The following is a 41,363-nucleotide window of genomic DNA, read 5'->3' as shown; positions in this document are numbered from 1 at the left end:
CACCCGAGCCCGCCCGCGAGCGTCAGCAGCACGGGCACGAGCGTCGCGCCGCCGGCGAGCCCCGCGCGGTGCGCCGCGATCCCCGCGAGCCCGACCATGGCGACGAGCACGCCCGCCGCCTGCCGCGCCGAGACGCGCTCGCGCAGCAGTGCCGCGGCGAGCACCACGGTGAACGGGGCCGACGACTGCAGCACGAGCGACGCGAGCCCGGTCGGCATGCCCGCGTCCATCGCCCAGTAGAGGAACACGAACTGCAGGACGCCGAACCCGGTCCCGTACAGGAGCAGCCAGCGCCACGGGACGTCCGGTCGCGGCACGAGCAGCACCGTCGGCACCGCGATGATCGCGAACCGCAGTGCGACGAGCAGGAAGGGCGGGAACTGCTGCAGCGAGAGGTGGATCGCCACGAAGTTGAGTCCCCAGCACACGGCGACGAGCACGGCGAGGAGGCGGTCACGGGCGTTCACGTGACCGAGCATGCGGCTCTGTGACCGTGCAGCACCAGCGAGATGTTCTGGATCGACGATGTAGCGTCGCTGCATGGATCCTCGCGAGCTGGCGACACTGCGGGCGGTGCGCACCCAGGGCGGCGTCACCGCCGCGGCGCGGGCGCTGCACCTCACGCCGTCGGCGGTCTCGCAGCAGCTGGCCTCGTTGCAGCGGCAGGTCGCGGTGCCGCTCACCGAGCGCGCGGGCCGCTCGCTGCGCCTCACGGCGGCGGGGGACGCGCTCGCGGACGCGGCGCTCGACGTCGCGGTCGCGCTCGAGCGCGCGCAGGCCGCGGCCGACGAGTACCTGTCCCGTCCGGCCGGGACGGTCCGCGTCAGCGCGTTCGCGAGCGGCGCGCAGCTCCTGCTCCCGGCCCTGGTCGCACGCGTCGCGGCGCTCGACGACGGCATCACGCTGGAGTGCGACGACGAGGACGTGGCGCTCGACGACTTCGTCGCACTGACCGACCGCATCGACGTCGTCGTCGCCCACCGCGCCGACGGCGCCCCTGCGTGGGGCCCGCGGGTGCAGGTCCGCCCGCTGCTGCGCGAGCCGCTCGACGTGGCGGTCCCCGCCGCCCACCCGCTCGCGACCCGAGACCGGCTGCACCCGCGGGACCTGGCCGACGAGCGGTGGATCGCGGTGCGCGAGGGCTTCCCGCTGCGTCGCGTGCTCGACGCGGTCGCCACCGCGGTGGGCTCGCCGCCGACGATCGCGCACCGGATCAACGACTTCCACGTCGCCGCGACACTGGTCGGTGCCGGCCACGGCGTGTGCCTGCTACCGCGCTACACGTTCGCCAGCACCGCGGACGTGCGCCTCGTGCCGCTGGCCGGCGTGCGCTCGGGGCGCCGGATCGAGGCGCTCGTGCGGCCCGACCGCGCGCAGCGGCTCGTGGTGCGGCTCGTGCTCGACGAGCTGGCGGCGGTCGCGGGGGAGATCGTCGGGCGGCACGAAAACGCGTGAGCGGAGGTCGACGCCGGGAGTTGGATGACCTCGTGACCATCGCGCTGAGCACGCCCTTCGTCGATCGGCTCGGGGACGTCGTCGGCGCCCTGCGCACCTGGCAGCGGGACGACGCGCCCGTGCAGCTGCACCCGGGCGACCTGGGCTGGGTGTGGCGCAACGGGGCGGAGGCGACCGCTGCGACCGTCCGTACCTGGGCGGATGGGGACCGGCCGGTCGCGATCGGCTTCCTCGACGGCCCCGACGTGTTTCGCATGACGGTCGCGCCCGAGGTGTGGCGCGACGACCAGCTGGCTCGCCGGGTGGTTCAGGACCTCGGCGAACCGGATCGCGGTGTGCTTCCCGCCGGCAGGGTGTCGGTCGAGGCGCCGGACGGCTCGCGGGTGCAGGAGGTGCTCGACGAGACCGGGTGGGTCGCCGCGGAAGCGTGGACGCCGCTGAGCCGTGACCTGCGCGAGCCGGTCGAGGTGGTGGGCCTGCGTGTCGGGGTGGTCGACGCCGGGAACCTCGCGGACTTCACCGCCGTGCACCGCTCCGCGTGGGAGAGCACCCGGTTCACCGACGAGGTGTGGCGGACGATGGCGAGCGGGTCGGCGTTCGAGGACGCGCGCTGCCTGCTGGGCCGCGACGACGACGGGATCGCCGTCGCGGGCGTCACCGTGTGGGGCGCCGGTCCCGGGCGGCCGGGATTGCTCGAGCCGCTGGGCATCCACGCCGATCATCGCGGTCGTGGGTTCGGCCGGGAGATGGTGCTCGCCGCCGCGGCGGAGCTGCGGAGCATGGGCGCATCGAGCGCGATGGTGTGCACCGAGAGCGCCCGCACCGCCGCGGTCGCGACCTACCGCTCGGCGGGCTTCCGCCAGCACCCGGACCGCCTGGACCGGACGCGACGCCTTGTGGAGAGACCGCGCCGCGGTGCCAGCGACTCGTCGTAACCTCGTCGCCGGCCCCGGTCACGCGGCTGGCACCGAAGTGTTCGGTCGAGAAGCGGCGGGTCGAGCCGCTCGTGGATCGCGTCGTACGTGTGTAGGCCACGCCTGCCGGGAGCATGCGAAAGGCCCGTGCGCCACGTCCCAGACGGGTCACGAGCCTTCGACTTCCGTGCGGATCAGCTCCGCCGGCGCACTCAGTCTAGGAACCTGCGACCGATACGGGCAGGCGTGCTGCGAGCCGCGGCAAGCGAGCACGTGACGAGGGTGCGCCTCACGGCACCAGGACAAGCTTGCCGCCCGGGTGGCCGCCGCGGCCCTCGCGGTGCGCGTCGGAGGCGGCGTCGAGCGCGTAGGTGCGCGCGACCTGAACGTCGATCGCGCCGTCCGCCGCGAGCTCGACGAGCTGCGCGCGGGCGGCCTCGCGGACGTCCGTCCCCGGGTCGGCGCCGGGTCCGCCTCCCAGCGCGCGGATGCCGAGCTCGGCGGCGCGCGCGTGGCCGGCGATCGTCGCGATGCGGTCGCGGTCCGCGACGAGCGCGACCGAGACGTCGAGCGCCTCGTCGGTGCCGACGGTGTCGATCGCGACGGTCACCGGCCCGGGGGCCGCGGCGCGGACGCGCTCCAGGAGGCCCGGGCCGTGCTCGACGGGGATCGCGCCGAGCGCGCGCAGGTCGTCGTGCGCGTGCTCCGACGCCGTCGCGACGACCGCCGCGCCACGCAGCTCCGCGAGCTGCACCACCATGCGACCGACGCCGCCCGAGCCGCCGTGCACGAGCACGACGTCGTCGGTGCGCACGTGCGTCGCGGACAGGGCGTGCACCGCGGTGGTGCCGGTGACCATGAGGCCCGACGCGGCGGCCCAGCTGAGGCCGGCGGGTCGCCGCACCGTGACCTGCTCGGGGACGACGATGCGGTCGGTGTACCCGCCGTGCACGCGCCACGCGATCACCTCGTCGCCGGGCGAGAGCCAGCGCACGGACGGGCCGACGGCCTCGACGACCCCCGCGACCTCGAGGCCCAGGCGCAGCGGCAGGCGTGACGCGTCGTCGTGCGCGCCGGGCGCGTAGGACTTCCAGTCCCACGGGTTCACCGCGGCGGCGCGGACCTCGACCAGCACCTCGCCCGGACCCGGTTCGACGAGCGGGACGTCGAGCACCTGCAGGACCTCAGGACCTCCGAAGGCGGTCGCGACGACGGCACGAGCGGTGTGGTTCACCCGCACAGACTGCACCTCGTCGGCGCGGCCCGAAAGCGGATCGGGCCGGATCACCCTGCCGTGTGACGGCTCCCGAACACGTGGTCGGTGTACGGGTTGGCGAACACGCCCGTGGGGTCGGCGGCCGCGCGCGTGCGCTGGGCGTCCGCGAAGCGGGGGTACAGCTCCGCGAACCGCTCGGCGCCCAGGCGGTGCATCTTGCCCCAGTGGGGCCGGCCGTCGACCTGCGCGAAGATCTTCTCCACGGCGTCGAAGTACCGGCCGTGCGGCATGCGCGCGTACTGGTGGACCGCCACGTACGCGGTCTCGCGGCCGTGCGCGGTGGACAGCCACAGGTCGTCGGCCGCGGCGAAGCGGATCTCGAGCGGGAACGGGACCGGCTCGCTCGTCGAGCGCAGCCAGCCGTCGATCTCCTCGAGCACGCCGCGCAGGTGCTCGCGGGGCACGGCGTACTCCATCTCGCGGAAGACGACGCGGCGCGGCGAGATGAAGACCTCGTGCGACGGGGCCGTGTAGCGGCGGGCGGACAGGCCGCGGGCGCTGAGGTTGTTGAGCGCGGGCGTGATGCGGGGGACGGCCGACGCGAGGCGGTTGACCCCGCTGAACAGGCGGTTGGACAGCAGCTCGTCGTCCACCCAGGCCCGCGCCGCGCTGAGCGGCTCGACGACGTCGTCGGCCACCCGGTTGTTGCGCTTGGTGAGCGCGCGGTCCGTGAAGGGGAACCAGTAGAACTCGAAGTGGTCGTTGCCGTCGGCGAGGTCGTCGAGCCCGTCCAGCACGTCCAGCAGGCGCATCGGCTCCTCGCGGGCCTCGAGCCGGTAGGCGGGCACGACGTGCAGCGTCACCGCGGCGAGCACGCCCACCGTGCCGAGGCCCAGGCGCCCCAGCTCGAACAGCTCGGGGTTCTCGTCGGCCGACGCCTCGACCACGTCACCCGTCGCGGTGACCAGGCGGACGCCGACCACCTGCGTGGAGATCCCGCCGAGCCGCGCGCCCGTGCCGTGCGTGCCCGTGGAGATCGCGCCGGCCACCGACTGGCGGTCGATGTCACCGAGGTTCCGCATGGCCAGGCCCTCGGCCGACAGCAGCGCGTTGAGCTGGTGCAGACGGGTCCCCGCGGCGACCGTGACGTGCGCCGAGCCGTCGGGCAGACGGCTGACGCCCTCGATGCCCGAGAGGTGGTCGAGGTGCAGGTGGATGCCGTCCGTGACGGCCGCAGGCGTGAACGAGTGCCCCGCGCCGACCGCGCGTACGCGAAGATGCTGGTCAGCGCCCTCACGGACCACGGCCTGCAACTCGGGCAGGTCGCGGGGGCTCTCGCTACGGTGAGGGGTGGCGGACGCCGTGCGTGCCCAGTTGTGCCACGTCGTGCTCGTTGCTCCCGCCATGAGACCCGAGAGTGACTTGGTCATGTGTCCAAGTCAAGTCGTGACGTGCTTCACTAAGCAGTACCCAGGGAGGGGGGCCCATGAACCGCATGCCCGTCGCCGAGAGGCGCGAGCAGCTCGTCGCCGCGGCGCTGGCCGTCGCCAGCCGCGAGGGGATCGAGGGTGCGACCGTACGCGCGGTCGCGGCCGAGGCAGGCGTGTCGCTCGGCGTCGTGCACTACTGCTTCCAGGACAAGGACGAGCTGCTGCGGGCGATGGCGCACGCCATCACGGTGCAGAACACCACGCGCGTCGGCGAGATCCCGCCCGGCACCCCGGTCGAGGACGCGCTCGCGATCGCCATCGACTCCGTCTGGGAGACCATCATCGCCAACCGCGGCGCTCAGCTCCTCAGCTACGAGGTGACGACGTCCTCGCTGCGGCACAGCGAGCTCGGGCAGGTCGCGGTCGAGCAGTACCGCGGCAGCTGGGCGATCGCCGAGCAGCTGTTCGACGCGATCGGCCAGATCTCGTCCGTGCGCTGGAAGATGCCGACCGACGAGCTTGCGCGCATCGCGCTCGCGCTCATCGACGGCTACTCGCTCGCGTGGCTCGTCGACGGCGAGACCGAGCCCGCTCAGCGCGGGCTGCGGGGCTTCGCGCGGTACGTGGCCTCGCTCGCCGAGCCCATCGACCCCGTCGAGATCCCCGACGAGCTTCCCGTGCCCGCCGACCTGCCGGTGGCCGGCGAGTGAGAGCAGGTCCGCGCGTCTCGACGAGCGCTGGGTTCGCCGCCCAGGGCTTCGTCCTCGTCATGATCCTGTCGAGCCTCGGCTCGATCGAGGACCGGTACGGGGTCGACGACGGCGCGATCACCGCCGCCGTGCTCGGCGTGCTCGTCGCCGCGGCGCTCGGCACCGGCGTCGCGGACATGCTCAGCCGACGAGCGGGCGGCAGCCGGTCCGCGCTCGCGCTGGGGCTCGTGGGCATCGGTGTGATCGTGCCGCTCCTCGCGGTCGTCCCGTCGTTCGCGCTCGCGGTGGTCGGCTTCGCGGTCTACGGCCTGTTCCTCGGCATGGTCGACGCCGGCACCAACATGCAGGCCGTCTCCGTGCAGCGCGACGCCGGGCGGCCCATCATGGCGGGCTTCTACGCATCGTGGTCCGCGGGCGCGATCCTCGCGCCGCTCGTCGTGTCCGCGACCGCCGACTCGTGGCCCATCGAGCCCGTGCACGTGCTGTTCCTGCTCGCGACGCCCGTGACCTGGACCGCCGCGGCGCTCGTGTGGCGCGACGGGCACCGCGGGCACGACGTGCCGCTCGTCGATGCTGCCGACCGCCCCCGCGCGCACATCCCCTGGCGCGCCGTCTCGGTGCTCGGCGTCGCGGTGGTCGCGTTCTTCGTCGCGGACAACGCCGCGCAGACGTGGAGCACGATCTACCTCGACAAGGTGCTGCACGCGTCCGACCGGGGTGCGCCGCTCGCGCTCGCGGCCTACCTCACGACGACGCTCGTGTCGCGGCTCGTCGGCGACCGGCTCGTGGCGCGGTTCGGCCGCGTGCGGGTGGTGCGCGTGGCCTCGCTCGTCGGGGCCGCCGGGCTGCTCGCGGTCATCGTCGCGCCCGGGCCGCTCGTCGCGATCGTCGGCTTCGCCGTCACGGGCGCCGGCCTCGGGCTCATCGCGCCGCTGTGCTTCTCCGCGGCGGGCGCCCTCGCGCCCGACCACGCCGACGCGGTCATCGCGCGGCTCAACATCTTCAACTACGTCGGCACGCTGCTGGGAGCGGTGCTCGTGGGCGCGATCGGAAGCGCGTCGAGCTTCCGCGCGGGCTTCGTCGTGCCGGTCGTGCTCGTCCTCGTCGTGACCGCGATCGCGGGCCGGTTCGCGGCCCCCGCGCGCGACGAGCAGGTCCAGGAGGTCGCCGCATGACGCTCGGGGAGCGGCTCGACGCCGCCACCGGTCACCTGCCCGCACCGCTCGCGGTCGTCGACCTCGACGCGCTCGAGGCCAACGCCGACGACCTCGTGCGCCGCGCGGACGGCATGCCGATCCGCGTCGCGAGCAAGTCCGTGCGCGTGCGCGAGGTGCTCGAGCGTGTGCTCGCGCGGCCCGGGTTCGCGGGCGTCATGGCGTACTCGGTGCGCGAGGCGGTGTGGCTCGCGCGCCAGGGGGTGGACGACGTGCTCGTCGGCTACCCGTCGGTGGACGTCGGCGCGCTCGACGAGCTGGCCGCGGACCCCGTCGCCGCGCGTGCCGTGACCCTCATGGTCGACGACGTCGCGCAGGCCGACCTCGCCGCGAAGGCGGCCGCGGCGCACGGGACGACGATCCGCGTGTGCCTCGACATCGACGCGTCCCTGCGCTTCGGCGTCTGGCCGCTGCAGGTCCACCTGGGCGTGCGGCGCTCGCCCGTGCACACCGCTTCGGAGGCGGCCGAGCTCGCGCGCCTAGTCTCGGTGCGCGACGGGATCGCCGTGCGCGGCGTGATGTTCTACGAGGCGCAGGTCGCCGGGATGCCGGACGCGTCGCCCGCGGTGCGGATGGTCAAGAAGCTGTCGATCGCCGACCTCGCGACGAGGCGCCGCGACGTGGTCGACGCGGTCGCCTCCGTCGTCGGCCCGCTGGACCTGGTGAACTCCGGGGGCTCCGGCTCGGTCCAGACGAGTGCCGCCGCGGACGCCGTCACCGAGGTGACCGCCGGCTCCGGCCTGTTCGTGCCCGGGCTCTTCGACGAGTACCGCTCGTTCCGCCCGCGCCCCGCCGCGTTCTTCGGCCTCGACGTGGTGCGCATCCCCGCACCCGGCTACGCGACCGCGTTCGGCGGCGGGTACATCGCGTCCGGTCCGCCCACCGCGTCGCGCCAGCCGCGGCCCACGTTCCCGGCCGGGCTGCGGCTCACCGGTCGCGAGGGCGCGGGCGAGGTGCAGACGCCGCTGCGCGTGCCCGCGGGCGGGGACCTGCGGATCGGGGACCGCGTGTGGTTCCGGCACGCGAAGTCGGGTGAGGTCATGGAGCGGTTCACCACCGTCCACCTGGTGCGCGGCGAGGCCGTCGAGGCGAGCGTGCCGACATACCGGGGCGAGGGGCTCTCGTTCGGCTGACGCCGCCCGGCCGCGTGGTACACCTGCCGTCGTGATCCTTCAGTTCTGTGACCTGTCGCGTGGGCAGGCGGTGGAGTATCTCGAGCACGTGGTGGCTCGGGAGCCGTACTACTTGCGGGAGCTGGCGGGGTGGATGGCTTCGACGGGTGGTCCGTTGGAGCAGATGGATGCTTCGGTCGCGTCGTTGGATGCGATGTGGCAGTGGTATGTGGAGCTGGCGTTCCGGGACTTCGACGGGTTGACCGATGGGTTGGTGCCGTCGCTGGGGCCAGAGTTGGCGCGTCCCGATCGGACGCGTGCGGGGGAGCTGGCGCGTCAGTCGCATGTGGCTGGTGACCGGTTGATGCACTACGTGAAGCTGGTGCTGGCGCGGCTGGTGCCGGGTGCTGAGTGGGGGATGTACCTGCAGCCGCCGAGGGGCCCGCGGGAGATGGACGATCAGGCGACGGTGGTGTTCCTGCCCGGGCACACGTACCGGTGGCGCGGCAAGACGCTGACCTTCCATGCCGATCTCGAACCGCTGATGAGGTTCGCTCGATCGGCAGGGGATCTGACCGAGCTGGACGACCGTCGCTCGCCCACTCGCCTGAAAGACTGGTTGCTCGAGTTCCATTTGCCGCCGGAGTTGCGTTCTGTGGAGCAGGTGCGTTCGGGTTCGGTGCTGGCGGGGTATCTGGGTGTGGAGCTGCCGCCGGTGCCGGAGGTGGTGGCGGGGTCGCCGGTGCTGCGCTGGTCGGAGTCGGAGTCGGAGTCGGAGTCGGAGTCGGAGTCCGGGTCGGCGTCGGGGCCGGTCGTCGAGTCGGGTTTTGGGGGGGAGTTCACGTTCGCGAAGGGTCCGGCGCTGGGTCTGGATGACGAGCCGTGGTTGCTGAGTGTCCTGCCGGCTGATGAGGTGGCGGCGGCGTTGAGCGCGGGCGGGTTCATCGATGACGAGCATGGTGACCGGGTGGGTGCGGCGGCGTTGTTGGCGGGGCGTCAGGTGGCGCACGTCGATGGTGTGGCGTCGATCGATCCGGTGGTGCACGAGGGGTCGTTGCGGGCGTTGTTGATCGAGGCGGTGGATGCGACGCAGGAGTCGTGGGAGCGGGCGCTGGCGCCGTTGCAGGTGCTTGCTGACAGGTGGGGTGCGCGGCTCGCGCCGGACGAGGACTTCCAGGACGACGAGCAGTAGCCGAGCAGCGTCGTCGGGCACCGGTCGTCCGTACGCCCGACCGGTAGCCTGTGCCGGTGACCCTGCGACTGTTCGACACCGCCACGCGCGAGGTGCGCGACTTCGTCCCGCTGGTGGCGGGACAGGTCGGCATCTACCTGTGCGGTGCGACCGTGCAGGCGCCCCCGCACATCGGCCACCTGCGCTCGGCCGTCGCCTTCGACGTGCTGGTTCGCTGGCTCACCCGCACCGGGTACCGCGTGACGCTCGTCCGCAACGTGACGGACATCGACGACAAGATCCTGGCCAAGGCCGCTGCGGCCGACGAGCCGTGGTGGGCATGGGCCCAGGCGAACGAGCGGGCGTTCACCGCCGCGTACGACGCGGTGGGCGTGCTGCCGCCGTCCTACGAGCCGCGCGCCACGGGTCACGTGCCCGCGATGGTCGAGCTCATGGAGCGGCTCGTCGAGCGCGGCCACGCCTACGCGGCCGACACCGGAGACGTGTACTTCGACGTCCGCTCGTGGGAGCAGTACGGCTCGCTCACCAACCAGCGCGTCGAGGACATGGTCCCCGCACCCGACGACGCGCCGGCGGGCGACGACAAGCGCGACGCCCGCGACTTCGCCCTCTGGAAGGCGGCCAAGCCCACCGAGCCGTCGACCGCCGCGTGGGAGACCCCCTACGGCCGCGGCCGGCCGGGCTGGCACCTCGAGTGCTCCGCGATGGCTCAGCGATACCTCGGCGACGCCTTCGACATCCACGGCGGCGGCCTGGACCTGCGCTTCCCGCACCACGAGAATGAGCAGGCGCAGTCGCGCGCCGCCGGGTACGCCTTCGCGCACTACTGGCTGCACAACGGCTGGGTCACGCAGGGCGGCGCCAAGATGAGCAAGTCGCTCGGCAACGGGCTGCTGGTCACCGAGGTGCTGCGCAGCACCCGGCCCGCGGTGCTGCGCTACGCGATGACCGCGGTGCAGTACCGCTCGATGCTCGAGTGGAGCGACGCGACCCTCGTCGAGGCCGAGGCCACGTGGGACCGGCTCGCCGGGTTCGTCGAGCGGGCCGCGGAGCGCGTGGGCGCGGCGGACGACGACGAGGTGGCGAAGGTCGAGCTCCCCGCGGAGTTCGTCGCCGCGATGGACGACGACCTCAACGTCCCCGCGGCGCTCGCGGTGGTGCACGAGCACCTGCGCGCCGGGAACACCGCGATCGCGGCCGACGACCTCGACGCGGTCCGTGCCGAGATGGTCGCGCTCCGCGCGATGCTCGACGTGCTCGGGCTCGACCCCGCCGGCGCGCAGTGGTCCCGCTCGGGCGGCGACGCCCGGTACGAGCGCGCGCTCGCGTCGATCGTCGGCTCCGAGCTCGGGGCCCGCGCCGCGGCCCGCGCCGCACGGGACTTCGCGACGTCCGACGCGATCCGCGACCGGCTCGCCGCCGCGGGCGTCGTCGTCGAGGACTCGCCCACCGGCGCGCGCTGGTCGCTCGCCTGACCGCACCACACCACAGCACCACAAGCTCGCAGGACACCGAAGGAAGAGGCTCATGGCCGGCAACTCATCGCGCCGAGGCGCGACCCGCAACGCAGGCTCGAAGAAGGGCGCGAAGGTCGGCACGGGCGGGCACGGGCGCAAGTCGCTCGAGGGCAAGGGCCCGACGCCGAAGGCCGAGGACCGCTCGTACCACCCGGCCGGCAAGCGCAAGGCCGCGGCCGAGCGCCGTGCCAACGCCACGCGTGGCGGTCGCCCGGCGGCATCCGCGTCGCGTTCGGCGGCCGGCAAGCGCGGTGGCCGCACGTCGTCGACCCACGAGATCGTCTCGGGCCGCAACTCCGTGGTCGAGGCGCTGCGCGCAGGCATCCCCGTGAGCACCGTGTACCTCGCGGCCAAGCTCGAGGCCGACGACCGCACGCGCGAGATCATCTCCACCGCCGCCGACGCCGGCTACCCGCTGCTCGAGGTGTCCCGCACCGAGCTCGACCGCCTCACCGACGGCTCGGTGCACCAGGGCGTCGCGATCCAGGTGCCGCCGTACCCGTACATCGACGACGAGGACCTGCTCGACATCGCCGAGGAGGCCGGCACCGCGCCGCTCGTCGTCGCGCTCGACGGCGTCACCGACCCCCGCAACCTCGGTGCGGTGCTCCGATCCGCGGGCGCGTTCGGGGCACACGGCGTGCTCATCCCGGAGCGCCGCGCCGCGGGTGTCACCGCGTCCGCGTGGAAGGTATCGGCCGGTGCCGCGGCCCGCGTGCCCGTGGCGCGCGTGACCAACCTGTCGCGCACGCTCACGGACCTGAAGAAGGCCGGTGTGTTCGTCGTCGGGCTCGACGGCGGCGGCGACGTCGCGATCGCCGAGCTGCCGTACGCGACCGACCCGCTGGTGCTGGTGGTCGGCTCGGAGGGCAAGGGGCTCTCGCGGCTCGTGCGCGAGCAGTGCGACGCGATCGCGTCGATCCCGATCGCGTCGGCGGTCGAGTCGCTCAACGCCGGCGTCGCCGCGGGCATCGCGCTGTACGAGGTGGCCCGCCAGCGGGCGTGACCTCGTTCCCTGTCTCGTCGACGCGCTCGAGATTGTGAACAAGAGCGCTCGAGATCGTGGAACAGAGCGCTGACGGTGCCGAGTTGGCTCAGCCCTGCTCGTGGAGCAAAGCCTCGAGCTCGTCGAGCGCGGCGGTGCCCGCGGGGCCCTCGTCGTCCGCGGTCAGCAGCACCTCGTCGCCCTGGCGCACGCCCAGGGTCATGATCGCGAGGATCGAGCTGGTGGCCGCGGGGGCCGAGCCGTCCTTGGTGATCGACACGGCGACGGGCTGACGCGCGGCGGCCGCGACGAACTGCGCGGCGGGGCGGGCGTGGAGCCCGTCGGCGAGGGAGACGACGACGGAGCGCTGCACGGGTTCCTCCTACAGGGGTGGGGCGAGTCGAGGCTAGCGACGGATCGGGCAATGGTCTAGACCATTGGTCCCGGGGAGTTGCGGCGAGTCAGAGGCCCAGGTCGGCGAGGACGGGCAGGGCCTCGCGCACGGCGAGCTGCGCGGTGCGCGCGTCGTCCTGCGCGAGCGCCAGCGCGGCGAGCTCACGGCATCGGTCGAGCGTCACGGACGCGAGCACGGCGCCCACCTCAGGCAGCGCGCGCGCCGTCATCGACAGCGACGAGGCTCCGAGCCCGACGAGCACGACGGCCAGCGCCGGGTCGGCCGCGGCCTCGCCGCACACGCCCACCGGCCGCTCCGCGACCCGCCCACCGGCGCACGCGGACGCGATGAGGTCGAGCACGCCGGGCTGCCATGCCGTGGACAGAGCCGCAAGGGGGGCGAGCTCGCGGTCCGCGGCCATCGCGTACTGCGTGAGGTCGTTGGTGCCGAGGCTCGCGAACCGTGCGTGCGCGAGCAGCTGCCCCGCGCGCAGGGCGGCGGCCGGCACCTCGATCATGACGCCCGCCTGAGGCAGGCCGTGCGCGGCGCACCGAGCCACGAAGTCGGCGGCCTCGGCGGCAGTCGCGACCATCGGCGCCATGACCCACACCCGCGCCGACTCGGCGCGTGCCGCCTCGGCGATCGCCGCGAGCTGGTCGTCGAGCACGCCGGGGTGGCGCCACGACGTGCGCAGGCCGCGGACGCCGAGGGCCGGGTTCGGCTCGTCGTCGGCCGTGACGAACGGGAGCGGCTTGTCCGCGCCGGCGTCGAGCGTGCGCACGACGACGCGGCTGCCCGCGAACGGCGCGAGCACCGCGCGGTAGGTGGCGACCTGCTCCTCGGTCGTCGGCGCCGTGGTCCGGCCCAGGAACGCGAGCTCGGTGCGGTAGAGCCCGATGCCCTCCGCGCCGGCCTCCCGCGCGGCACGCGACTGGGCGGCGTCGCCCACGTTCGCGAGCAGGTGGACCGCGTGCCCGTCGGCGGTGCGGCCCGGGCCGGACAGGGAGGCGGGCAGACGCCGCGCGACCGGGACGACGACGTCCTCGGCAGGGTCGACCACCACGTCGCCGACAGCACCGTCGACGAGGACGACGTCGCCGTCGCGCAGCTCGTCGGCGACGGGCGCTGCGACGACGCACGGCAGCCCGAGAGAGCGAGCGAGGATCGCCGTGTGCGACGTGGGACCGCCGCCGGACGTGACGACCGCGACGACGTCGGACGGCAGGCGCGCGGCGTCGGCGGGGGACAGGTCGCGTGCGACGAGCACGTACGGGTGCCCGGGGTGCGGCACGCCGGGAGCCCGCTCGCCGAGGATCGCGGCGACCATGCGGTCGCGCACGTCGTCGACGTCGGTGGTGCGCTCGGCGAACACGCCGCCCAGCGCGCGCAGCTGCGAGGACACCAGCTCCGCCGCGTCCCACACGGCCCGCGCAGGGGTGGCGCGGGTCTCGAGCACGCGCCGGCGCGCCTCGGCCACGAGGACCGGGTCGGCGGCGATCGCGGCGGTCGTCGCGAGGATCTCCGCCACCGCGCCGGTGGTGTGCTCCGCGGCGGCGGCCAGGTCGTCCCTGACCTGCGCGGCCGCGGTGTCGACCGCCGCGGCCGCGACGTCGAGGTCGGTGCCCTCGTCGGCAGGCTCGGGCGCGGGGGCGGGACGCCGCTCGGGCATCCGCACCACCGGCCCGACGCGCCGGCCAGGGCTGACCCCGACGCCGCGGGCCGCGACGGCCGCGGGCATCAGGCGCCCTCGCCCGTCGTGACCGGCTGCGCCGCGCGCTCGCGGGACTTGGGGCGGTCCGCCTCGTCGGCGAACGGGTCGACCGCGCCGACCGCGTCGTCGTCCTCGCGACCCGGGGTGCGCAGGTTCCATCGGGTGATGACGAACCGGAACAGGAAGTAGTAGATGACCCCGTACCCGAGCCCGACGAGCAGCAGCAGCACCGGCTGCTCCGCGATCCGGAAGTTCAGCAGGTAGTCGATCGCACCTGCGGAGAACCCGAACCCGTCGCGGATGCCGAGCGCGTTGGTGAGCGCCATCGCCGTGCCGGTGAGCACCGCGTGGATCGCGTACAGCGGGTAGGCGACGTACACGAACGCGAACTCGAGCGGCTCGGTGACCCCCGTGACGAACGAGACCAGCGCGGCCGAGCCCATGATGCCCGCGACGACCTTGCGGTTCTTCGCCTTGGAGGTGTGCACGATCGCGAGGGCGGCCGCCGGGAGGGCGAACATCATGATCGGGAAGAAGCCGGTCATGAACGTGCCGGCCGTGGGGTCGCCCAGGAGGAAGCGGTTGATGTCGCCGTGCGCGACCGTGCCGCTCGCCGAGGTGTACGTGCCGAACTGGAACCACGGCAGCGAGTTGAGGATGTGGTGCAGGCCGAGCGGGACCAGCAGGCGGTTGAGCGTGCCGTACACGAACGCACCGAGCGGGCCGGAGCCGGTCACCCAGTCGCCGACGGCGTTGAAGCCGGAGTTGAACGCGGGGTAGATGAGCGCGGCGAGCACGGCGATGAGCACCGAGACCCCGGCCGTGACGATGGGCACGAAGCGCCGGCCGCCGAAGAACGCGAGATAGGCGGGCAGCTTGATCCGGTAGTACCTCTGGAACAGCAGCGCGGTGACCAGGCCGATCACGATGCCGCCGAGGACGCCGTAGTTGATCAGCTCCTGCGTCTCGCCCTCGGCCGGCTTGCCCAGCACGTAGGGCGACAGCGCGTCGGTGACGCCTGTGAACACGAGGTAGCCGACGACGGCTGCGAGGCCCGTGGAACCGTCGGACTTGCGAGCGAAACCGACCGCGACGCCGACCGCGAACAGCAGGGGCAGGTACTTGAACAGCGCGTTGCCGGCCGCGCCGAGCACGTCGGCGACGGGCAGCAGCCACGAGGCGTGCTTGCCAAGGCCGTCGGCCCCGAGCGTGTCGGGCTGACCCAGCCGCAGCAGCAGCGCGGCGGCGGGCAGGGACGCGATGGGAAGCATCAGCGAGCGCCCGATGCGCTGGAGCTGTGCGAGGCCGGGGAACCCCCGGCGGGACGTCGTCTCCTCGACGGTGGCGGTCATGGCACTCCTCGTCTGGTGGGTGGTGGCGCCGTCCGGGGGGAGAGCCGGCGCGGTACCGTCCGAACGTCTGGATGTACTCGGCTTCTGGTCTGGACCAGTTGCGCACAGAGTGGTCTAGACCTCATCATGTGTCAAGGGTCACACCCTGCCACCTGCGAACGAGCAGGCCAGGAGCGGGCCACGAGTCGACGAGGAGGTGGCCGCGTGGAGCACGAGCTGCAGGACGCGCACGCCGCCCACAAGTACCTGACCGTGCGGGACCACCTGGCGCGCATGGTCGCGCAGGAGCTCTCCGTGGGCGACGCGATCCCGTCCGAGCGGGCGCTGACCCAGCAGTTCGGTCTCTCGCGGATGACGGTGCGCCAGGCGGTCGACGCCCTGGTCACCGAGGGCGTCCTGGTCCGTGAGCAGGGCCGCGGCACGTTCGTCGCGCCCCAGCGCATGGACTTCGAGATGCGCCTGACCACGTTCGGCGAGGAGATGCGCCGCCGCGGCCTCGAGCCCGGGACCGAGATCCTCGCCGCGCGGACCGTGGGCGCGACGCCCGACGTCGCCGCGGCGCTCGAGATCGAGCCGGACGACGAGGTGCACTTCCTCTACCGCGTGCGCAGCGCCGACGACGTCCCGATCTGCATCGAGCAGGCGTGGATCCCCGCGTCGCTCGCCCCGGCGCTGTTCGACGACGGTGCGCCGACGAGCGTGTACGAGCGACTGCGCGAGCAGGGTCTGGCGCCCGAGTGGGGCGAGGACACGCTGTCCGCGGGGGATGCGACCGACGCCGAGGCGGGGCTGCTCGGACTGACGCGCTCGCGCGCCGTGCTCCGCGCCGAGCGGCGTACGTACGCCGCCGCCGGGGCCGTGATGTTCTCGCGCGCCTGCTACCGCCCCGACCGCTACACGGTCTGGGTGCCGCTGCGGGCCCCACGCCCCGCGCTCGTCCCACGCCGACGCGCGGCCGACGAGGCCGCGCCCCACGACGACGCGCACCACGACGACCGCGACGCGCAGCCCGCGCCCGCGGAGACCGACGACCAGCCCGCCCCGGCACCCCTCGCCCCGGGCGCCGCGGTGACGACCGGAGGAGGTCGGCGATGACGCCGGACAGCAGGCAGCAGGCGGAGGCGATCCTCGCCGCGCTCGGAGGAGTCGACAACATCGACGAGATCGAGCCCTGCACCACCAGGCTGCGTTCCCTCGTGCGGGACGCCGGCCTCGTCGACGTGACCGGCCTGCGGGCCGCGGGAGCGTTCGGCGTGATGATCTCGGGCCGCGTGGTGCAGGTCGTCGTGGGACCCCACGTCGACCTCATCGCCACCGACCTCGACGACCTGATGTGACCCTGCGGCCGACCGACTGCCGGCAGGGACGAGAGGAGCAACGATGGGCAAGGCCGAGAAGATCCTCGCCGCACTCGGGGGCGACGCGAACGTCGTCGACCTCGAGCCGTGCATCACGCGGCTGCGGGTGGAGGTCGAGGACCCGGGCCTCGTGGACGAGGCGGGCCTGCGGGCAGCCGGCGCGATCGCCGTGGTGCGCTCGGGGGTCGCGGTCCAGGTGATCGTCGGTCCGGAGGCCGACACGCTGGCGTCCGACATCGAGGACCTGCGATGAGCGCACTCACCGTGCTCTCGCCCGCGGCGGGCCTCGTGGTCGCGCTCGGCGAGGTGCCCGACCCCGTCTTCTCGGCGGAGCTCGTCGGCCCGGGCGTCGCGATCGACCCGTCGGGCGCGGAGCACGCTCAGGTGGTCGCACCCGTCGAGGGGACCGTCGTGAAGATGCACCCGCACGCGTTCGTCGTCGAGACCGCGGACAACCGCGGGGTGCTCGTGCACCTCGGGATCGACACGGTCCAGCTCGGCGGCGAGGGGTTCACGCTCCACGTCACCGAAGGTGCGCGCGTGCGCGCGGGGCAGGTCGTCGTGACGTGGGACCCCGCCGCGGTCGTCGCGGGCGGCCGGTCGGCCGTGTGCCCGGTGGTCGCGCTCGACGCGGGCGGTGCGGCGCTCACGCTGCTCGCGCGTGCGGGCGACGAGGTCGCCGCGGGCGAGCCGCTGCTCGAGTGGGCGTGACGCCGCGCGTCAGCCGATGATCTCGTCGTCGACGCGGGGGATGACGTCGGTCTCGCGCAGGTCGCTCGCCTGCACACCGAGGATCGACTGCTCGTCGGGGCGCCCGGGCAGGATGTTCTTGACGTAGCTCTTCGCGGCCTCCTTCATCGGGACGTCGCGGCGCTGCTGCTGGGACAGGTACCAGCGGTGGTCGAGCAGCTCGTGGTAGATCTGCGCCGGCTCGAGCTTCTTGCGCAGCTCCTTGGGCACGCGGCGCACGGCGGGCTCGAACACCTCGGTCAGCCAGTCGTGCGCGACGAACGCCTCGTCCTCCGCCTGGCGGTCCGTCGCGGCACGGTACTCGTCGAGGTCGTTGAGCAGGCGGCGCGCCTGGTTCTCGCCCACGTCCAACCCGGTCAGGCGCATGAGCCGACGCGAGTGGTGGCCGGCGTCGACGACCTTCGGCTGGATGCGCACGGTCGTGCCGTCGACGTCCGTCATGATGTCGAGCTCGCCGACGTCGAAGCCCAGGTCGTTGAGCCGGTCGATGCGCGCCTGCACGCGCCAGCGCTCGCCGTACCCGAACGACTCGACCTCGGTGAGGGCCCGCCACAGGTCCGTGTAGCGCTCGGCCAGCGCGTCGCCGATCGCGACCGCGTCGACCTCGTCGTCCAGGAACTCGCCCGCCTGCAGGTCCATCAGCTCGCCGATGATGTTGACGCGCGCGACGTCGAGGTCGTACGCGCGCTGCCCGTCGGACAGCCGGTCGTGCAGGTCGCCCGTCTCCGCGTCGACGAGGTAGGCCGCGAACGTCTCCGCGTCGCGGCGGAAGAGCGTGTTGGACAGCGACACGTCGCCCCAGTAGAAGCCGACGAGGTGCAGGCGCACCAGCAGCACCGCGAGCGCGTCGATGAGGCGTGTGGCCGTGTCGGGGCGCAGCGACTGGCTGAACAGCGAGCGGTAGGGGAGCGAGAACTGCAGGTGCTGCGTGATGAGCACCGCCTCGAGCGGCTCGCCGTCGGGGTCGCGCCGGCCCGTGATCACGCCGACCGGCTCGACCGACGGCACGTCGAGGCGGCCCAGCTGGCGCAGCAGCTCGTACTCGCGGTACGCGACCGTCTCGCCGATCTCCTTGATCGCGATGACGCGGCCGGACAGGCGCGCGAACCGCACGATGTGGCGGGAGATGCCGCGGGGCAGCGCGGCCAGCGTCTCCGCGGGCCACTGCTCGAGCGGCACGTCCCACGGCAGGTCGAGCAGCGCCGGGTCCGGGTTCGCCGCGGTGATCTGCAGCCGCTGGGGCGTCGGGCTCATGGGGTCATCCTCGCAAACGCACGAGGGCGGGGCCGCTCGTCGCGACCCCGCCCTCGTGGCTGGCTGTGTCCGGAGCTCAGGACGTCAGAAGCGCTCGCCCGAGCCGGCGTGGAACAGGTGCTGCTCGCCGGGACGGATGCGCACGCCGATGGTCTCGCCCTTGGCGGGAACCTGGCGGGGGTCGACGCGCACGATGACCTGCGCGTCGCCCGCGCCCGAGTGGACCGCCGAGGCGGCGCCGAACTCGTTGGTCAGCGAGCCGTACACGAACGCGTCGGAGCCCAGCTCCTCGACGATGTTGACGACGACCGGGATGGCGTCCGGCGTGCCACCGGGGACCACGTCGAGGGCCTCGGGGCGGAAGCCGATCGTGATGTGGTTCTTGTCGTCCTCCGTGAACTGGCCGATGACGGCGCGGTCCACCGCCACGCGCGCGCGGCCCAGGCTGGCGTGGCCGTCGAGCACCGGGAACGTGCCGATGTTCATGGCCGGCGAGCCGATGAAGCCGGCGACGAAGACGTTCTGCGGGGCGTCGTACATCTCGCGCGGCGTGCCGACCTGCTGCAGGAGGCCGTCCTTGAGGACCGCGATGCGGTCGCCCATCGTGAGGGCCTCGGTCTGGTCGTGCGTGACGTAGACCGTCGTGACGCCGAGGCGGCGCTGCAGCGACGCGATCTGGGTGCGCGTCTGGACGCGGAGCTTGGCGTCGAGGTTCGACAGCGGCTCGTCCATGAGGAACACCTGGGGCTGACGCACGATCGCGCGGCCCATCGCGACGCGCTGGCGCTGGCCACCCGAGAGGGCCTTCGGCTTGCGGTCGAGGTACTGGGTGAGGTCGAGGATCTGGGCGGCCTCCTCCACGCGCTTGCGGATGTCCGCCTTCGGCGTGCCGGCGATCTTGAGCGCGAAGCCCATGTTGTCGGCGACCGTCATGTGCGGGTACAGCGCGTAGTTCTGGAAGACCATCGCGATGTCGCGGTCCTTCGGCTGGACGTCCGTGACGTCCCGGTCGCCGATGAGGATGCGGCCCGCGTTGACGTCCTCGAGTCCCGCGAGCATGCGCAGGGAGGTCGACTTGCCGCAGCCCGAGGGGCCGACGAGGACGAGGAACTCGCCGTCCTCGATGTGCAGGTTGAGCGCGTCCACCGCGGGGCGCTCCGTGCCCGGGTAGACCCGGGTCGCGTGGTCGAACGTGACCGTAGCCATGGTGATACCGATCCCTTCACCGGCAGGTACGTGCCGGACGATCCGTCGTGAAAGGTGTGCAGTGTCTTCACTGACACGGAACGAGGAGGCGGTGCCGCGAGCGGCCCGGCCCTCCTCGGTCGTGCTGCCATGATGCCACACGGGCGCCATGACCTCGGTCACACTGTGGGCCGATCGGGTGGCCGCTCAGCCGATCACGGACGTGTCGCCGTCGCCGTCGGACGGCGTCATGAGCAGTCCGAGCCAGGGCGAGACGTACGTGTCGTCCCCCGCGCCGGGGACCCGGTCCAGGACGCGGGTCGTGCCCGGCCGGCCCGTGCGCAGGTCGTACGCGTAGATCTGCGCACCGCGCTGCGCGTACAGCTCGCGGCCGTCGGTGAACAGCATCGCGTCCCCGCCCGGGTACGGCTGCGTCCACACCTGCGAGCCGTCGCGCAGGTCGACGGCGTGCAGTGCGGCGTCGCCCCACGTGTAGAGGTAGCCGTCCAGGACGACCGAGCCCCAGCCCGCCGCCGGTCCGGTCCAGCGCACGTCGCCCGTCCGGGCGTCGATCGCCTGGACCTTCGAGCCCTCGTACGTCGTCAGGAGCACCAGGTCCGGCTCGCTGTCGTCGTCCACGACCATTCTGATCGGGTCGCCCGCGGGCGTCAGCGTCTTCCCGCTCGCGAGCACCAGCCGCGGGCTCCAGGACTGCGTGCTCGCGTCGATCGGCTGGACCTCGACGGCCCCGCCCCTCGTAGCACCCACCCACGCGCGGTACGACACGTCGGGCACGCGGCGGGCGGTGCCGCCGGTCACGACCCACGCCTGCCCCTCGTCGGCCAGCGCGACCGTGTCACCGGACACCGCGAAGCTCGGGCCCGGGCCGAGGTAGGCGGTGTCGTCCTTCTCGGTCGAACCCGCGTCGAGCAGGGGGATCGGGCCGACGGTGGCGGTCGAGGTGCGGTGCCCGGCGAGGTCCGTGCGGGCGACCGACCACGTCACGGAGCCGGTCGCGCGCGTGGCCGTGGCGCCGACGATCTCGTCGTCGGTCACGTCCCAGCCGTCCCACCGCGTGGTCCACGTGGCGCGCACGTCGCCCCTGCGGGCGTCCAGCACGACGACCTGCGCGTCACGCGTCGCCGCGCCGAACCCGATCTCGTTCTCGAGCACGCACGCCACCGCCCCCGCCCCGGGCAGCGACCGGCACGACGCGTGCGGCTCCCGGCCGCCCAGGTCGACCGTCAGATCGCCTGACGCGCGCCACACCTGCGAGCGCGTCTCGCGCGTCCAGGCCCGGACGTCGTAGCGGCGGTCGTGCACGACGGCCGTCACCACGTGGTCGCCGGCCTGCGTCCCGTACGACCAGCCGTCGGCCCAGCCGTCGGGGCCGTCGGTCTCCATCTCCCATCGGACCGTGGGGTGCTCGGGCAACGGGAGGATGACGTCGTCGATCGCCGCGAGGCGTGCGGCGTGATCGCGCTCGCGTGCGTCGAGGACGGACTGGGTCCCGAGCGCGAGCGCCGCGGCGAGTGCGAGCGCGGTGGTGGCGAGCCACGTGCGGCGGCGCGGTCGCCTGCGGCGCGACGGCGTGGCGGGGTGGTCGGGCTGCTGGTCGGTATGCGGGGCCGCGCTGCGCACCGGCCGGACGTCGCCGTCCTCGACCAGCTCGACCCGCTGCATCCCCATCCTGGGGACGCTACCCCGCCGCGCCCTCGCGAGGCGGTCAGCGGACGACGCGGAGCTCGGTCCCGTCGTCGTTGCTGCCCTGCAGCATCCCGTCGCCCGGCCAGTACGAGGTGATCCCGCTGTCGGTGCCGGGCAGGTCTATCGGCGCCGACGCCGCACCGGTCTCGAGGTCGAAGGCGGTCGCGGTGGGGTGGTCCTGGTCGTCGCCGTCCAGTGCGTAGACGACGTGGCCGTCGGTGGCCAGGCCGGGGTACGTGGGGGTCGTGGGCGTGCGCCACACCATCTCGCCCGTGCGTGCGTCGCGGCAGCGGACCTCGCTGTTCGCGGCCGTGCAGGCGCGTCCCCCGAGCAGGATGACCTCGCCCGTGCCGTCGCTCTCGCTCCAGAGCTGCTTGCCGGTCCGGGAGTCGAGCGCGACGAGCCGTTGCCCGTCAGCGTCGCGGCTGAGCGCGAAGGTGACGTCGGGTGCGCTGCCGTCGTCGACCGAGGCCGTGATCGGGTCGACGTGGCTCGTGCTGATCCGGCCGTCGAGCGTGACGAGGCGGCTCGAGGTCTCCTCGGCCGTCATGTACGTCGTGCCGCCCTCCTTCACGGGCGTGTAGACGAAGTGCGCGATCGAGACGACGCCACCGCGTCCCAGCTGGACCTGGTCGTCGAGCCCGGCGCGCGCGATCTCGTGCGCGCCGTCGGGTCCGACCTTCCAGACGTGTCCGCCGGCCGAGGCGACGACCGTGGGCCCGGCCACGTCGATGCCCGTCGGCACCGACCGCTGCGAGCCGTCCGCGTACGTCGTCGACGGCACGTGCGCGACCTCCGGCAGCTGCACGGTCCACGCGGTGCTCCCGTCGAGCCTCAGCTCGCGCACGTCCCACCGCTCCGTCCCGCCGGTCGTCGTGCCGGATGCGGCGAGCACGCGGTCGCCGTCGACCTCCCACTGCGACCAGTCGGCGTCCCACTCGTCGTGCACGTGGCCGTCGGCGGTGTCGAGCACGACGACGCGCGCGTGGACGGTGCCGTCGAGGCTGACCCCGTCGCCGAACCCCGACACGTCGCAGAGCGCGCTGCGGCCGTCGCGGACGGCCCGGCACCGCACCGCGCCCTCGGGGGCCTCGGCCTTCGAGGGGAGCGTGTGGTGCACGGTCCACGCGGCGACGCCCGTGAGGCGATCGGTCGCCCGGATCGTGTACGAGAGCCCGTCCTCGGCGACGTCGCCCGCGAGCAGGTACGGACCGACCTGGTGGCTGCTCCAGCGCGTCGAGCCCTTCACGGTCCACAGGACGCGGGGGTGGTCGGTGAGCGAGGGGACGACCCCTGGAACGCGCTGGAACCGGGCCTCCCACGCGTCGTGGCGCGCGTTCAGCCAGGCCTGGCCGCCGACGAGCAGCGCGCCGACCGCGACGACGGCAGCGCCCGGCAGCCACCAGCGGCGCCGGCCGCGGGGCCTTCGCTCGGCGGACGCGGGTTCGCTGCCGGGTCCCGGTCCCGGTCCCGTCTCGTCGAGCTCCACCGCGCGCATCGCCACGAGCGCAGAGACTAGAGGGTCGAACCGGTCAGCCGAGGGCGAGTCCGAGGCCGCGCTCCTGGCGACGATGCGCGCGGCCGCGGCGGCGCGCGGTTACGCCGTCGAGCTGGTGGCCAGCACCGACTATGACGCCGACAACTGGATCGGGAACGCGCTCGAAGCAGCCGCCCGCGCAACCACGCCTGTGCCGGCTGTCCCAACGCTCGACGAGCTGCGCTGAGCGCCGCCGTGGACGAAGAGGCGCACTCGCCAAGACGGCCGAACCGACGAGCTCTACGCGACCGGGTGGCTGATCAGCCGCCCGCACGGGTGCGCGGCGGTGCTGAACATTCACCCGCGGGTGCTCTGGTCGCACCCCTAGGGTGGCGCCATGAAGATGGCGGTCGCAGTTGTGGTCATGGTTGTGTTGCTCGGCGCGTGCAGCCAGGGCGGGTCAGCGGTGACCGGCAGCAGTGGTGTGTCAGACCGGTGTGACGTGCTCTCCGGCACCATCGGCACGATGAAGCGGCTACCCGGGACCGCCGACCTCGGAGACGTCGACAGCGCCATCGCCGCAGCCGCTTACACGTTCCCGAGCAAGCCGCAGTGCGTGGTGCAGGTCACCGGCCCGGGCGGCGATTACGCCGACTTCTACTGGATCGACTGGTCGTACGACACCGTCCGCGACGTCGAGACGTCCCTCGAGGCACAGGGGTTGCGGGCCTACTACGCCGACGACTCACACACGTACGGTCAGGCCAACTACTCCACCGACGGGTCGGTCCGCACGGCAGCGAAGCTCCTGTGGGGAGCCGACAGCATGCAGCACCTGACGAGCGGCACGTTCCACGTGGCACTCCTTCCCACAGACACGGCGACCACCCAGGCCCCCTCACCGAACGCCACCCCGCACGGCGAGTCGACAGGTATGGACGCAATCTGCCCGGAGGCCCAAGTCGTCTCGGAAGCCCTCGCAGCAACCTGGGTTCAGAACCGGCTCGTTACCGACGACTCGTGCGTCTACACCCAGGACGGCCCCTCCATCGACGGTGCCGCGGTCGCTCTATCGACCTACACGAGCGGTTCTCTGACCAACCTGCGAAGCCAGGCAGCCAAGGGCAACACCGTCACCGATGTCCCGGAGCTCGGCCAGGACGCATTCGAGTTCCAATCGAACGCGGCCGAAGCAGGTGCCAGGTGCACGGTGATGGCATGGTCAACCGACAAGTCGACGGTCATCTCCGCGCAGGCGACAGCCGGCAAGAACGGCCAGCTCGCCGACGCATGCGCTGCAGCGCAAACGGCGCTGGACCTCCTACGCCACTAGAACCGGTCGCACACGCCAGCGCCCAAGGCTGAAATCAGCTGGTCCCTTCATGCGTTCGCGGAGCGCTCCGGTCTCCTGCCAGGCGGCAGCGCCCACGCGACTCGGGTCGAGACCGAGATCGCGCGCGACGATCGCGACTGCCGCGGCGAAGGAGGCCCCCCACAGCGCCAAGCAGACGCGGCTGTCCCGCAGGCCCCATTGGCACGAGCACGCTTCGACGTTCACTGGATTGGCGGCGGCTCGGTCGTCCGGATGGCTCGTGGACCGACGCTGCGTTGCCGTCGACCATGGCGGTGGCCAAAAGGTACATAAGGCCCAAAAGTGTGTCAATGAAACCTGTGACGGCCGGAGAGTAGACCGCCGGTTGCGCGGCGGGTTGTCCGAGCCGGCGTCCTGCCGCTCTGACCTGCAGGTTTGCATATTCGTTGAGAACGACGTCGACCGGCACGAACTTCACAGGTTGCGTGCCGCCATCTGGGAACCACGACGCCTCTGGACCTCTCCGCGGTCGCTCGCGCGAGGCCTGGGCCCGACGGTCGGCGGGTCAGCCGAGGGCGATCGCGACGTCGTCGTGCGTGCGGACGAAGATCCGCCCGGCCGCGAACATGGTGCGCGCGACGTCCCCGGTGGCCACCTCCGCGGCGGCTGCGAGGTCCGTCGACCAGCGCGGCGCCCCGCCTGCCAGGGCGAACGCGTCCGCCCGCGCCGTCCCGTGCAGCACCACGAGCACGCGCCCGTCCGACGAGACCTCGTCGACCCCGCCCGCGACGGGCCGGCGCCACAGCTCGTCACCCGTGCGCGCGTCGAGAGCGACGACCGCGCTCGCGGTCCCGACGTACAGCCGTCCGTCCAGCAGCAGGTTCGCGGTGGGCGCCACGCGAGCGCGCCACAGCTCCGTGCCGTCGGTCGCGGACCGCGCGACGAGCTCGCCCGCGGCCGCGTCGTCGGTGAACAGCTCGTCGGGCACGGAGCCGTCGTCCACCGCGATCCGCAGCGGCTCGTCACCCGACCGGACCACGCGTCCGTCGCGCAGGAGGATGCGGCCCTGAAGGTCCCCGCGCGGGCCGTACGAACGTGCCGTGACCGCGCCCGCGCGGAGCGCCGACCACCACGTCACGTCGGTGACCTGCACGGACGGGCCCGGCACGCCGCGGGTGTCGAGCACGAGCCCGCTGCCGTCGTAGGCGAACAGCGTCCGGCCGTCTCCCGCGTCGAGGACCTGAGGGGCGGTCGCGTCCGGCGAGCCGGGCTGCGGCGTGCGGTACGTCCAGCGGGCGTCGCCCGTGCGCGGGTCCAGCGATCGGACCGTCCAGGTGCGACCCGGGCCGCCCTCGGCGACGACGAGCCGACCCGGCAGCGCGAGCACCTGCGCGTCCGAGCGCAGCGAGCGCTCCACGAGCACCGCACCTGTGCGCGGGTCGACCGTCCACAGCGCGCGGCGCGCCACCGCGACGGCGTCGACCGGCGCGTCCGGCACCGCCTGGCACGCGGCGACCGCCCCGACGGGCACGCACCACGTCAGCAGGTGCTGGGCCAGCGGCGCCTCGACCGGGGTGGTCCACAGCAGCCTCCCCGTGCTGGTGTCGCGGCCCTGCAGGACGTACCCGTCGTCGTCGTCCGTGCCCTGCACCAGGACCCCGTCCACGGGGGTGCCCAGCACGTGCGCCCCCGCGGCGACACCGGTGCGCCACCGGGCGCGCAGGTCGTCGCCCACGGGCGCGAGGACGCCGGGCACGTCGGCCAGCGCCGCGACGCGCCGTCGCTCGGCGGCGTCCGTGCGCCCCTGGAGGACGAGCGCCGCGACGGCGAGGGCCACGACCGCGACGGCCATCGCGACACCGTGCCGGCGCAGCCACCCGGGGCGCTGCGGCGGCGGGGGAGCCGACGTCTCGTCGAGCGCGACCTCGCGCGTCGCGGCGCTCATCCGACGGCGCCCGCACGGCAGCTCGTCCGACGGCTCATCGCAGCGTCACCGCGGACCCGTCGACCAGCCACACCACCACGTGCCCCGCCGACCGGTCGATCCCCACCGAGGTGACGTGGACGTCGGCCGGGAGCAGGTCGCGCACGTCCTGGGTCCACACCATGCCGCCGTCGCGCAGCCGCAGCGCCTGCACCGTCGCGGGCGCGCGCGTCACCACCAGCACGTGCCCGTCGGTGGACATCCCCTGCACCGCCTGCCCGTCGCTGCGCCACAGCACCCGCCCCGTCCGCGCGTCGAGAGCGACGACGCCCGTGCGCGTGCCGAGGTAGAGGCGGTCGTCGAGCAGCACCTGCGTGGTCGTCGGCTCGGTGGAGCGCCACAGGACGTGGCCGTCGGTCGCGGAGCGCGCGACGATCGTCTGGTCGTCGTGCGACGCCCGAGCCGTGAGCACGGTGCCGGGCACGGAGCCGTCGTCGACCGTGAGATTCGGGGCGTCCTCGGTCGTCGGCAGCGCGCCACCGCCGGGCAGGAGCAGCATGCCCGCCTGCGTGCCGTCCTGCGGGTACCACCAGCCCGTCGCGGCGCCCGCGCGCAGCCACGCCCACGCCGTCTCGGGCCGTGCGGAACGATCGGCCAGCGGGCGCCCGTCCGGGCCCAGCACCCAGACGTGCCCCGGGACGCCGAGCAGCGTGCGGCCGCCCTGCACCGAGAGCTGCGCGGGACGCACCGACGCGGTCGACACGTCGGAGGGGGTGTCGAACGTCCACGCGGCGGCGTCGGTCACCGGGTCGGACGCGCGCACGCGCCAGGACGACCCCTGCGGCGACGCGACGACGAGCCGTGCGGGCGTCCCGTCAGCGGCCGCGGGTGCCGCCGTGACCGTTGCGAGCGCCGGCACCGATCGGGTCGCGAGGACCTCGCCGGAGCGCGGGTCGAGCACCCACAGGTCGTGGTCCGGCTCCTGCGACGCCCACAGCCCGGTGTTCTTGCCGGACGTGCATACGCCGACGTCACCGACCGGGAAGCACGAGGTCCACGTCGAGCCCTCGTCGGACCGCCGCACGGGCGTGGACCACAGCTCACGGCCCGTCGCGGTGTCGACACCGTGCAGCGCGAACGCGGTGCCCTGCACGCGCCCGTCGATGACGACCCCGTCGACCGGCCGCGTCCACGCGAGGTCGGTGTCGTCGAGCGGGACCGTCATCCCGAGGTGCAGACCGCCCTCGACCGGCGCCATGATCCCGGGCACGGCGTCGAGCCGCGCCTGGCGCGCGTCGTCGTGCCGCGTCAGCGTGTGCTGGACTCCCACGACCAGCGCCACGACCGCCGCCGCGGCCAGCGCGCACGCCACCGCGTGCCGCCGCACCCACGAGGGCGCCGCGGGCGGGTCCGGCGTCGCGACCGCGGTGTCCTCGACCTCGACCGGCGCCATGCGCGCGGGCATGGAGCGACGGTACGCCGCCTGCGCATCGGGGGCGCGCGGCCGCGGTCCGCGGCCGGGTCAGGAGGCGCCGAGCACGACGAGCGAGCCGTCCGCCGCGACGAGCGCGAGCGCGTGCAGGGCGGGGACGCCGACGACCTTCGACGCCGGGCGGTCGTCGTCCACGTGCGTGCTCCACCGGCGCGAGCCGTCGCGCAGGTCGTACGCCCGAACGTCGAGGTGCGGCGTCGAGACCAGGAGCACGCGGCCGTCGGTGTCGAGCGTGAAGGACGTGAGCCCGGCGTCGTCGCCGGACTGCCAGCGGACGCGGCCGGTGACTGCGTCGCGCGCGACGACCCCATCGGGCGAGGTGGCGTACACCGTGCCGCCCACGAGGAGCGCGCTCGCGGCATCGCCGTCGAGCGCGGTGCGCCACAGCTCCTTGCCGGAGGCGGCGGCCCGAGCCACGAGCTCCGGCGTGGTCGTCGAGGCCGTGCGCAACAACGCGACGCCGTCGGCCGTACCGTCGTCGACGCGCAGGGGGAGCGGCTGCTCGCCGGCGAGGTCGACGGCCGTGCCGTCCTGGGACACGAAACGCGCGGGTTGTGTCGCGGCGAGGTCGTCCGCCGACCGTGTGCCCGACTCGTCGTCGGTCGCCCACGGCGCGATCCCGAGCGCCGCGCCGCCGCGCAGCGGGGACCAGGCGTCGGCCCGGTGCCCCAGGTCGCGCCAGAGCTCGGTGCCGTCGACGGCGTCGGCCACCGACCCTTCGGGCGTGCTGACGACGACGTGGTCGCCCACGGCGGCGATGTGCGCGTCCTCGAGGGACCCCGACGGCAAGGGCGTCTGCCACTGCGCGGTGACGGCACCGTCGGAAGGGTCCACGGCCGTCACGCCGACGAAGCCGTTCACGTCGCCCACGGTCAGCACCCGGCCTGCCGCCACGGCTGAGTCGCCCGGCGTCGTCGGGGCCCACACCTGGTGACCGGTGCGCGCATCCAGGACGACGGTGACACCGCCGACGTCGTAGGAGACGCCGAAGTCGGGGGAGCAGGCGACCAGGTGCGGGAGCGCGGGCGTCGTCGACGCTGACGTGAACCGGTCGCACGCGACCGCCCAGCCGAGCGAGATCGGCGCGGTCCAGACGCGATGCCCGTCGACCGCAGACACGCCCACGAGCGCCGATCCGTTCGGGTCGGCGCTGCCGACCACGACGCCGTCGAGGTCGACGCCGCCCACGACGGCTGCAGCCTCCGCGGCGTCCAGCTTCAGCCCCGGCCGCAGGGCGTGGTCGACGCGGTGCAGGATGCCGGGAACCGTCGCCAGCGCGGCGACGTGGGCGTCTCGCTCGCGCGTGTCCGCGACCTGCCTGCCGACCACCACGGCGCCGGCGACGACGAGTGTGACCACCACCCAGGTGACAGGCCGACGGGCCCACGGCCGGCGCTCGCGCGCGCGGTCCGTGGACCCGTCGACAGGTTCGTCGTCCTCGAGCCCGACCTGCGTCATCCCCCCGCTCATGCAGGCAACCTAGCGGTCGGTCAGCCTCCGGCGGCGTGCGAGGAGGAGCAGGCCGGCGCCCAGGGCGACGAGCGCGGCGCCTGCACCGACGAGCGGCGCGGTGTCGGAGCCGGTCGCGGCGAGCGGCGGCGTGGGCGCGGCCGTCGGGTCGGTAGCGGCCAGGACCGTCACCGACACCTTCTCCACGTGCACGTCGCCCAGCGGGTCCGTCGCGGTCACGACGAGCGTGTGCGTGCCGGCCTCGACGTCGGGGACCGTGGTCTCGACGATCGCCGTGCCGTCCGCGTCGGTCGTCGCAGAGCCCAGGTCCACCGGGGTGGAGTGCAGCTCGAACGAGACCTTCGTGCCGGGCAGCAGCCCGCCCGCGGCGGCGTAGACCGTGTCGCCCGGGTGCACCTGCGTGACCTCGTTGCCGTCGGCGTCGAGCAGCGCGGCGTCGAACGTGTCGGGCGCGACGGTGAAGTGCTTCACCTCGGAGCGGCCCGTGATGCCGAGGTCCTCGATCGCGGCGACGACCTGCACGGTGTGGTCACCCCCGCGCTGCGGGGCCGAGAGGGTCAGCACCGCGGTCTCGTCGTCATCGGCGCCGATGCCGAGGTCGGAGGCCTTGACCGGCGTGCCGTCGAGCAGCAGGACGAGCGAGCCGTCCTTCACCATGTCGGCGATGTCGGAGGAGCCGGCGACCCCGAGGTCCTCGCCGAGCCAGGTCAGCTTCACGCGGACCGCGTTGTCCACGCCCGCGCCGACGCGGTACGGACCCGGGTCGACCTGCAGGTCGATGGGGAGCTGGACGGGCTCGACCGTGGCGGTGCGGGTCGCGCCCGTGAGGGCCGCGGCGCCCGCGACGTCGGGGTAGGTCGCGACGACGCGCAGTGCGACCGAGACCGGGTTGCCGTCCTCGTCGGGGACCATGCCGAGCAGGAGCGCGAGCGAGCCGTCGATCGCGAACGTGCCGTCCGCGCCGACGGTCTGGTCGTCGAGGTCGAGCCACTGCCCTTCGCGCTGCAGCTGCAGCGTGACGACCGAGCCGGGGAGCTGGCCGGAGCCGCGCGCGACGAGCTCGGGCGTGCTCACAGGGTTCGTGACCGCCTTGCCGGCGTCGTCGGTCAGCTTCCACGGGAGGCTCGCGGGCAGGACCGTGAAGGGCGTCGTCGGCGTGGTCGAGCCGAGCGCCGCGTCGTCGGCCGTGAACCGTGCCGAGACCTGGTGCACGCCGACCTTCGTCGCGGGCACCGGCAGGGTCGCGGTCGCCGTCGAGCCGTCGACGTGCACCGCGACGGGCGAGCCCGAGGCCGAGCCGTCGACGAGCAGCTGGACGGCACCGCCGGCGAAGTCGGTCGCGCCGTTCGCCGTCACCGTCACGACCGCGCTCGCCGAGCCGCCGGCGACCGCGTGGGCCGACGACAGCGCGATGGTCGACGTGGAGGTCACCGCGGGCTCGTCGTACGTCAGCGCGAGCATGCCGTCCTCGGTGCTCGGATCGGTGCCCGAGGCGTGCAGCGTCAGGCCGGGCGCCGCGTAGCCCGAGCCCCCGCCGCCGCCCGCGTACGTGCTCTCGCCCACGGTTCCGCCACCGCCGCCTCCGAAGTACCCGCCACCGCCTGCGCCACCGGCGGCACCGGACTCGTCGTCCGCGCCGGGGGCTCCCGCGCCCCCGACGCCGAACGTCGACGTCGTCGCGGGACCCGTCCCGTCGGACGCGTCGGCACCACCGGCGCCGGCCGCCGCGAGCGTGCCGCCGCCACCGCCACCCTCGCCCGCACCGGGCTCCCCGACGAGCGTGAGGCCGCCGCCGCCGTCACCCCCGGCGTGGCCACGGGTCCCGCCCGCACCGCCGCCGCCCGCGACGAGCAGCAGGCCGTGCGCGTCGGACAGGAAGGTGCCACCGCCGGACTCGCCGTCCGTGCCGCCGCCATAGCCGTTGGCGGCGGCGTACAGGCCGACGCGGCCGACGAGCGTCGAACCGGGCGTCACGGGCACGGTCGCACGGACCACACCGCCGGAGCCGCCTGCTCCCCCATGGCCCCACGCGTCGCCTCCGACGAGCACCGCCTCGACCGACGTCACGCCGGCCGGCACCTCCCACGTGGCGAGGCCGCTGTTCGCGTTGAAGTCCACGGTGCACGTGCCGTCGTGGCAGCTCGTGCGGGTCGTGAAGTCGGCGTGGGCGGCCGGTGCGACGACGACGGCGCCGGCTGCGGCGACGCCCAGGCTCGCCGCGACGGCGACCAGGCGGCGCAGGGGGCGTGGGGTGGAGACGGGCACGGGTGCTCCAGGATGCTCGGGGGTGTCGCGAAACTGTCGCACAGTCCGGCCGCGCCGACGTCATCGCGACGGCGATTCACCCCGCGGGGCCGCCGAACCGTCCGATGTGCCCCACCTGACGGCTCAGGTGAGGCCGCGCAGCGCGTCGACCAGCGCGTCGGCGTCCGCCACCCGCCAGCGCGCGACCGTGTCTCCGGGGCCGACCTTGATCCCCGCGTCGGCGTCGCCCAGGACGGCGAACGCGTTCTCGTCCGTGGTGTCGTCGCCCGCGTAGACCACCGACGCGACGCCCAGCTCGGTGCGCAGCGCGGACAGCGACTCGCCCTTGTCCGCGTGCAGCACGGAGATCTCGACGACGTCCTTGCCGTGGATCACGCGCGAGCCCAGCTCGCCGCCCAGCTCGAGCGCGGCCGCCTCGGCGAGGTCCGCGTCCTCGCGCTGAGCGAGGCGCGTGTGCACGACCACCGCTGTCGGCTTGGTCTCGACCCACACGCCGTCGCGACCGCGCGCGATCGACGCGGCGCGCGCGCCGAGCGTGGCGAGGCGGTCGGCCTCGTCGTCGGCCAGCTGCACCACGTCCCGGTCCAGCCCGAAGCGCGTCACGCGCGCCCGCTCGGCGCCGTGCGAGCCGATGAGGTACGTGCCGGCGGGGACCTGCGCGAGCTGGTGCAGGTCCGCCAGCGCGCGGCCCGAGACGAGAGCCAGGCGAACGTCGGGGTGCGCGCCGAGGTCGGCGAGCACCTCGACGCCCGCGGGCACGATGCGCGAGCGGGTCGGGTCGTCCTGCAACGGCGCGAGCGTTCCGTCGAAGTCGAGCGCGACGAGCACCGGGCGGGCGAGCGCGGCCAGGGCCGTGGCGAGGCCGGGCGCGTCAGTCATGCGACGCCCCCGCCGCGCGCTGCGGCACCGCGGCGAGCGCCGCGAGGAACTCCTGCGACCACGCGTTCACGTCGTGCCCCAGCACCCGGCGCCGCAGCCTGCGCATGCGCTTGCGCGACTCGCGCGGGTCCATGTGCACCGCGTAGGAGATCGCGTCCTTGGTGCCGTCGATGTCGTGCGGGTTGACCAGCACCGCACCCGTGAGCTCGTCGGCCGCGCCCGTGAACTCCGAGAGCACCAGCGCGCCGCGGTCGTCGGACCGCGCTGCGACGTACTCCTTGGCCACCAGGTTCATGCCGTCGCGCAGCGCGGTCACGAGCATCACGTCGGCCGCCAGGTACAGCGCGGCCATCTCCTCCATCGGGAACGACTGGTGCAGGTACTGCACGGGCGCGTGGCCCACCTGGCCGAAGTCGCCGTTGATGCGCCCGACCAGCAGCTCGACCTCGTCGCGCAGCTGCGCGTACGCGTCGACGTTCTCGCGCGACGGGCTCGCGACCTGCACGAGCGTCGTGTCCTGCGCGGACAGCCGCCCGTCCTCGAGCAGCTCGCCGTACGCCTTGATGCGGTGGCGGATGCCCTTGGTGTAGTCGAGCCGGTCCACGCCGAGCAGCAGCGTGCGCGGGTCGCCCAGCTCGCGGCGGATCTCCCGGGCGCGCGCCTTGACCGCGTCGGTCCGCGCGAGCTCGTCGAAAGCGCCCGAGTCGATCGAGATGGGGAACGCCGCCGCGCGCACGTGCCGCTCGACCTTGCCGTCGCGCGTGATCGTCACGACCTGCCCGCGCGTCGTGAGGTCGGTGAGCCGGCGGACCGTGCGCACGAAGTTGCCGGCGTCGCCCACGCGCTGGAAGCCGACGAGGTCCGCACCGAGCAGCCCCTCGACGACCTGCCGCCGCCACGGCAGCTGCGCGAACAGCTCGAGCGGGGGGAAGGGGATGTGGTGGAAGTAGCCGATGCGCAGGTCCGGGCGCTGGTCCCGCAGCATCTTGGGGACCAGCTGGAGCTGGTAGTCGTGCACCCACACGGTCGCGCCCTGCGCCGCCTGCTCGGCGGCGGCGTCCGCGAACCGCTTGTTGACGCGCTGGTAGGCGTCCCACCACTGCCGGTGGAACGCGGGCGCGGAGATCACGTCGTGGTACAGCGGCCACAGGGTGTCGTTGGAGAACCCCTCGTAGAACCGCTCGATCTCCTCGGCCGAGAGCGGCACGGGCACCAGCTCGGTGCCGTCGACCTCGAACGGGTCGAGCTCCTGGTCCGGCGCGCCGCCCCAGCCGACCCACGCGCCGTCGGCCTTCGCCATGACCGGCGCGAGGGCCGTCACCAGCCCGCCGGGCGACCGGGTCCAGCTCGGTTCGCCGTCCTCCGAGACGGTCACGTCGACGGGAAGACGGTTGGCGACGACCACCAGGTCGTAGCCGCGTGCAGGCGCGGGCACGGCATCAGCTCCTCAGGGATTCGCGAACCGACCCTAACCGCCCGGCGCGCGTGCCGCCCGGGCAGGCCGCGCCCGGGCCGCTAGCGTGCCGGGCATGGAGCGCATCGGCCTCGAGCCCGGATCGGAGATCGGCGGGTACACGATCGTCGCGCCCCTCGGCTCCGGGGGGATGGGCACCGTGTACCGCGCGGTGGACGGCGGGCAGAACCCCGTCGCGCTCAAGCTGCTGCACCCGCACGTCGGCGCCGACGCGGTCGCGCGCGAACGGCTGCGCCGCGAGGTCGCCGCGCTGCAGCGGCTCCGCCACCCGGCGGTCGCGGCGGTGCTCGACGCCGAGGCGGACTCGACCGAGGCGTTCCTCGTCACCGAGCTGGTCGACGGCCGCAACCTGTCCGAGCACGTGCGCGAGCTCGGCCCGCTGAGCCCGGACGAGCTCGTCGCGCTCGCGGCGGGGCTGCGCGACGCGCTCGACGCGGTGCACGACGCGGGCGTGGTGCACCGCGACCTGAAGCCCTCCAACGTCGTCGTCTCGGTGCGCGGTCCGGTGCTCATCGACTTCGGCATCGCGCAGGCGGCCGACGACGACGCGCGCGTCACGTCCACCGGGTTCGTGCTCGGCACACCGGGGTACCTCGCGCCCGAGCTCGTGGCCGGGGGCGAGCCGTCCGAGGCGAGCGACTGGTGGGGCTGGGCCGCCGTGCTGGCGTTCGCCGCGACCGGGCGTGACCCGTTCGGGACCCGGCCGATCGACGCGGTGCTGGCGCGCGCGACCGCCGGGGACGTCGACGTGGCGGGCCTCGGCGTGCTGACCGCGGGGGCCCTGCGGGGCGCCCTGACGCCGACCGAGGCGGACCGCACCGCACCCGACGACGTGGTCGCGGCCCTCGAGGTCGCCGCGGCCGACGGCGACCTGCCGCCCGGCGAGGACAGCACCGTGGTGCTCGACACGAGCATGCCGCCCACGGCCGCGACCGTGGTCGCGGCGCAGGACGGGCGGACGGTCGCGTTCGCCGCGGCGCCGCCGGAGCCGGACCCCGACGACGACGAGGACGACGAGGCGCTCATCCACGCGCGCCCGGTCGACGTCGACGACCCCGTCGAGTGGATCGAGGGGGACCTCGACGCGTCCGAGGACCTGGGCGACGACGGCTCGGGGTACGAACGCCCGGTCGCGCGCCGCCGGTGGGTCGCGCTGCTCGCGGTCGGTGTGCTCGTCGGGTGCCTGGCCGCGCTGTTCCCGCTCGTCGTGCTGATCGTGGTGCTGGTCCTCGTGGTGGTCGTGCGCGCGATCGGGTCGACGGTCGAGGGGATGCACACGCGCCGCGAACGCGCCGGCGTGCGCGGCAGCGACGTGCTGCGGGCGGTCGCGACGAGCCCGTGGCACCTGGTGCGCACGCTCGTCGCGCTCGTGCCGAGCCTCCTCGTCTCGGCGAGCGCGATGGTGATCGTCGGCGGTGTGCTGTGGTGGCTGATCGACAACGGCACGCTCACGCTCGGCGCGCTCGGGCCCGGCGACGAGGTGCAGGGCCCCGCGGCGTCGCTGGCCGTCGCGCTCGTCGTGATGCTCGGCATCACGCTCGTGTGGTTCGGGCCGTTGTCCCGGATGACGCGTGTGGGGGCACGGCGGGTGCTCGCGTGGGTCGCCCCCGGGCTGCTCGGGACGCTCGTCGTGGTCGTCGTCTGCCTCGTCGGCGCGCTCGTCGCCGTGGCGGCGGTGCGGCACGGTGCGGACATCGTGTGGTCGCCCGCGTCGGTGCCGACGCTGCCGCAGTGACGGAAGCTGTGACCGTCGCTGTCGCCCGACCGGTGACGGTCGCTCAGGGGCAGGCCCTACTCTGTCTCGCATGATCGCGCCCGGACGCCCGCTCGGTGCGCGTCCTCGCGCGCTCGCGGTCGTCCTGACCGGCGCGCTCGCGCTCGGTTCCGCGGCGCTGACGCTCGCCGCGGGCCGGCTCGCGCTGCACGGCTGCTTCGACGCCGGCCCGGGCGCGGGCGCCGCGCTGCGGCTCGCGCTGCTGCGCCGCTCGGCGGACTGCCCCGACGGCTCGTTCGCCGCGGGCGGCACGGTGTTCGTGCTGCTCAGCGTCGCGCTGCCGGTGCTCGTCGCGCACGCCCTGCTCGCCCTGGGCGGCGCCGGCCTCGCCTCGTTCGCCGCGCGTGCGGCGCGTGCCGTGCACCGGGTCGTGTCCGCGGCGCTCGGCCGCCGGGCCGACGAGCCGTCCGTGCTCCTCGTCGGCCGCGCCGCACCCGTCGTCGCCCGCCCTGCCCCTGCTCGCACGCTCGCCGTCACGCACGGCACCTACCGTCGCGGTCCGCCGCCGGCTGCCTGACGCCTCACCGCACCAGCAGCAGCCCGACCGACCCGTACGACCTCACCAGACCAGGAGCGACATGCCCACCAACGACCCGCGCCCCACCAAGGCGCAGCGCCGCGACGACGCCCGTGAGAAGGCTCGCCAGATGCGCATCGAGCAGGAGCGCAAGGCCAAGCGGACCAGGATCGTCGCGATCTCGGCCCTCGCGGTCGCGCTCGTCGCGCTCGTCGGCGTCGGCGCCTACATCTTCAAGCAGGACGCCGACAACAAGGCGACGTACGCGAACGTGATGTTCGCGGGCGGCTCGTCCGACGCCGTGATCCCCGCGCTCGCCGACACCAAGGCCCCCTCGACCGCGTCCGGCGCGTACATCCCCGTGTCGAAGGACGGCGTCGGCAAGGCCGCCGCGAGCGGCGTCACGCTGAGCATCTACTACGACCTGCAGTGCCCCATCTGCGCGCAGTTCGACTCGATCAACGCGGCCGACCTCGACGCGCTCGCGGCCGAGGACGGCGTGACCATCAAGTACTTCCCGGTCTCGTTCCTCGACCAGCAGTCGCTCGGCACGCACTACTCGATGCGCGCCGCCAACGCCGCGGCGATCGTCGCGGACAAGGACTCGGCGAACTACCCGAAGTTCCTCACGGCGCTGTTCGCGCAGCAGCCCGCGGAGAACACCAACGGCCTGACCGACGACAAGATCGCCGAGATCGCGCAAGGCGTCGGCGTCCCGTCGTCGGTGACGGACACGTTCACGGACACGGTCGACGGCACGTACAAGCTCACCGGCTCGGACACCGAGCAGAAGGGCACCTGGCGGACCTACGCGCCGTGGATGGAGTCGACGACGAACGAGATGCAGACGGTCATCGGCAAGGTCTCGACGCCGACCGTGCTGATCGACGACAAGGCGTTCACCGGCTGGCAGACCCCCGGCGCCCTGAAGGCCGCCGTCGAGGCCGCCAAGAGCTGACCTCCCGCGGTCCTGCGCCTTGGCCGCAGCCGCTCTGCGTGAAGCGTTACGTCGCTCTCAGCTGACTTTCGCTTCACGCAGAGCGGGCGGTCACCGCCGGGGGACCGGGAGGTGGGTCGCCCACCAGCGCAGGACGTGCTCGAAGCGCTGCTGCCGGTGGCGCGGGCGGCCCGAGCGCGTGAGCTCGTGGCCCTCGCCGGGGAACAGCAGCAGCTCGGCGGGCACGCCGCGGCGGCGCAGCTCGACGAACCAGCGCTGGCCCTGCTCGACGGGGCAGCGCCAGTCCTGCTCGGAGTGGATGACGAGCGTCGGCGTGCTGACCCTCTCGACGTGGGCCATGGGTGACTGCGCGGCGACCAGCGCGGCGCCGCCCTCGTCGGCCGCGTCGCCGACGTAGTCGAGCCCGAAGAACCAGCCGATGTCGCTCGACCCGACGAAGCTCACGGGGTCGAGGAACCCGCGCTCCACGATCGCGCCGACGAACCGGTCCGTGCGCGTCGTGAGCCACGCCGTCATGTACCCGCCGTACGAGCCGCCCATGACGCCCACGCGCTGCGCGTCGAGCGCCGGGTCCTGCAGCGCCGCGTCCAGCAGCGCGAGCAGGTCGTCGGTGTCGACCGTGCCGAACCCGCGGTGGATCGCCGCACCGTGCGCGCGCCCGTATCCGGACGACCCGCGCGGGTTGCCGTAGACCACGGCGTAGCCCGCCTCGGCGAGCACCTGCACCTCGTCGAACAGCGCGTGCGTGTACTGCGCGAACGGGCCGCCGTGGATCATCAGGATCGTCGGGTGGGGGCCGTCGCCGTAGCGCTGGGGGTCGGGCGTGACGACCCAGCCGTGCACCGGGTAGCCGTCGGGCGCCTGGGCGGTGAGCTCTCGCGGCTCGCGGACGCGACCGGTCGCGCGCAGGGGCGCGGACAGGTCGGTGAGCGTGCGGTTCTCGTCCCCGACGAGCACCAGGTCACCCGACGAGCCGGGCCGCGCGACGCCCGCGACGAGGCGTCCGCCGCCGGCCGCGGCGCTGGTCACGACGTCGGTCCCGCCGACGAGCGTCGTCGGCTCGTCGGCCACGCGGACCAGGTGGACCGCCCCGCGCCGCTCGATCCCGACGACCGGGTCGCCGTCGAGCTCAACGAGCACGCCCGTGAGCTGGTCCGCCTCGGGGTCGGTCAGCCGCCGGGGGGTGCCCGCCGCGTGCCCGTCGTCGTCGAGGTCGAGCACGTACAGACCGGTCTGCGCAGCGACGAAGTCGCGTCCCGTCGGTCCGACGTCGGTGGCGAGGATCCACAGCGTGCGGCCGTCGGCGGACGGGAGCGTGGCGTCGACGCCGAGCGTGCTGCCGGCATCGGCGTCGGTGAGCGCCACGGGCGCCGCCTGCCCGGCGCCTTCCTCGCCGGTGCGGCGGGCGTCGACGAGCACCGCGTCGCGGCGCAGGTCGGTCTCGCGCTGCGCGTGCCTGGCGGTCGTCACGACGATGCCCGCACCGTCCGTCGTCCAGCGCGCGGACGTGACGTCCTGCGCGTCCGGCGTGAGGTCGACCGCATCCGGCAGCGACGCGCCCGGCTCGGCTCCGGGCTCGTCGTCGGCCGGGACCTCCACGACGAGCACGTGCCGCGGCCGGTCGCGGTCGAAGCCCACGCCGTCCGACCGGTACCGCAGCTCGGTGATGTGCCGCGGCGCCTCCGCGGCGGGGTCGCCGCCGGGCACGTACCGCCCCTCCTCGGGCACACGCGCGAGGAACAGGACGCGCGTGCCGTCGGGCGAGAGCCGCGGCGTCGATGCACCCAGCGGCGCGTCGGTCAGCCGCACGGGCTCGCCGCCTGTCGTCGCGACCACGTGCACCTGCGGTCGCCCCTTCGCCTCGGCGCGCGTGAACACGACCCACCGGCCGTCGGGGGAGACGTCGGGCTCTGCGTCCCGGTGCCCCCGCGTCAGCCTCGTCGACCCCGAGCCGTCGAACCCCACCCGCCACAGCTGGCCGACGTACTCGTCCGCCTCGAGGTCAGGACGGGTCACCGACACGATCGCGGCGGACCCGTCGGGCAGCACCGCAGGAGAACCGGGGACACGGAGGAGCGCAAGGTCGTCGGGGATCACCCGACGAATCTACGTCGCCCGAGCGCTCGCCCCGTCCGCCCCGCGCCCCGCCGCCCACGAGCGTGAAGCCTTCCGCGCCCCTGAGCGCACCAACGCTTCACGCAGCGCTCCCACGGCCGGCAACCCCACCGCGTCCACGTGTGCGTGAAGCGTTCCGTGCGTCTCAGCGCACCAAGCGCTGCACGGAACGGGGCCGCGGGCAGGCGGCGCACCTCGGTACGCTGTCGCCACCTGCCTCCTTAGCTCAGTCGGCCAGAGCACCTGTCTTGTAAACAGGGGGTCGTCGGTTCGAATCCGACAGGGGGCTCCACCTCGGACCACCGGTCCGGCGAGGAGGTGCGCACGTGCCGCACGATCCCGCCGAACCCGGCGTCGCACCCGAGCCCGGCACCGGTCGCGGCGCGCCGGGGTCCGCCGCAGCGGCCGACCCCGCGGCCGCCCCCGAGCCCCACCGCACCGTCTCGCGCTGGTCGCTCGCCGCGATCGTCACCGGCTCGATGCTCGGCGCGGGCGTGTTCTCCCTCCCGCGCACGTTCGCCGGCAGCACCGGGGTGGTCGGCAGCCTCGTCGCGTGGGCCGTCGCGGGGACCGGGATGCTCATGCTCGCGCTGGTCTTCCAGCGGCTCGCCGCCCAGCGCCCCGACCTGGACGCCGGCGTCTACGCGTACGCCCGCGCGGGGTTCGGCCGGTACCTCGGGTTCCTGTCCGCGCTCGGGTACTGGGCCGCGGCGACGATGGGCAACGTCGTGTACTGGGTGCTCATCTGCGCGACGCTCTCGCGCTGGTTCCCCGCGCTGGGGGACGGGGGCACGCCCGCGGCGCTGCTCGTGTCGTCGGTCGGCCTGTGGCTGTTCTGGGCGCTCGTGGTGCGGGGCGTGACGTCGGCGACCGCGGTGAACCGTGTGGTCACGGTCGCCAAGACGGTCCCGCTCGTGGTGTTCGTCGTGGTCGTGGCGCTCGCGTTCGACCCGAGGGTGTTCGCCGCCAACCTCTGGGGGCCGTCCGGTGGGTGGAGCGGGCTGCTCCCGGAGGTGCGCGGCACGCTGCTGCTGACCGTGTTCGCGTTCCTCGGCGTCGAGGGTGCGAGCGTGTACTCGCGGTACGCCCGCCGACGCCGGGACGTCGGGTGGGCGACGTTGACCGGCTTCGGGTCGGTGCTGGCGCTGTTCGTGCTCGTGACGATGGTCGGGTTCGGCGTCATGCCGCGCGAGCGGATCGCGGCGCTGGGGCAGCCGTCGGTCGCGGGCGTGCTCGAGGACGTCGTCGGCGGCTGGGGCGCGACGTTCGTCGGTATCGGTGTGATCGTGTGCGTGCTCGGGGCGTACCTGGCGTGGACGCTCATGGCCGCGGAGGTGATCCACTCGGCGGCGCTGCGCGGTGACATGCCGCGCGCGCTCGCGCGGATCAACGCACGCGGCGGGCCGTGGGCCGCGGTGACGATGACGACCGTCACCGCGCAGGTCTTCCTCGTCCTGGCGGCCTCGGCCGACGACGCGTTCGACACCGCGATCGCGATCACGTCGTCGCTCTCGCTCGTGCCCTACCTGCTCGCGGCGGCCTTCGCGGTCAAGCTCGAGGCGACGGAGCGAGGCCACCGGGCCCGCGCGCTCGTCGTCGCGTCGCTCGCGCTGGTCTACACCGTGTTCCTCGTGTGGGCCGGTGGCGTCACGTACCTGCTGGTCTCGACGATCGTGTACTCGCTCGGCACCGTCCTGTACGTGCTCACGCGGTACGAGCAGGGGGAGCCGCGCTGGTTCACGCGATGGGAGGCGCTGCTGTGCGTGCTCGTCGTCGCCGCCGGCGTCACGGGGGCGGTGCTCCTCGCGTCGGGGCGCATCGAGCTCGGCTGACCCGGGCGAGAACGTGAGCCGGGACGAGGACGACGAAGGGGCCCGAGGATCGCCCGGGCCCCTTCGCCGTCGCCGTGTCAGCGATGCGTCGCCGTGTCAGCGATGCGTCACCGGTTCGAGATCGTCACCGGGACGAGCTTCTCGGTCGTGCGCCCGTCGATGCCGACAGCGTCGATCTTCAGCTGGTAGCTGCCGTTCGGGTAGTCGCGCGTGTCGAGCACGAGCGTCGGGTTCTTGCCCGCGTTCGTGCTGCCGGGGGCCTTGGTGTTGTCCGCCTTCCACACGCCGCCCTTGTCGAGCTCGATGTACGTGTAGCGCGGCGCGGTGTCGAGCTGGACGCGCACGGTCTGCTTGCCCCGCAGGATCGCGCCGTCCATCACGTTGACGTTGCGGATCACCGGGGCGCCGGGGGTGGGGG

At 74.0% G+C, this 41,363-nt stretch carries 35 protein-coding genes, 1 tRNA gene and 1 pseudogene; 19 read left to right on the top strand and 18 right to left on the bottom strand.

Features of this window, described 5'->3' with window-relative positions; all coding sequences use genetic code 11:
• The coding region (locus AW16_RS0112290) for an EamA family transporter (protein ID WP_156044160.1) at positions 1-467 on the bottom strand (467 nt) is incomplete at its 3' end.
• A 73-nt stretch (positions 468-540) separates the two neighbouring features.
• On the opposite strand from AW16_RS0112290, the gene AW16_RS0112285 reads away from it, so the two are divergent.
• Both AW16_RS0112285 and AW16_RS0112280 read left to right on the top strand, forming a co-directional pair.
• Positions 541-1,455: a LysR family transcriptional regulator gene (locus tag AW16_RS0112285; protein WP_029290783.1), complete on the top strand. Its 915-nt coding sequence runs from the start codon at positions 541-543 to the stop codon at positions 1,453-1,455.
• Between the two features lie 32 nt (positions 1,456-1,487).
• Positions 1,488-2,390: an N-acetyltransferase gene (locus AW16_RS0112280; protein WP_051681908.1), complete on the top strand. Its 903-nt coding sequence runs from the start codon at positions 1,488-1,490 to the stop codon at positions 2,388-2,390.
• 268 nt (positions 2,391-2,658) lie between these two features.
• Here the strand turns inward: AW16_RS0112280 and AW16_RS0112275 are convergent, their stop codons facing one another.
• Entirely contained in the window at positions 2,659-3,603 is a 945-nt protein-coding gene (locus tag AW16_RS0112275) for an NADP-dependent oxidoreductase (protein WP_029290779.1), read from the bottom strand.
• 50 nt (positions 3,604-3,653) lie between these two features.
• Positions 3,654-5,015 (bottom strand): D-arabinono-1,4-lactone oxidase, encoded by a 1,362-nt coding sequence (locus tag AW16_RS0112270; RefSeq protein WP_051681907.1) that lies wholly within the window; start codon positions 5,013-5,015, stop codon positions 3,654-3,656.
• A gap of 56 nt (positions 5,016-5,071) precedes the next feature.
• Here AW16_RS0112270 and AW16_RS0112265 point away from each other — a divergent pair, with 56 nt between their 5' ends.
• Genes AW16_RS0112265 through rlmB form a run of 6 tightly spaced genes read left to right on the top strand, consistent with a single transcriptional unit; the run spans position 5,072 to position 11,766 of the window.
• Positions 5,072-5,725, top strand: a complete 654-nt coding sequence (locus AW16_RS0112265; RefSeq protein WP_034649018.1) for a TetR/AcrR family transcriptional regulator — start codon at positions 5,072-5,074, stop codon at positions 5,723-5,725.
• Entirely contained in the window at positions 5,722-6,900 is a 1,179-nt protein-coding gene (locus tag AW16_RS0112260; RefSeq protein WP_029290774.1) for an MFS transporter, read from the top strand. Before AW16_RS0112265 ends, AW16_RS0112260 begins: the two co-directional genes overlap by 4 nt.
• Entirely contained in the window at positions 6,897-8,072 is a 1,176-nt protein-coding gene (locus tag AW16_RS0112255; protein WP_029290772.1) for an amino acid deaminase/aldolase, read from the top strand. Before AW16_RS0112260 ends, AW16_RS0112255 begins: the two co-directional genes overlap by 4 nt.
• Before the next feature lie 31 nt (positions 8,073-8,103).
• Positions 8,104-9,243 carry a hypothetical protein gene (locus tag AW16_RS18455; RefSeq protein ID WP_029290771.1) on the top strand — a complete coding sequence of 380 codons (1,140 nt, stop codon included), beginning with the start codon at positions 8,104-8,106 and terminating at the stop codon, positions 9,241-9,243.
• 56 nt (positions 9,244-9,299) lie between these two features.
• Complete coding sequence (gene cysS / locus AW16_RS0112245; RefSeq protein ID WP_029290769.1) at positions 9,300-10,718, top strand: cysteine--tRNA ligase; 1,419 nt, start codon at positions 9,300-9,302, stop codon at positions 10,716-10,718.
• Positions 10,719-10,770: 52 nt separating this feature from the next.
• Entirely contained in the window at positions 10,771-11,766 is a 996-nt protein-coding gene (rlmB, locus tag AW16_RS0112240; RefSeq protein ID WP_029290767.1) for a 23S rRNA (guanosine(2251)-2'-O)-methyltransferase RlmB, read from the top strand.
• A gap of 88 nt (positions 11,767-11,854) precedes the next feature.
• Here the strand turns inward: rlmB and AW16_RS0112235 are convergent, their stop codons facing one another.
• The 3 genes from AW16_RS0112235 to AW16_RS0112225 form a co-directional block, all read right to left on the bottom strand.
• Positions 11,855-12,118, bottom strand: coding sequence for an HPr family phosphocarrier protein (locus AW16_RS0112235; protein WP_029290766.1), 264 nt, complete (start codon positions 12,116-12,118; stop codon positions 11,855-11,857).
• Positions 12,119-12,206: 88 nt separating this feature from the next.
• Positions 12,207-13,877: a putative PEP-binding protein gene (locus AW16_RS0112230; protein WP_029290764.1), complete on the bottom strand. Its 1,671-nt coding sequence runs from the start codon at positions 13,875-13,877 to the stop codon at positions 12,207-12,209.
• The gene (locus AW16_RS0112225; RefSeq protein ID WP_029290762.1) at positions 13,877-15,202 is read right to left on the bottom strand and encodes a PTS transporter subunit EIIC; all 1,326 of its coding nucleotides are present in this window, start codon (positions 15,200-15,202) and stop codon (positions 13,877-13,879) included. Before AW16_RS0112225 ends, AW16_RS0112230 begins: the two co-directional genes overlap by 1 nt.
• A 204-nt stretch (positions 15,203-15,406) precedes the next feature.
• Between AW16_RS0112225 and AW16_RS0112220 the strand changes: the two genes are divergently transcribed.
• Genes AW16_RS0112220 through AW16_RS0112205 form a run of 4 tightly spaced genes read left to right on the top strand, consistent with a single transcriptional unit; the run spans position 15,407 to position 17,271 of the window.
• Positions 15,407-16,297: a GntR family transcriptional regulator gene (locus tag AW16_RS0112220; RefSeq protein WP_231496036.1), complete on the top strand. Its 891-nt coding sequence runs from the start codon at positions 15,407-15,409 to the stop codon at positions 16,295-16,297.
• Positions 16,294-16,539: a glucose PTS transporter subunit EIIB gene (locus AW16_RS0112215; protein WP_029290759.1), complete on the top strand. Its 246-nt coding sequence runs from the start codon at positions 16,294-16,296 to the stop codon at positions 16,537-16,539. Before AW16_RS0112220 ends, AW16_RS0112215 begins: the two co-directional genes overlap by 4 nt.
• 43 nt (positions 16,540-16,582) lie before the next feature.
• Positions 16,583-16,813, top strand: a complete 231-nt coding sequence (locus tag AW16_RS0112210) for a PTS transporter subunit EIIB (RefSeq protein ID WP_029290757.1) — start codon at positions 16,583-16,585, stop codon at positions 16,811-16,813.
• Positions 16,810-17,271: a PTS glucose transporter subunit IIA gene (locus AW16_RS0112205; protein WP_029290755.1), complete on the top strand. Its 462-nt coding sequence runs from the start codon at positions 16,810-16,812 to the stop codon at positions 17,269-17,271. The genes AW16_RS0112210 and AW16_RS0112205 overlap by 4 nt, the downstream gene beginning before the upstream one ends.
• Before the next feature lie 9 nt (positions 17,272-17,280).
• Here AW16_RS0112205 and AW16_RS0112200 read toward each other — a convergent pair whose 3' ends face one another.
• The 4 genes from AW16_RS0112200 to AW16_RS17205 form a co-directional block, all read right to left on the bottom strand.
• Positions 17,281-18,564, bottom strand: a complete 1,284-nt coding sequence (locus tag AW16_RS0112200) for a DUF4032 domain-containing protein (protein WP_029290754.1) — start codon at positions 18,562-18,564, stop codon at positions 17,281-17,283.
• Positions 18,565-18,648: 84 nt separating this feature from the next.
• Positions 18,649-19,770 (bottom strand): ABC transporter ATP-binding protein, encoded by a 1,122-nt coding sequence (locus AW16_RS0112195; protein ID WP_029290752.1) that lies wholly within the window; start codon positions 19,768-19,770, stop codon positions 18,649-18,651.
• Between the two features lie 186 nt (positions 19,771-19,956).
• Positions 19,957-21,438, bottom strand: coding sequence for a PQQ-binding-like beta-propeller repeat protein (locus AW16_RS0112190; protein ID WP_081861640.1), 1,482 nt, complete (start codon positions 21,436-21,438; stop codon positions 19,957-19,959).
• 37 nt (positions 21,439-21,475) lie between these two features.
• Positions 21,476-22,960 (bottom strand): hypothetical protein, encoded by a 1,485-nt coding sequence (locus AW16_RS17205; RefSeq protein WP_034649015.1) that lies wholly within the window; start codon positions 22,958-22,960, stop codon positions 21,476-21,478.
• A gap of 67 nt (positions 22,961-23,027) precedes the next feature.
• On the opposite strand from AW16_RS17205, the gene AW16_RS18450 reads away from it, so the two are divergent.
• Both AW16_RS18450 and AW16_RS0112175 read left to right on the top strand, forming a co-directional pair.
• Complete coding sequence (locus AW16_RS18450; RefSeq protein WP_156044159.1) at positions 23,028-23,180, top strand: hypothetical protein; 153 nt, start codon at positions 23,028-23,030, stop codon at positions 23,178-23,180.
• Positions 23,181-23,330: 150 nt separating this feature from the next.
• Entirely contained in the window at positions 23,331-24,266 is a 936-nt protein-coding gene (locus AW16_RS0112175) for a hypothetical protein (protein WP_029290749.1), read from the top strand.
• Between the two features lie 544 nt (positions 24,267-24,810).
• Here the strand turns inward: AW16_RS0112175 and AW16_RS0112170 are convergent.
• The 6 genes from AW16_RS0112170 to AW16_RS0112145 form a co-directional block, all read right to left on the bottom strand.
• Entirely contained in the window at positions 24,811-26,190 is a 1,380-nt protein-coding gene (locus tag AW16_RS0112170; protein ID WP_029290747.1) for a PQQ-binding-like beta-propeller repeat protein, read from the bottom strand.
• A gap of 34 nt (positions 26,191-26,224) precedes the next feature.
• On the bottom strand, positions 26,225-27,634 hold the full coding sequence (locus tag AW16_RS0112165; RefSeq protein ID WP_029290745.1) for a PQQ-binding-like beta-propeller repeat protein: 1,410 nt from the start codon (positions 27,632-27,634) through the stop codon (positions 26,225-26,227).
• Between the two features lie 57 nt (positions 27,635-27,691).
• Positions 27,692-29,131 (bottom strand): PQQ-binding-like beta-propeller repeat protein, encoded by a 1,440-nt coding sequence (locus tag AW16_RS0112160; RefSeq protein ID WP_081861639.1) that lies wholly within the window; start codon positions 29,129-29,131, stop codon positions 27,692-27,694.
• A 9-nt stretch (positions 29,132-29,140) separates the two neighbouring features.
• Complete coding sequence (locus AW16_RS17785) at positions 29,141-31,396, bottom strand: Ig-like domain-containing protein (protein ID WP_051681906.1); 2,256 nt, start codon at positions 31,394-31,396, stop codon at positions 29,141-29,143.
• Between the two features lie 123 nt (positions 31,397-31,519).
• Positions 31,520-32,275 (bottom strand): trehalose-phosphatase, encoded by a 756-nt coding sequence (otsB, locus tag AW16_RS0112150; protein ID WP_029290740.1) that lies wholly within the window; start codon positions 32,273-32,275, stop codon positions 31,520-31,522.
• Positions 32,268-33,710, bottom strand: coding sequence for a trehalose-6-phosphate synthase (locus tag AW16_RS0112145; protein WP_029290738.1), 1,443 nt, complete (start codon positions 33,708-33,710; stop codon positions 32,268-32,270). Before AW16_RS0112145 ends, otsB begins: the two co-directional genes overlap by 8 nt.
• Before the next feature lie 94 nt (positions 33,711-33,804).
• On the opposite strand from AW16_RS0112145, the gene AW16_RS0112140 reads away from it, so the two are divergent.
• The 3 genes from AW16_RS0112140 (at position 33,805) to AW16_RS0112130 (ending at position 36,998) form a co-directional block, all read left to right on the top strand.
• Positions 33,805-35,484, top strand: a complete 1,680-nt coding sequence (locus AW16_RS0112140) for a serine/threonine-protein kinase (RefSeq protein ID WP_029290736.1) — start codon at positions 33,805-33,807, stop codon at positions 35,482-35,484.
• Positions 35,485-35,554: 70 nt separating this feature from the next.
• Positions 35,555-36,040, top strand: a complete 486-nt coding sequence (locus tag AW16_RS0112135; protein WP_029290734.1) for a hypothetical protein — start codon at positions 35,555-35,557, stop codon at positions 36,038-36,040.
• 61 nt (positions 36,041-36,101) lie between these two features.
• On the top strand, positions 36,102-36,998 hold the full coding sequence (locus AW16_RS0112130) for a thioredoxin domain-containing protein (RefSeq protein ID WP_029290732.1): 897 nt from the start codon (positions 36,102-36,104) through the stop codon (positions 36,996-36,998).
• Between the two features lie 90 nt (positions 36,999-37,088).
• Here the strand turns inward: AW16_RS0112130 and AW16_RS0112125 are convergent, their stop codons facing one another.
• Positions 37,089-39,095, bottom strand: a complete 2,007-nt coding sequence (locus AW16_RS0112125) for a S9 family peptidase (RefSeq protein ID WP_029290729.1) — start codon at positions 39,093-39,095, stop codon at positions 37,089-37,091.
• Positions 39,096-39,328: 233 nt separating this feature from the next.
• Between AW16_RS0112125 and AW16_RS0112120 the strand changes: the two genes are divergently transcribed.
• Both AW16_RS0112120 and AW16_RS0112115 read left to right on the top strand, forming a co-directional pair.
• A tRNA-Thr gene (locus AW16_RS0112120) sits at positions 39,329-39,405 on the top strand.
• A 34-nt stretch (positions 39,406-39,439) separates the two neighbouring features.
• Complete coding sequence (locus tag AW16_RS0112115) at positions 39,440-40,945, top strand: basic amino acid/polyamine antiporter (protein WP_081861638.1); 1,506 nt, start codon at positions 39,440-39,442, stop codon at positions 40,943-40,945.
• 107 nt (positions 40,946-41,052) lie between these two features.
• On the opposite strand, the pseudogene AW16_RS18650 reads toward AW16_RS0112115, so the two are convergent.
• Positions 41,053-41,363: pseudogene (locus AW16_RS18650) on the bottom strand (alkaline phosphatase); the annotation flags it as partial.

This window comes from Cellulomonas sp. HZM (genome assembly GCF_000708885.1).
Taxonomy (GTDB): domain Bacteria; phylum Actinomycetota; class Actinomycetes; order Actinomycetales; family Cellulomonadaceae; genus Cellulomonas.
Note: the sequence above shows the minus strand (reverse complement) of the source record. Positions and strands in the feature narration are given on the sequence as shown.

What these genes read in the sequence shown, in the direction of transcription:
- AW16_RS0112285 (WP_029290783.1), top strand. Translation starts at nt 541, where the DNA reads ATGGATCCTCGCGAGCTGGCGACACTGCGGGCGGTGCGCACCCAGGGC.
- AW16_RS0112270 (WP_051681907.1), bottom strand. Translation starts at nt 5,015, where the DNA reads ATGACCAAGTCACTCTCGGGTCTCATGGCGGGAGCAACGAGCACGACG.
- AW16_RS0112265 (WP_034649018.1), top strand. Translation starts at nt 5,072, where the DNA reads ATGAACCGCATGCCCGTCGCCGAGAGGCGCGAGCAGCTCGTCGCCGCG.
- AW16_RS0112255 (WP_029290772.1), top strand. Translation starts at nt 6,897, where the DNA reads ATGACGCTCGGGGAGCGGCTCGACGCCGCCACCGGTCACCTGCCCGCA.
- rlmB (WP_029290767.1), top strand. Translation starts at nt 10,771, where the DNA reads ATGGCCGGCAACTCATCGCGCCGAGGCGCGACCCGCAACGCAGGCTCG.
- AW16_RS0112230 (WP_029290764.1), bottom strand. Translation starts at nt 13,877, where the DNA reads ATGCCCGCGGCCGTCGCGGCCCGCGGCGTCGGGGTCAGCCCTGGCCGG.
- AW16_RS0112225 (WP_029290762.1), bottom strand. Translation starts at nt 15,202, where the DNA reads ATGACCGCCACCGTCGAGGAGACGACGTCCCGCCGGGGGTTCCCCGGC.
- AW16_RS0112215 (WP_029290759.1), top strand. Translation starts at nt 16,294, where the DNA reads ATGACGCCGGACAGCAGGCAGCAGGCGGAGGCGATCCTCGCCGCGCTC.
- AW16_RS0112210 (WP_029290757.1), top strand. Translation starts at nt 16,583, where the DNA reads ATGGGCAAGGCCGAGAAGATCCTCGCCGCACTCGGGGGCGACGCGAAC.
- AW16_RS0112205 (WP_029290755.1), top strand. Translation starts at nt 16,810, where the DNA reads ATGAGCGCACTCACCGTGCTCTCGCCCGCGGCGGGCCTCGTGGTCGCG.
- AW16_RS0112200 (WP_029290754.1), bottom strand. Translation starts at nt 18,564, where the DNA reads ATGAGCCCGACGCCCCAGCGGCTGCAGATCACCGCGGCGAACCCGGAC.
- AW16_RS0112195 (WP_029290752.1), bottom strand. Translation starts at nt 19,770, where the DNA reads ATGGCTACGGTCACGTTCGACCACGCGACCCGGGTCTACCCGGGCACG.
- AW16_RS0112190 (WP_081861640.1), bottom strand. Translation starts at nt 21,438, where the DNA reads ATGGGGATGCAGCGGGTCGAGCTGGTCGAGGACGGCGACGTCCGGCCG.
- AW16_RS18450 (WP_156044159.1), top strand. Translation starts at nt 23,028, where the DNA reads ATGCGCGCGGCCGCGGCGGCGCGCGGTTACGCCGTCGAGCTGGTGGCC.
- AW16_RS0112175 (WP_029290749.1), top strand. Translation starts at nt 23,331, where the DNA reads ATGAAGATGGCGGTCGCAGTTGTGGTCATGGTTGTGTTGCTCGGCGCG.
- AW16_RS0112170 (WP_029290747.1), bottom strand. Translation starts at nt 26,190, where the DNA reads ATGAGCGCCGCGACGCGCGAGGTCGCGCTCGACGAGACGTCGGCTCCC.
- AW16_RS0112165 (WP_029290745.1), bottom strand. Translation starts at nt 27,634, where the DNA reads ATGCCCGCGCGCATGGCGCCGGTCGAGGTCGAGGACACCGCGGTCGCG.
- AW16_RS0112160 (WP_081861639.1), bottom strand. Translation starts at nt 29,131, where the DNA reads ATGAGCGGGGGGATGACGCAGGTCGGGCTCGAGGACGACGAACCTGTC.
- otsB (WP_029290740.1), bottom strand. Translation starts at nt 32,275, where the DNA reads ATGACTGACGCGCCCGGCCTCGCCACGGCCCTGGCCGCGCTCGCCCGC.
- AW16_RS0112140 (WP_029290736.1), top strand. Translation starts at nt 33,805, where the DNA reads ATGGAGCGCATCGGCCTCGAGCCCGGATCGGAGATCGGCGGGTACACG.
- AW16_RS0112135 (WP_029290734.1), top strand. Translation starts at nt 35,555, where the DNA reads ATGATCGCGCCCGGACGCCCGCTCGGTGCGCGTCCTCGCGCGCTCGCG.
- AW16_RS0112130 (WP_029290732.1), top strand. Translation starts at nt 36,102, where the DNA reads ATGCCCACCAACGACCCGCGCCCCACCAAGGCGCAGCGCCGCGACGAC.